The 42134-nt window shown below is 73.1% G+C and carries 31 protein-coding genes, 1 rRNA gene and 1 pseudogene; 22 read left to right on the top strand and 11 right to left on the bottom strand.

What is annotated here, in order from left to right; all coding sequences use genetic code 11:
• Together rrf and ACZ4WV_RS32135 are read left to right on the top strand one after the other, a co-directional pair.
• Positions 1-92 (top strand): 5S ribosomal RNA (rrf, locus tag ACZ4WV_RS32130); the annotation flags it as partial.
• Positions 93-153: 61 nt separating this feature from the next.
• Positions 154-999, top strand: a complete 846-nt coding sequence (locus tag ACZ4WV_RS32135) for a phosphatase PAP2 family protein (protein WP_465752173.1) — start codon at positions 154-156, stop codon at positions 997-999.
• On the opposite strand, the gene ACZ4WV_RS32140 is transcribed toward ACZ4WV_RS32135, so the two are convergent.
• Together ACZ4WV_RS32140 and ACZ4WV_RS32145 are read right to left on the bottom strand one after the other, a co-directional pair.
• On the bottom strand, positions 992-1555 hold the full coding sequence (locus ACZ4WV_RS32140; RefSeq protein ID WP_465752174.1) for a GPR1/FUN34/YaaH family transporter: 564 nt from the start codon (positions 1553-1555) through the stop codon (positions 992-994). The two genes, ACZ4WV_RS32135 and ACZ4WV_RS32140, sit on opposite strands and share 8 nt — an antisense overlap.
• A gap of 275 nt (positions 1556-1830) precedes the next feature.
• The gene (locus ACZ4WV_RS32145) at positions 1831-4392 is read right to left on the bottom strand and encodes a SpoIIE family protein phosphatase (RefSeq protein ID WP_465752175.1); all 2562 of its coding nucleotides are present in this window, start codon (positions 4390-4392) and stop codon (positions 1831-1833) included.
• 505 nt (positions 4393-4897) lie between these two features.
• On the opposite strand from ACZ4WV_RS32145, the gene ACZ4WV_RS32150 reads away from it, so the two are divergent.
• The 9 genes from ACZ4WV_RS32150 (at position 4898) to ACZ4WV_RS32190 (ending at position 18433) form a co-directional block, all read left to right on the top strand.
• Positions 4898-9490, top strand: a complete 4593-nt coding sequence (locus ACZ4WV_RS32150; RefSeq protein ID WP_465752198.1) for a HAMP domain-containing protein — start codon at positions 4898-4900, stop codon at positions 9488-9490.
• 296 nt (positions 9491-9786) lie between these two features.
• Positions 9787-10422, top strand: coding sequence for a response regulator (locus ACZ4WV_RS32155; protein ID WP_465752176.1), 636 nt, complete (start codon positions 9787-9789; stop codon positions 10420-10422).
• Between the two features lie 228 nt (positions 10423-10650).
• A complete protein-coding gene (locus tag ACZ4WV_RS32160; protein WP_465752177.1) occupies positions 10651-13344 on the top strand; it encodes an FtsK/SpoIIIE family DNA translocase in 2694 nt (897 codons plus the stop codon).
• Positions 13345-13672: 328 nt separating this feature from the next.
• Complete coding sequence (locus ACZ4WV_RS32165; RefSeq protein WP_465752178.1) at positions 13673-14575, top strand: helix-turn-helix domain-containing protein; 903 nt, start codon at positions 13673-13675, stop codon at positions 14573-14575.
• Between the two features lie 96 nt (positions 14576-14671).
• Entirely contained in the window at positions 14672-16177 is a 1506-nt protein-coding gene (rimO, locus tag ACZ4WV_RS32170; protein ID WP_465752179.1) for a 30S ribosomal protein S12 methylthiotransferase RimO, read from the top strand.
• Positions 16174-16812 (top strand): CDP-diacylglycerol--glycerol-3-phosphate 3-phosphatidyltransferase, encoded by a 639-nt coding sequence (gene pgsA / locus ACZ4WV_RS32175; protein WP_465752180.1) that lies wholly within the window; start codon positions 16174-16176, stop codon positions 16810-16812. Before rimO ends, pgsA begins: the two co-directional genes overlap by 4 nt.
• Before the next feature lie 91 nt (positions 16813-16903).
• Entirely contained in the window at positions 16904-17380 is a 477-nt protein-coding gene (locus tag ACZ4WV_RS32180; RefSeq protein WP_465752181.1) for a CinA family protein, read from the top strand.
• A gap of 315 nt (positions 17381-17695) precedes the next feature.
• A complete protein-coding gene (locus ACZ4WV_RS32185; RefSeq protein ID WP_465752182.1) occupies positions 17696-18064 on the top strand; it encodes a helix-turn-helix domain-containing protein in 369 nt (122 codons plus the stop codon).
• A gap of 57 nt (positions 18065-18121) precedes the next feature.
• Positions 18122-18433: a hypothetical protein gene (locus tag ACZ4WV_RS32190; protein WP_465752183.1), complete on the top strand. Its 312-nt coding sequence runs from the start codon at positions 18122-18124 to the stop codon at positions 18431-18433.
• A gap of 60 nt (positions 18434-18493) precedes the next feature.
• On the opposite strand, the gene ACZ4WV_RS32195 is transcribed toward ACZ4WV_RS32190, so the two are convergent.
• Entirely contained in the window at positions 18494-23272 is a 4779-nt protein-coding gene (locus ACZ4WV_RS32195) for an ATP-dependent helicase (RefSeq protein WP_465752184.1), read from the bottom strand.
• A 211-nt stretch (positions 23273-23483) separates the two neighbouring features.
• Here ACZ4WV_RS32195 and ACZ4WV_RS32200 point away from each other — a divergent pair, with 211 nt between their 5' ends.
• The 5 genes from ACZ4WV_RS32200 to ACZ4WV_RS32220 all read left to right on the top strand — a co-directional run bounded on the left by ACZ4WV_RS32200 (position 23484) and on the right by ACZ4WV_RS32220 (position 29283).
• Positions 23484-25100, top strand: coding sequence for a S8 family peptidase (locus ACZ4WV_RS32200; protein ID WP_465752185.1), 1617 nt, complete (start codon positions 23484-23486; stop codon positions 25098-25100).
• 60 nt (positions 25101-25160) lie between these two features.
• Positions 25161-25355, top strand: coding sequence for a DUF3046 domain-containing protein (locus ACZ4WV_RS32205; protein WP_465752186.1), 195 nt, complete (start codon positions 25161-25163; stop codon positions 25353-25355).
• Between the two features lie 36 nt (positions 25356-25391).
• Entirely contained in the window at positions 25392-26600 is a 1209-nt protein-coding gene (locus ACZ4WV_RS32210) for an AI-2E family transporter (RefSeq protein WP_465752187.1), read from the top strand.
• Positions 26601-26775: 175 nt separating this feature from the next.
• On the top strand, positions 26776-27894 hold the full coding sequence (recA, locus tag ACZ4WV_RS32215) for a recombinase RecA (RefSeq protein WP_465752188.1): 1119 nt from the start codon (positions 26776-26778) through the stop codon (positions 27892-27894).
• Between the two features lie 669 nt (positions 27895-28563).
• The gene (locus ACZ4WV_RS32220; RefSeq protein WP_465752189.1) at positions 28564-29283 is read left to right on the top strand and encodes a G1 family glutamic endopeptidase; all 720 of its coding nucleotides are present in this window, start codon (positions 28564-28566) and stop codon (positions 29281-29283) included.
• Between the two features lie 63 nt (positions 29284-29346).
• Here the strand turns inward: ACZ4WV_RS32220 and ACZ4WV_RS32225 are convergent, their stop codons facing one another.
• The 7 genes from ACZ4WV_RS32225 to ACZ4WV_RS32255 form a co-directional block, all read right to left on the bottom strand.
• A complete protein-coding gene (locus ACZ4WV_RS32225) occupies positions 29347-30120 on the bottom strand; it encodes an alpha/beta fold hydrolase (protein WP_465752190.1) in 774 nt (257 codons plus the stop codon).
• On the bottom strand, positions 30113-31054 hold the full coding sequence (locus tag ACZ4WV_RS32230) for a Rieske 2Fe-2S domain-containing protein (RefSeq protein ID WP_465752191.1): 942 nt from the start codon (positions 31052-31054) through the stop codon (positions 30113-30115). Before ACZ4WV_RS32230 ends, ACZ4WV_RS32225 begins: the two co-directional genes overlap by 8 nt.
• 11 nt (positions 31055-31065) lie before the next feature.
• Positions 31066-32292, bottom strand: coding sequence for a flavin monoamine oxidase family protein (locus tag ACZ4WV_RS32235; RefSeq protein ID WP_465752192.1), 1227 nt, complete (start codon positions 32290-32292; stop codon positions 31066-31068).
• A complete protein-coding gene (locus ACZ4WV_RS32240; RefSeq protein WP_465752193.1) occupies positions 32289-33482 on the bottom strand; it encodes a cytochrome P450 in 1194 nt (397 codons plus the stop codon). The genes ACZ4WV_RS32235 and ACZ4WV_RS32240 overlap by 4 nt, the downstream gene beginning before the upstream one ends.
• 19 nt (positions 33483-33501) lie before the next feature.
• Positions 33502-34371 (bottom strand): ABC transporter permease, encoded by an 870-nt coding sequence (locus ACZ4WV_RS32245; protein WP_465752194.1) that lies wholly within the window; start codon positions 34369-34371, stop codon positions 33502-33504.
• A complete protein-coding gene (locus ACZ4WV_RS32250) occupies positions 34368-35363 on the bottom strand; it encodes an ABC transporter ATP-binding protein (RefSeq protein ID WP_465752195.1) in 996 nt (331 codons plus the stop codon). The genes ACZ4WV_RS32245 and ACZ4WV_RS32250 overlap by 4 nt, the downstream gene beginning before the upstream one ends.
• A gap of 93 nt (positions 35364-35456) precedes the next feature.
• Complete coding sequence (locus ACZ4WV_RS32255) at positions 35457-35825, bottom strand: hypothetical protein (RefSeq protein ID WP_223886012.1); 369 nt, start codon at positions 35823-35825, stop codon at positions 35457-35459.
• A gap of 364 nt (positions 35826-36189) precedes the next feature.
• On the opposite strand from ACZ4WV_RS32255, the gene ACZ4WV_RS32260 reads away from it, so the two are divergent.
• From ACZ4WV_RS32260 to ACZ4WV_RS32280, 5 genes are all read left to right on the top strand, one after another.
• Complete coding sequence (locus ACZ4WV_RS32260; RefSeq protein ID WP_465752196.1) at positions 36190-37515, top strand: cytochrome P450; 1326 nt, start codon at positions 36190-36192, stop codon at positions 37513-37515.
• Positions 37512-38366 carry a class I SAM-dependent methyltransferase gene (locus ACZ4WV_RS32265; RefSeq protein ID WP_465752197.1) on the top strand — a complete coding sequence of 285 codons (855 nt, stop codon included), beginning with the start codon at positions 37512-37514 and terminating at the stop codon, positions 38364-38366. Before ACZ4WV_RS32260 ends, ACZ4WV_RS32265 begins: the two co-directional genes overlap by 4 nt.
• A gap of 23 nt (positions 38367-38389) precedes the next feature.
• On the top strand, positions 38390-38575 hold the full coding sequence (locus ACZ4WV_RS32270; protein ID WP_030289436.1) for a hypothetical protein: 186 nt from the start codon (positions 38390-38392) through the stop codon (positions 38573-38575).
• Positions 38576-38741: 166 nt separating this feature from the next.
• Positions 38742-38915, top strand: coding sequence for a ferredoxin (locus tag ACZ4WV_RS32275; protein WP_465752199.1), 174 nt, complete (start codon positions 38742-38744; stop codon positions 38913-38915).
• A gap of 190 nt (positions 38916-39105) precedes the next feature.
• A complete protein-coding gene (locus ACZ4WV_RS32280; protein ID WP_042155113.1) occupies positions 39106-40074 on the top strand; it encodes an SCO0930 family lipoprotein in 969 nt (322 codons plus the stop codon).
• Here ACZ4WV_RS32280 and ACZ4WV_RS32285 read toward each other — a convergent pair.
• Positions 40052-41641, bottom strand: a complete 1590-nt coding sequence (locus ACZ4WV_RS32285; protein WP_450361570.1) for a sodium:solute symporter family protein — start codon at positions 41639-41641, stop codon at positions 40052-40054. The genes ACZ4WV_RS32280 and ACZ4WV_RS32285 overlap by 23 nt on opposite strands.
• 182 nt (positions 41642-41823) lie before the next feature.
• On the opposite strand from ACZ4WV_RS32285, the pseudogene ACZ4WV_RS32290 reads away from it, so the two are divergent.
• Positions 41824-42134: pseudogene (locus ACZ4WV_RS32290) on the top strand (RNA-guided endonuclease TnpB family protein); the annotation flags it as partial.

Here is a 42134-nt window from a genome sequence, read left to right on the forward strand (position 1 = left end):
CGCCCGGTTACATTCCGAACCCGGAAGCTAAGCCTCATAGCGCCGATGGTACTGCAGGGGGGACCCTGTGGGAGAGTAGGACGCCGCCGAACAATCATTCCGAAAAGACCCCCTTCCATTCGGGAGGGGGTCTTTTTGCGTTACCCTCTGCCAATGCAGAACCTGACCCTGACCTGGCAGTCCGCCGGGGGTGCCGCCGTCGGCCTCTACGGAGGTGCGTACGTCGCCGCGCGGGTCCGGAAACCGGGGGTCGCGGCGCTGTTGCGGGAGGCCGGCACCCTGCTGGCGCTGTTCGCGCTCTGGCAGTTGGTGGGGCACCTGTCGGTGATGAGTGCCGACCACGCGGTGGACCGGGCGAGCTGGATCCACCGCACCGAGCGGGCGATCGGCTTGCCGGACGAGGCGTCCTGGCAGGCGGCGGTCACGCCGTACCCGGTGCTGGTGAGGCTGGCCAACTACTACTACGCAGTGATGCACTTCGCGATGATGCTGGCGGTGCTGTTCTGGGTGTACCTGCGGCACCGGGAGCGCTACGCGTGGGTGCGCAACACGGTGGTCATCACCACGGCGGTCTGCCTGCTGGTGCAGTTCATTCCGGTGGCGCCGCCGCGGATGCTCCCGCAGAGCGGGTTCGTCGACGTGGCGGCCGAGTACGGGCAGTCGGTGTACGGGGGCGCGGTCGGCGGTGTGGTGGTGGCCGACCAGCTGTCGGCGATGCCGTCGGTGCACGTCGCCTGGTGCGTGCTGGCGGCGGTCGCGGTCGTGCGGGTGTCGCCGAGCCCGTTCCGGTGGGTCATGCTGCTGCACCCGGTGCTGACCGTGGCCGTGGTCGTGGTGACGGCCAATCACTTCTGGGCCGACGGCATCGTCGCGGTCGCGATCCTGCTCCTCGCCTACGGCGTCCTGGCGCTGGCGGCACGCCGACGGGGCCGGACCCCCGTCGAGACGGAGGCCCGGCCCCGCAGTGGTGCGCAGGAGCGGCCGAAGCAGGTCACTTGACCGGCAGGGCGACCCTCCCCCAGGAGCCGTTGCTGAGTGCGGAGGTGGCCCAGTACCAGGAGGCGAGTCCGGCGACGGCCGCGATCCAGCCGGCCGCCTTGGCGAGGCCGCCGTACCCGCCGAAGGTGGCGATGGCGGACAGCACCAGGGAGAGCGTCAGCAGACCGTAGACGGCGCGGCTGACCAGTCCGGCACCCCAGCTCGCCGCCGTGAGGCTGAGGGCGAGCAGGGCCCACAGCAGCAGGAACAGTCCGGCGGCGTTCTTGCCCGCCCCGCCCGCCACCGACCAGGTCGCCCAGAAGGCGCCGAGGCTGGTGAAGGCGGTGCCGGTGAAGCCCTCGCCGCGGCGGAGCTGCCACAGGCCCGCGATGAAGAGGGTGACGCCGCCGAGCAGGTGGGCGAGGTGGCCCGCGTCCCCGACACCGGCGCCGTGCAGGACGCCGGTGGAGAGCAGACCGTAGGCGAGTAGTGTCAGGCCGAGGGCGAGGTAGCCGAGGCTCCCCGCGTCGGCTCCGGTGGAGCGGGCGTTCGATGCCCCGGTAGCTTCGTTGCTCACCGGAGGCTCCTTTCACTCTGGGCGCGCGCAGGGCGCAGTGACGCGTGGTGTGGTGTCGAGGAATGGATGCGCGCGACCGCGCCGGGGGCGCACGGCGAAGGCGTGCGCGGGCAGCGGTCAGAAGTGAGGTCAGAAGTGATGGGCCAGCGGAGAGCCGCTGGTCACGTCCCCTCCGGGGGATTCCCCGGTGTGATCGGTGTACCCGACACGGGATCCTTGTACCCTTGTGAATATAACAATTTGTGACTGCGTCAGCTGCTGAACGCGCGGGACGCTCAGGGCTGGCGCTGGTTCGGGACCCGTAGCGTCAGGATCGCCATGTCGTCGGACGGCGGCTCAGCGGCGAACCGCTCGACCGCGCGCTGCACCCGCATCGCGACCGCTCCGGCGGTCAGGCCGGTGCAGCCGGTGAGCACTTCGGCCAGGCCGTCGTCGCCCAGCATCCGCCGGCCCTCGCGGCGTTCGGTGACGCCGTCGGTGACGCAGAGCAGGACTTCGCCGGGGGAGAGCACCAGGTGCTCGGCGGTGAGGTCGAGGTCGTCCATGACGCCGAGCAGCGGCTGGGGGGTGGCCGCCCGGTCGACCCGGCCGTCGGTGCGCAGCCGCAGCGGCAGCGGGTGGCCGGCGCAGACCATGGACAGTTCGGTGCTGCCGTCCGGGCGGGGCGTGAGCTCGCCGTAGATCAGGGTGAGGAAGCGGCTGCGCGAACCCTCGTCCAGGATGGCCGCGTTGAGGCGGCGCAGCACCTGCGGGGCGTCCAGGCCCTCGCGGGCCAGCAGGCGCAGCGAGTGCCGGGCCAGGCCGGTGACGGAGGCGGCCTCGGGTCCGGTGCCGCAGACGTCGCCGATGGCGAAGCCGTAGGTGCCCTCGCGGATGGTGAACAGGTCGTAGAAGTCGCCGCCGACCTCGTTGCCCTCGCCGGCGGCCTGGTAGAAGACGTCCACCTCGACGCCCGGGATCTCGGGCAGGTCCGGCGGCAGCAGGCTGCGCTGGAGGGCCTGGCTGGTGGCGGTGCGCTCGGAGTAGAGCCGGGAGTTGTCGAGGGCGAGGGCGGCCCGGCGGGAGAGGTCCTCGGCGAGTTCCAGCATCTCCTGACGGAACCGGATGCCGGCCGGGACGCCGAGCGCGAGCAGGCCGATGACCCGGTTGCGGGCGGTCAGCGGCAGGACCACGGTCTCGCCGAGCAGGCCGGCGAGTTCGGGGCTGTCGGAGAGCCCGCGGGCGGCGGCGGTTTCGGTGGGTGCCGTCCAGAAGCGGACGCCGTGGGTGGGGCCGGCCTCGGGGGCGGGGGTCTTGTCGAGCAGGTCGCGCAACGGGTCGATCCGGTCCTCGTCCTCGTGCAGGACGAAGGCCGGGCCGCCCGAGGAGCCGTGGTCGCCGTTGGTGTAGACGGCGCACCAGGACGAGAGGGTGGGGACGGCCATCTGGGCCATCAGGGCGAGGGTCTGCTCGTGTTCGAGGGTGCCGGCCAGCAGGTCGGAGGCCTCGACGAGGAAGGAGAGCGAGCCGCGGCGCAGCCGTTCGAGCTCGGTCAGTCGGGTGCTCTCGACGGCCAGCGCGACCCGGTCCGCGGCGAACTGGAGGCGCAGCGCGTCCTCGTTGTCGTAGCGGCCGGGCACGGTGGTGGCGATGCCGAGCGAGCCGATCAGGCGGCCCTCGACCTTGAGCGGGACGGTGATCAGGGAGCGCATGCCGCTGTCGGCGAGCAGTGGCAGGCCGGTGGGGCGGGTGGCGAGGTCCTCGTGGACGGTGGGCAGCCGGGCGGAGTCGTAGCGGTTGCCGGTCTCGACTGGGAACCGGGCGTGCCGGCGGAGCGCGACGTTGAGGCCGGTGGCGGCGCGGAGCTCGAACTCGTTCTCGTCGTCGGTGGTGAGGAGCAGGTAGGCGGCGTCGGCGTCGAGCAGGTCGCGGGCGCGTTCGACGGTGCGCTGGAGCAGCGAGTCGAGGTCGTCGGTGGTGACCGGGCCGGCCAGCAGGTCGAGCCGGGGGCCGGCGGAGTCGGGGCGCTCGCCGGGCAGGGCGCGGGCGGGGGAGCGCAGCACGGCCCGGTCGGGTTCGAGGACGAGCAGGCAGAGGGTGGAGGGCACGCCCTCGGTGTCGCGCACCCGGACCTGGACGCCGTACACCTCGATCTCCTCGCCGTCGGCGCGGCGGACGCCGTAGCCGCCCTCCCAGCGGGCCAGCTGCAGGGTGTCGGTGAGGCCGAGGCCGCGGCCGGGGGACTGCGGCCACACCGCGAGGTCGGCCCAGGGGCGGCCGAGGACGGCGGTGGCGGGGTGCTGGAAGAGGGCCTCGGCGTCGTGGTTCCAGGCCAGGACACGGCCGTCCTCGTCGAGCTGGACGACGGCGACGTGCAGGGGGCCGGCGCTGCTGGGCAGGTCGCTGCCGGGGGTGGCGGGGACGGCGTAGGCGGTGCCGACCACGTGGGCGGGCAGGCTGAGCCGGAACCAGACGGTCTTCTGCCCGGCCGCGTACTCGACGCCCCAGCGCTCGGCGAGGGCGGAGCACATCAGCAGGCCGCGGCCGCCCTCACCGTCGGGGTCGGCGTAGCGGTCGGAGGCGGAGACGGGGCCGTCGCCGAGGGACGGCAGGCCGCGCTCGGGGTGGTGGTCGGTGACCTCGATCCGGACGGTCTCCTCCTCGCGCAGGCAGCAGACCTCGGCGGCGGTGCCGGCGTGCACGACGGCGTTGGTGACCAGTTCGCTGACCAGGACGACGGCGTCGTCCACGACTTCCGGCAGGCCCCAGCCGAGCAGCGCGTCCCGGACGAAGCCCCGGGCGGCGGCCGCGGACCGGCCGTCGGGGTCGAAGGTCGCGGCTGCGCGCGCGGTGACCACGTTGCCACTTCTCCTCTGCTGCTCTTGCCCTGGCTGTCCGGTGCGGCGCCGACTCCCCGTGCGCGCCGTCGGGGTGTGCGGCGGCGCTGGGTCGGGTCGTGGCCCGGTGCAGCGCTCCACCCTACTTTCCGCTTGGTTCCCCGTGGGGGCGGGGCGGTGAAACAGGCACTGGAGGGTGATTCTGCCCACCTGTTTCGGACGGTGCGGTACCAACCGAGCGCAACCGGCCGTACACGCGGCGCCAGTGCTGCCAGACTGGGGGGTCCGCGACGGCCGGTGGGAGCAGTACGGTCGTGTGGGTGCCGGTGTGCCGAGTGGGTCCGCCGGTGCGCAGCCCAGCCGGGCCGGTGCCCGGTGCGTGCCGGAAACGGCGCGGCGGTCACCGGACAGTTCACTACGTGGGAGGGGCCCGTTGAGTTCGGCCACCAAGGACGCAACCAAGGACGCATCCGGCACGACGCCGCCCGCCCAGCGCGGCGGACGGTCCGGGACGGCGCCGCGGAACGTGGCCGGCCGGCGATCGGGCCACAACCGCAGTGCCGAGCCGGCCGACCTGCGCAAGCTGCTGTCCGCGCTGACCGCGATGCGCGACGGCAACTTCCGCCGCCGGCTGACGGTGCCCGGCGACGGGCCGCTGGCGGAGATCGCCGCGGTGTTCAACGAGGTCGCCGAGCGCAACCAGCACCTGACCGGTGAGCTGGCCCGGGTGCGGCGGGCGGTCGGCCGCGAGGGCCGGCTGAACGAGCGGCTGGAGACCGGTGCGGGTGAGGGCGCCTGGATGGCGGCCGTCGACAACTGCAACGCGCTGATCGACGACCTGGCCCGTCCGATGGCCGAGGTGGGCCGGGTGCTGACCTCGATCGCGGAGGGCGACCTGGACCAGAAGATGGAGCTGCGCTCGCTGCACAGCAACGGGGTGAGCCACCCGCTGCGCGGCGAGTACCTGAAGATCGGGCGGACCGTCAACGGACTGGTGGACCAGCTCTCGGAGTTCACCGACGAGGTGACCCGGGTGGCCCGCGAGGTGGGCACCGAGGGCAAGCTCGGCGGTCAGGCCAAGGTCCGCAGTGTGTCCGGCAGTTGGAAGGACCTGGCGGACTCGGTCAACACCATGGCGGGCCGGCTGACCGCGCAGGTGCGCAACATCGCCCAGGTGACCACGGCGGTGGCCAAGGGCGACCTGTCCCGCAAGGTCACGGTGGACGTGGCGGGCGAGATGCTGGAGCTGAAGAACACCGTCAACACGATGGTGGACCAGCTGAACAGCTTCGCCGCCCAGGTCACCACGGTGGCACGGGACGTCGGTACCGAGGGCCGGCTCGGCGGTCAGGCGCAGGTGCCGGGGGTGGCCGGGGTCTGGCGCGAGCTGACCGACTCGGTGAACTTCATGGCCGACAACCTGACCGGCCAGGTGCGCAACATCGCCCAGGTGACGACGGCGGTGGCGCGCGGGGACCTCTCGCAGAAGATCGAGGTGGACGCGCGCGGCGAGATGCTGGAGCTGAAGAACACCATCAACACGATGGTCGACCAGCTCTCCGGCTTCGCGGAACAGGTGACCCGGGTGGCCCGGCAGGTGGGCACCGAAGGGCGGCTCGGCGGTCAGGCGCAGGTCCCCTGGGCGGCCGGGGTGTGGCGGGATCTGACCGACAACGTCAACTTCATGGCGAACAACCTCACCGATCAGGTGCGCAACATCGCCCAGGTGACGACCGCGGTCGCCAAGGGCGACCTGTCGCAGAAGATCCAGGTGGACGCGCGCGGGGAGATCCTGGAGCTGAAGAACACCATCAACACGATGGTCGACCAGCTCTCCTCGTTCGCCGACGAGGTGACCCGGGTGGCCCGGGACGTCGGCACCGAGGGCATCCTCGGCGGCCAGGCGAGCGTGCCCGGGGTGTCCGGGACGTGGAAGGACCTGACCAACAGCGTCAACCTGATGGCCAACAACCTGACCAGCCAGGTCCGCAACATCGCCGAGGTGACCACCGCGGTGGCGCGCGGCGACGTGTCGAAGAAGATCACCGTCGACGCCCGGGGCGAGATCCTGGAGCTGGTGACCACCGTCAACACCATGGTCGATCAGCTGTCGGCCTTCGCCGACGAGGTGACGCGGGTCGCCCGCGAGGTGGGCACCGAGGGCATCCTGGGCGGCCAGGCGCGGGTGCGCGGGGTGTCGGGCATCTGGAAGGACCTGACCGACAACGTCAACTTCATGGCGTCGAATCTGACCGGGCAGGTGCGCAACATCGCCGAGGTCGCCTCCGCGGTGGCCCGCGGCGACCTCTCCAAGAAGATCACCATCGAGGCGCAGGGCGAGATCGCGATGCTCGCCGGGACCCTGAACACCATGGTCGACCAGCTGTCCGCGTTCGCGGTGGAGGTCACCCGGGTCGCCCGCGAGGTGGGCACCGACGGCACCCTGGGCGGTCAGGCGAGCGTGCCGGGCGTGGCCGGGATCTGGAAGGACCTGACCGACAACGTCAACCAGATGGCCAACAACCTCACCGGCCAGGTCCGCAACATCGCGCTGGTGATCACGGCGGTCGCCCGCGGCGACCTCTCGCAGAAGATCGACGTCGACGCGCGGGGCGAGATCCTCCAGCTCAAGACCAACATCAACACCATGGTCGACCAGCTCTCGGCCTTCGCCGACGAGGTCACCCGGGTCGCCCGCGAGGTGGGCACCGACGGGCGCCTCGGCGGCCAGGCCCGGGTGCCCGGCGTGGACGGCACCTGGCAGGACCTCACCGAGTCGGTGAACGAACTCGCCAACAACCTGACCCGGCAGGTGCGCGCGATCGCCCAGGTCGCCACCGCGGTGACCAGGGGCGACCTGAGCCTGCGGATCGACGTGGACGCCGCGGGGGAGCTCGACGAGCTCAAGGACAACATCAACCAGATGATCGCCAACCTGCGCGAGACCACCCGCACCAACCAGGAGCAGGACTGGCTCAAGACCAATCTGGCCCGGATCTCCGGCCTGCTGCAGGGCCGCCGGGACCTGGAGGCGGTCGCCTCGCTGATCATGACCGAGCTAACCCCCGTGGTCTCCGCCCAGCACGGTGCCTTCTTCCTGGCCCAGCCCGCCGGCCGCACCGCCGAGCTGATCACCGAGGACGACGACGAGAACGACACCGTGCTGCGGCTGATCGGCAGCTACGGGTACCAGCGGCGGGCGATGCCGACCACCTTCCGGCCCGGCGAGTCGCTGATCGGCCAGGCCGCGGTGGAGAAGCGGCCGATCATCGTCAAGGAGGCGCCGCCCGGATACCTCAAGGTCGCCTCCGGCCTCGGCGAGGCCTCCCCGGCCCACATCGTGGTGCTGCCGGTGCAGTTCGAGGGCCGGCTGCTCGGCGTGATCGAGCTGGCCACCTTCAGCTCCTTCACCACCGTCGCACTGGACTTCCTCAACCAGATCGCCGACCTGATCGGCGTCACCGTCAACACCATCAGCGTCAACACCAAGACCGAGGGCCTGCTGCTGGAGTCCCAGCGGCTCACCGCCGAACTCTCGATGCGATCCGCCGAGTTGGAGGCGCGCCAGGAGGAACTGGAGCGCACCAACGAGGAGTTGCAGGAGAAGGCCGAGCAACTCGCGCAGCAGAACCGGGACATCGAGATCAAGAACAGCGAGATCGAGGAGGCCCGGCAGGTCCTGGAGGAGCGCGCCGAACAGCTCGCCCTGGCCTCCCGCTACAAGAGCGAGTTCCTCGCCAACATGTCGCACGAGCTGCGCACCCCGCTCAACTCGCTGCTGATCCTGGCCAAGCTGCTCTCCGACAACAACGAGGGCAACCTCTCGCCCAAGCAGGTCGAGTTCGCCGACACCATCCACGGCGCCGGCTCCGACCTGCTCCAGCTGATCAACGACATCCTCGACCTGTCCAAGGTCGAGGCCGGCAAGATGGACGTCCGCCCGACCCGGATCGCCCTGGTGCAGCTGGTCGACTACGTCGAAGCCACCTTCCAGCCCGTCGCGCTGGACAAGAACCTGGACTTCGAGGTGCGGGTCTCGCCCGCCCTGCCGGTCACCCTGCACACCGACGAGCAGCGGCTCCAGCAGGTGCTGCGCAACCTGATCTCCAACGCGGTGAAGTTCACCGACACCGGCGGGGTCGACTTCTCGATCAGCCCGGCCGGCCAGGACGTCCCCCAGCACGTGCGGGAGCGGCTGCTGGAGTCCGGCTCGATCCAGGGCCCGGACGACGAGCTGATCGCCTTCTCGGTCTCCGACACCGGCATCGGCATCCCCGACAACAAGCTGCGCGAGATCTTCGAGGCGTTCAAGCAGGCGGACGGCACCACCAGTCGCAAGTACGGCGGCACCGGCCTCGGCCTGTCGATCAGCCGGGAGATCGCCCGGCTGCTCGGCGGTGAGATCCACGCCGAGAGCGAGCTCGGCCGCGGTTCGACGTTCACCCTGTACCTGCCGCTGCGCACCGAGGCCCCGGACGCCGCGCCCGCCGAGCGGCAGGCGGAGCGGCCGTCCGCGCCCGCGCCGCGCGCCTCGGTCGGGGTGACCCCGGTGGGCCTGCCGGTGCCGGTCGGCGAGAACCCGGCCGACCACTGGGCCCAGGAGGTCCGGGAGATGGCGGAGGAGCGCCGCCGCGGGGCGGTGGAGCGCCGGCGCACCGCCGCGCTGGAGAGCGCCGCGGCGCCCCGGACGACGGAGCCCGCGCAGCAGCCTCGGCCCGCCCGCGGCGACACCCGCTTCGACGGCCAGCAGGTGCTGATCGTCGACGACGACGTGCGCAACGTGTTCGCCCTGACCAGCGTGCTGGAGCAGCACGGCCTGACCGTCCTGTACGCCGAGAACGGCCGCGAGGGCATCGAGATGCTGGAGCAGCACGAGAACGTGGCGCTGGTCCTGATGGACATCATGATGCCGGAGATGGACGGCTACGCGACCACCGAGGCGATCCGCCGGATGCCCCAGTTCGCCGGGCTGCCGATCATCGCGCTGACCGCGAAGGCGATGAAGGGCGACCGCGAGAAGTCGCTGGAGGCGGGCGCCACCGACCACATCACCAAGCCGGTGGAGACCGACCACCTGCTGTCGGTGATGCACGAGTGGTTGAACGGCGACCGCGCGTGACCCGGCGGCGGGCGCGAACGCCGGGCCGGGCCCCGGGGTTCGCGCCCGGCGGTCGAACTGTTTGCTGGCGGTCGGGCCCGGGAACCCGGTAGGGTCACCGATCGTTGCGAACAGTGACCGGACGGCGACACCCTGCTGAGCGTGCGCCGGAGCGCGGGCTGCGCGCCGCTCCGGATCGGGTCCCGATGGAGCGATGTGCCGGGCGAGGGGGTGCGGCTAGCATGACCGGAGTAGCGGTGGGCAGTGCGCGGGTGCCTTCACCGGGCGGCAGGCAGGCGACAGGAGGACGGGCCCCCATGCAGAAGGCGAAGATCCTCCTGGTCGACGACCGACCGGAGAACCTGCTGGCGCTGGAGGCGATCCTCTCCGCCCTGGACCAGACGCTGGTGCGCGCGGCCTCCGGGGAGGAGGCGCTGAAGGCGCTGCTGACCGACGACTTCGCGGTGATCCTGCTGGACGTCCAGATGCCCGGGATGGACGGCTTCGAGACCGCCGCCCACATCAAGCGCCGCGAGCGCACCCGGGACATCCCGATCATCTTCCTCACCGCGATCAACCACGGCCCGCACCACACCTTCCGCGGCTACGCGGCCGGGGCCGTGGACTACATCTCCAAGCCCTTCGACCCGTGGGTGCTGCGGGCCAAGGTCTCGGTCTTCGTCGACCTGTACGTCAAGAACTGCCAGCTGAAGGAGCAGGCCGCGCTGCTGCGGCTGCAGCTGGAGGAGGGCGGCGGCGAGCCGGCGCTCGGCGGGGTGCTGCTGGGCGAGCTGTCCGCGCGGCTGGCGGCGGTCGAGGAGCAGGCGGAGGCGCTGGGCAAGCAGCTGGACGGGACGCAGGACGCCGGGGTGGCCGCCACGGCGGCGCACCTGGAGCGCAAGCTCGCCGGTCTGCGGCGGGCGCTGGACGCGATGCGTCCGGGCAGCTCGTAGGGCGTCGACCGGATCCGCGGTGATCCCGATGATCGGAGTTGATCCGCGGTGATCGGCCAGGACCGGTGTGGAACCGCGCGCAACGGCCGCTCCGGGTTCGCCCGCCCGGGTGGTTCGGCGGCGCATCCGGGTGAAACCCGGTCAGGATGACGATGTGTCTGCGACACGTCTCGGCCCCCGGCTCGGGCGCGTGGGCACCGGTGGTCCGCACCGGTAGGCTGCTGACCCATGGCCACTCGCACGCCCGGGAACGCAGCACGTAAGCCGACTCCGGGACCGTCCAAGAAGGCCGCGGCGAAGGCCCCGGGGAAGCCGCCCGCGAAGAAGGCGGCGGCCCGCAAGGCCCCCGCGAAGAAGGCGCCCGCCAAGTCGGCCCCGCCGCCCCCGCCGTCCCGTTCGGGGCTGATGCGCTTCCTGAACGCCCTGGCGAGTCCGATCGCCGCGATCTTCCGCGGCGTCGGCGACGGCGCCAAGAACCTCCACCCGGCCCACCGCAAGGACGGACTGGGCCTGGTGCTGTTCGCGCTCGCGATGGTGATCGCGGCCGGCACCTGGTTCAGCCCGCAGGGCTGGCTGGGCGGGGCGGCCACCGCCGTGGTGTCCGGACTGTTCGGACGGCTCGACGTGCTGGTGCCGTTCCTGCTGGCCGGGATCGCGATCCGGCTCTGGCGCCACCCGGAGCTGCCGGAGGCCAACGGCCGGATCGTGATCGGGCTGAGCGCGCTGCTGGTGGGCGTCCTCGGCCTGGTCCACATCGGCTGCGGCGCGCCCATGATGGGCAGCGGCGCCTCCCGGATACGGGCGGCCGGCGGGATCGTCGGCTGGGCCGCGTCCACCCCGATGATGGCCGCCGCCGGCCCGGCGCTCGCGGTGCCACTGCTCCTGCTGCTGGCCTTCTTCGGCCTGCTGGTGGTCACCGCCACCCCGGTCAACCGGATCGGTGAGCGACTGCGTGGCATGGGGGTGCGGCTCGGCGTGGTAGAGCCCGGGCCGCAGGACGGGGGACGCTGGGGGCGCACGCCGGAGCGCGAGCTGTCCGACGACCCGCCGGAGGACGCCGACCCCGACGCGCTGCCCTTCACGCTGGACACCGCCGGTGACGACCTGACGGACGAGGTGGCCGCCCGCCGTCGCCGCCGTCGGCGCAAGCAGGGCACCGACGGCGAGGAGCGGCCGGAGGCCGTCCGCCTCTCCCTGGACAAGGAACCGCTGGACCGGGAGCCGCCGGACCCGTACGCCACCCGGGACCTCGCCGCCGGCGCGGCCGCCGACCTGGACGGCGCGTTGGTCTACGGCGTGCCCGCCTCCTCCGCGGTGGCGGACATGATGCACCAGGTCAAGGACCTCACCGCGCCGCCGGAGGAGCCCGCCGTCCCGGCCGCCCGCAGCGGCGGGCCGGGCGCGCCCGCGGAGCACGGCCCGGCACCGGTGCGGATGGAGCAGCTCCAGCTCGCCGGGGACGTCACCTACGCGCTGCCCCCGCTGGACCTGCTGGAGCGCGGCGGCCCGGCGAAGGCCCGCAGCGCCCTCAACGACGAGGTGGTGGCCCAGCTCACCAGCACCTTCGCCGAGTTCAAGGTGGACGCCAAGGTCACCGGTTTCACCCGCGGCCCGACGGTCACCCGCTACGAGGTCGAGCTGGGGCCGGCCGTCAAGGTGGAGCGGATCACCGCGCTCGCCAAGAACATCGCGTACGCGGTGGCCAGCCCGGACGTGCGGATCATCAGCCCGATCCCGGGCAAGTCCGCGGTCGGCATCGAGATCCCCAACCGGGACCGTGAGATGGTCAACCTCGGCGACCTGCTGCGCTCGCGCGCGGCCGCCGACGACAGCCACCCGATGGTCGTCGGGATGGGCAAGGACGTCGAGGGCCACACCGTGATGGCCAACCTCGCGAAGATGCCGCACATCCTGGTGGCCGGTGCGACCGGTGCGGGCAAGTCGTCCTGCATCAACTGCCTGATCACCTCGATCCTGGCCCGGGCCACCCCGGACGAGGTGCGGATGGTGCTCGTCGACCCCAAGCGGGTCGAGCTGACCGCGTACGAGGGCATCCCGCACCTGATCACGCCGATCATCACCAACCCGAAGAAGGCCGCCGAGGCCCTCCAGTGGGTCGTGCGCGAGATGGACATGCGCTACGACGACCTCGCCGCGTTCGGCTTCCGGCACGTGGACGACTTCAACGCGGCGGTGCGGGCCGGCAAGGTCACCCCGCCGCTGGGCAGCGAACGGGAGCTGACGCCGTACCCGTACCTGCTGGTGATCGTCGACGAGCTGGCCGACCTGATGATGGTCGCGCCGCGCGACGTCGAGGACTCGGTGGTCCGGATCACCCAGCTGGCCCGCGCGGCCGGCATCCACCTGGTGCTGGCCACCCAGCGGCCCTCGGTGGACGTGGTCACCGGTCTGATCAAGGCCAACGTGCCCTCGCGACTGGCCTTCGCCACCTCCGCGATGGCCGACTCCCGGGTCATCCTGGACCAGCCCGGCGCGGAGAAGCTGATCGGCAAGGGCGACGCGCTCTTCCTGCCGATGGGCGCGAGCAAGCCGATCCGCATGCAGGGCGCCTTCGTCACCGAGGCGGAGATCGCCAGGGTGGTGCAGCACTGCAAGGACCAGCTGAGCGCCGTCTACCGCGAGGACGTGACGGTCGGGTCCGGGCCGAAGAAGGAGATCGACGAGGAGATCGGCGACGACCTGGACCTGCTGATCCAGGCCGCCGAGCTGGTGGTCTCCACCCAGTTCGGCTCCACCTCGATGCTCCAGCGCAAGCTCCGGGTCGGCTTCGCCAAGGCGGGCCGGCTGATGGACCTGATGGAGTCGCGCGGGATCGTCGGCCCGAGCGAGGGATCCAAGGCCCGCGACGTGCTGGTGAAGCCGGAGGAGCTGGACGGTGTGCTGATCACCCTGCGGGGCTGAGGACGCCTTCCGCGGCGGAGCCGACGGGCCCCCGGGGCGGTCGGGGGGACGTCGCCGTGAGGCTGACGGGCCGCGCCCTCCGAGAGCGTTCACTCGTTCGGAGGAGGGTAGAAGAGCCCCGAGGAACCGAATGTCCGTACGCCGCGTCACTGGCCGAAAAGCGGCCCCCGGGTGCCTGCGCCCGCCCCCGTTGACGACCGGTCAGCGTGGGGCCGGCCCCCGGGTGCGGCGGGCGCGCGCATTCGGGCCCGTTCCGCTTGAGAAACGATCCGCCCGCGCCCCTAGACTGTTCTCCAGCAGGTGGCCATCCGCTCGAAAGGCGTGCCCCGTGACCATCGGCAAGTCCCCCGACCGCGAGAACGCCCCGTCGTCCGTCGCGCCGACCGACGAGTCCGTCGAGCCGGCCGACTCGTCCGCCGCGCCGACCGACGACGAGGTGCAGGCGGCCGATGCCCCGAGCATCGGCCGGGTGTTGTCCGCCGCCCGGATCGAGGCGGGACTCACGGTGGACCAGGTGAGTACCGCCACCCGTGTGAGAGTGCCGATCGTCCATGCCATCGAGGAGGACGACTTCGGCCGCTGCGGCGGCGACTTCTACGCCCGCGGGCACATCCGCTCGATCGCCCGCGCGGTCGGTGTGGACGGCGAAGAGCTGGTCGCCCGCTACGACGCCGCGCACGGCGGCTCGCCGGCCGCCAAGAGCCCGGCCACCCAGCTGATCGACAGTGGCCCGATCAAGGTGCCCGGCCGCAGCCGGCCGAACTGGACGGCCGCCATGGTCGCCGCGATCGTCGCGGTGGTCGCGCTGATCGGCTTCAACCTGGTCAACGGCAAGGACGGCCGGAGCACCACCGGCTCCGCCAGCGCCCCGCTGCCCAGCGGCTCCGGCACCGGCTCCGTCGCCCCCGTGACACCGACCGTCCAGCCGCCGGCGCCCGCGCCGAGCGCCGCCGCGATCGCCGCCGTGCCGGCCGACAAGGTCACCGTGAAGCTGGTCGCCGAGGGCACCAGCTGGGTGTCCGCGATGGACGGCAGCGGCAAGTCGCTGTTCCAGAACAACATCAGCGACGGCCAGGACCAGACCTTTACCGACCCCAAGCAGATCAAGCTGGTGCTCGGCAACGGCGGGGCCGTGCACGCGTACGTCAACGGCAAGGACCTGGGCCTCCTCGGCAAGGACGGCCAGGTGGTGCACGTCACGTACACCCCCGGAGACCCGCAGGCGGGCTGACCACAGGCGCCGGCGGGGCCGGTGACGATCACCTGATCCATGGCGCGCGGACTCCGGGGCGAACGGCACCGGAGGCCGCGCGTTAATCTTGGGCCTATGCCTGAACGCCGTACTGTCGCCCTTGTCACGCTCGGATGCGCCCGCAACGAGGTGGACTCCGAGGAACTCGCCGGGCGACTGGAGGCCGACGGCTGGTTGCTCGTCGACGACGCCGCCGAAGCCGACGTCGCCGTCGTCAACACCTGCGGCTTCGTGGAGGCCGCCAAGAAGGACTCCGTGGACGCCCTGCTGGAGGCCAACGACCTCAAGGGTCACGGCCGTACCCAGGCCGTCGTCGCGGTCGGCTGCATGGCCGAGCGGTACGGCAAGGAGCTCGCCGACGCCCTGCCCGAGGCGGACGGCGTGCTCGGCTTCGACGACTACGCGGACATCTCCGACCGCCTGCAGACCATCCTCTCCGGCGGCCACCACGCCCCGCACATCCCCCGCGACCGCCGCAAGCTGCTGCCGATCAGCCCGGCCGAGCGGCAGTCCGCCGCCGAGGCCGTCGCCCTGCCCGGCCACGGCGCGGAGGCCGCCGCCGAGCCGATCGCCGACCTGCCCGACGGCCTCGCGCCCGCCTCCGGCCCGCGCACCCTGCGCAAGCGGCTGGACGACAGCCCGGTCGCCTCGGTCAAGCTCGCCTCCGGCTGCGACCGGCGCTGCTCCTTCTGCGCCATCCCGGCCTTCCGCGGCTCGTTCATCTCCCGCCGCCCCTCCGACGTGCTGCACGAGGCCCAGTGGCTGGCCGGGCAGGGCGTCCGCGAGATCGTCCTGGTCAGCGAGAACAACACCTCGTACGGCAAGGACCTCGGCGACATCCGGCTGCTGGAGACGCTGCTCGGCGAGATCTCCGCGATCGAGGGCGTCGAGCGGGTGCGGGTCTCCTACCTGCAGCCGGCCGAGATGCGGCCCGGTCTGATCGACGCGATGACCGGGACCGCCGACGTGGTGCCCTACTTCGACCTGTCCTTCCAGCACTCGGCGCCCGCCGTGCTGCGCCGGATGCGCCGCTTCGGCTCCACCGACCAGTTCCTGGAGCTGCTGAGGACCATCCGCGACAAGGCCCCGCAGGCCGGCGCCCGGTCCAACTTCATCGTCGGCTTCCCCGGGGAGACCGAGGAGGACTACGCCGAGCTGGAACGCTTCGTCACCCACGCCGGGCTGGACGCGATCGGCGTCTTCGGCTACTCCGACGAGGAGGGCACCGAGGCCGCCGGCTACGACGGCAAGCTGCCCGAGGACGTGGTCGCGGACCGGGTGAGCCGGCTCAGCCGCCTCGCCGAGGAGATGACCGCCCAGCGGGCCGAGCAGCGGATCGGCACCGAGGTCGAGGTGCTGATCGAGTCCGTCGAGGACGGGGTGGTCGAGGGGCGCTCCGCCCACCAGGCCCCGGAGACGGACGGCCTGACCACCCTGACCGGCGTCGAGGACCCGCGGGTCGGCCAGTTCTGGCGGGCCACCGTGGTGGCCAGCGAAGGAGTCGACCTGATCGCCGAGGCGCTGGAACAGGTGCGACTGCCCGGGACGTCGGGGGCCGAGGCTCCGGGAGCCGGGGAATGACCAAGGGGCCAGGCGCCCCGGCCGCGGCCCACCCGGGCAGACCGGCGGCCGCCCTTCCGCCGGCGCCGGGTATCTGGAACATCGCCAACGTGCTCACGATGGTCCGGGTGCTCCTGGTGCCCGTCTTCGTGACGCTGCTGTTCGCGGACGGCGGGCACAACCCCAAGTGGCGCGCTGTCGCCTGGGCCGCCTTCGCGATCGCGATGATCACCGACCTGTTCGACGGCGAGCTGGCCCGTCGCAAGGGCCTGGTCACCGACTTCGGGAAGATCGCCGACCCGATCGCCGACAAGGCGATCATGGGCGCGGCGCTGATCGGCCTCTCGCTGCTCGGCGACCTGCCCTGGTGGGTCACCGTGGTGATCCTGGCCCGCGAGCTCGGCATCACGCTGATGCGCTTCTGGGTGATCCGCTACGGGGTCATCCCGGCCAGCCGCGGCGGCAAGCTCAAGACGCTGACCCAAGGCACCGCGGTCGGCATGTACGTCCTGCCCCTGACCGACTGGCTGGCCACCGGGCGGGCGGTGCTGATGGGCCTGGCGGTGCTGCTGACCGTCGGCACCGCGCTGGACTACATCGGGCAGGCGGTGCGACTGCGCCGCGAGGGGAGGGCCGCGCAGCGCACGGAGCGCTGAGCGGCGGAGCGGCGAGCGGCGGGCACTCGAGCAGCGGGCTCGTGAGCGGCGGCTCGTGAGCGGAGGGTTCGTGAACGACGGGGGAGATCTGGTGACGGACTACGGACTGGCCGAGCGGGCGCACGCCGCCCTGCGGGCCCAGGGCGGGACGCTGGCCGTCGCCGAGTCGCTGACCGGCGGGCTGCTGGCCGCCGCCCTGGTGGACGTCCCCGGGGCGTCCGCGACCTTCCGGGGCTCGGTCACCGCCTACGCGACCGAGCTGAAGGCCTCGGTGCTCGGTGTCGACGAGGGCCTGTTGGACGTGTACGGCCCGGTCCACCCGGTGGTGGCCCGGCAGATGGCCGAGGGCGTGCGCGGGCTGCTGGGAGCCACGTACGGGCTCGCGACGACGGGCGTGGCCGGTCCGGAGCCGCAGGACGGTCAGCCGGTCGGCACGGTACACCTCGCGGTGGCCGGCCCGGGGGGAACTCTGGTCAGTTCGCCCCTGCTGTCGGGCGACCGTGCCACAATCCGTCACGGTGCGGTGACCGCCGCACTGGAGTTGCTGGTCGTCCGGCTCGCTCGCTAGGAGCCCGCCGCAGGTTCTCCGCCGGATCGAGGTCCGTCGAACTGGCGAGCGGGTATGGCACAGCTGGAGGATCGTGTTACATCCAAGGTCCTGGTTGGGCAGAAACCAGGTGGCGAACGAGTTGCGTGACGGTGGCCGGGTGGGCCGCAACGGGTACCACGAGGGGCCCGCGAACCCGGAGGTGACACCGGAACGAGGAGGGGGACGGCCTTGCAGCCCAGAGTGAACACGACCGGGGTCCCCGCACGCGAAGCGGGCAAGGCGGTACGGTGGGGGCGTGACATCTCGATCCGCAGTCCGAGGAGGGAGGCACCGATGATCCTGCTCCGTCGCCTACTGGGCGATGTACTGCGTCGGCAGCGCCAGCGCCAGGGCCGCACACTCCGCGAGGTGTCGGCGGCCGCCAGGGTTTCGCTCGGGTACCTCTCCGAGGTGGAGCGGGGACAGAAGGAGGCCTCCTCGGAGTTGCTCTCCGCCATCTGCGACGCACTCGACGTCCGGATGTCCGAGGTCATGCGCGAGGTCAGCGACGAACTGTCGCTCGCCGAACTTGCGGCGATGGCCACCCTCTCCGAAGGTGATCTGCTGAGGCCGGTACTCGAACCGGTTCCGCTGCCCGCCCCCGGCACCGACCGGGCGAACCTCTCGCCCAAGTCCGCCGCGATGGACGTGGTCGCCGCCTGACTCCGGCCTCGGAACCCGGGCTCCTCCGATGCCCGGGACGAGCGGAGGAGGGCAGTCGTGCGAAGACTCGTGACGGTGCGCGCGGTGGCCCTGGCCCGAATACGGCTGCAGGCGCGACGCGCGGTCCCCTGGCCGGCCCGATGGGTCCTGGTGATCCTCGCGGCCGGACTCGCCTTCTGGCTCCCGGCCGTCCGGGAGCAGCTGACCGACGGTGCGGTGCTGGGACTGCTGGCGGCCGGCGGCTGGGGGCTCGGTCTCATCCCGGTCCACGCCGACCGGAACGCCACCGGGCCGGTGCGACGCGGACGCCGTCGCCGCGCGGGCAAGCCGCTGGGCCGGGCGGAGGCACAACCGCCTTCGATCGGGTGATCGACGTGGCCGGAGGCCGCGGAGTCGTTGACCCCGCGGCCTCCGCCGTTCCCGTCCGCGCTAGGGACGCAGCCGCAGGCCGCGCGGGGTGGCGTGGAAACCGGCGTCCTCCAGGGCGCGGCCGAGCTCGGAGCCGAGCGCGGGCTCGCCGTTGGCCCGCTCGACCGTGACGCTGCCCAGTGCGCCCGCATGGACCGCGTCGGCGAGCGCCCCGGCGGCCAGCGCCCGGGTCGCCCCGTCCTCGGGCCAGGCCAACAGGGACTTGCCGCCCCGCTCCACGTACAGCGCCAGCTCGCCGTCCACCAGGACCACCAGGGCGCCCGCCTTGCGGCCCGGTCGATGGGCGGTGGACTCCTTGCCGTCGGAGGCGGTGGGCGGCTCGGGCCAGGGCAGGGCGGCGCCGTAGGCGTTCGCCGGGTCGGCGGCGGCCAGCACCAGCAGCTGCGGCGGCTCCGCGGTCGGGGCGGCCGGCCATTCGGCGGTGCGGGCCCGCTCCAGCCGGCCGCTCACCGAGCGCAGCCGATCGGCCGCGCCCTCCATGGCGAACTGCGCGCCGCCCAGGCCCTCCACGAAGTAGCCCCGGCGGGCCCGGCCGCGCTCCTCCATCGCGGCGAGCACCCGGTAGACCCCGGCGAAGCCGCCGGGCACCCGTTCGGCGGCCACCGTCCCCCGGGTGAGCAGGCCGTGCCGGTCCAACAGGCTCTGCGCCTGGGCGGTGGCCCGTACCGTCGGGTCGGCGGCGAAGCCGGGCAGCAGCGACCAGCGCCCGACCACCGTCACCGGGCCGCTGCGCCCGGCGCCGCCGACCCGGCCGAAGGCGCGGCCGGCGCCGCCGTACCGGCCGCGCGGGGTGGCTCGCGGCGCGCGGTGGGCGGTGGCGCCCGCGGTGCGGCCGGAGCCGAGCAGGGCGCGCAGCGGGGCGAGGGTGTCGTTGGTGACGTACCCCGCCCAGACCAGGTCCCAGAGCGCCTCGACGACCTCCGGCTCGGGGGTGTCCTCCGGAAGCTGCTGCACCAGTTGGCGGAAGAACAGGCCGTAGCCGCCGGCCAGGGCCTGCATCAGGGCGCTGTGCACCGGGGTGAGGGTCGGCGGGACGGGCTCGGGGCGCAGCAGGTGGGCGTTCTCGGCCAGGTGCAGGCTGAGCCAGCCGTCCTTGCCGGGCAGCGCGCCGGCGCCGCACCAGCCGATCTCGCCGGCCGCCATCAGTTCGTCCAGCAGGCCCGGGGAGTAGTCGGTGAGCCGGGCCGGGAGGACCAGCTTCTCCAGGGCGGAGGCGGGCAGGGCGGTGCCCTGGAGCTGTTCGACCACCCGGAGCAGGCCGTCCGGGCCGCGCAGCCGGTGCCCGGCCAGGTGCTGCCACTGCGGGAGGAAGGCGGCCAGGGCGCGCGGCGGAACCGGCTCGACCTCCTGGCGCAGGGCGGCCAGCGAGCGGCGGCGCAGCCGGCGCAGCACCTCGGCGTCGCACCACTCGGGGGCGGCGTGGCCGGGAGCGGCGGCGCCGGGTGCTTCCGGCGAGGGCTGGTGGCGGGCGACGGGTGGCAGGAACTGGCCCTGGACCAGGCGGCCGGCGGCGGTGAGCCGGTGCAGGGTGCCGGTGACGACGGCGGTGCCGAGGCCGTAGCGGGCGCCGGCCTCGGCGGCGGTGAACGGGCCGTGGGTGCGCGCGTGGCGGGCCAGCAGGTCGCCCAGGGGGTCCTTGACCGGTTCGGTGAAGGCCTCGGGGACGCCGACCGGCAGCGGGGTGCCGAGCGCGTCGCGCAGCCGTCCGGCGTCCTCGATCGCGGCCCAGCGCTGCTCGCCGGCGATCCGGACCTGGATCACCCGGCGGGCGGCCTCCAGCTCCAGGGCCCAGAGCGGTTCGGCGCCGCGGACGGTCAACTCGGCCTCGGTGAGCGGGCCGAGCAGGCGCAGGGCGTCGGCGACGCCCTCGGCGTCCTTGATCCGCCGCTCCGGGGTGAGGCGTTGGAGCTCGGCCTCCAGCTCGGCGAGCACCTGCGGGTCGAGCAGTTCGCTCAGCTCGGCCTGGCCGAGGAGTTCGGACAGCAGCCGGGAGTCCAGCGACAGGGCGGCGGCCCGGCGCTCGGCGAGGGGGGAGTCGCCCTCGTAGAGGAACTGGGCGACGTAGCCGAACAGCAGGGAGCGGGCGAAGGGCGAGGGCTCGGGGGTGGTGACCTCGACCAGGCGCACCGCGCGGGACTCGAGGTCGCCCATCAGCTCGACCAGGCCGGGGACGTCGAAGACGTCCTGCAGGCACTCGCGGACGGCCTCCAGGACGATCGGGAACGAGCCGTACTCGGAGGCGACTTCGAGGAGTTGGGCGGCGCGCTGGCGCTGCTGCCAGAGCGGGGTGCGGCGGCCGGGGTTGCGGCGGGGGAGCAGCAGGGCGCGGCCGGCGCACTCGCGGAAGCGGGCGGCGAACAGGGCGGAGCCGCCGACCTGGTCGGTGACCAGCTGTTCGATCTCGCCGGCGTCGAACAGGGCGGCGTCGGCGCCGACCGGGGCCTCGTCCGGGGCTGCGTCCGAGGCCGTGCCGGAGGGTGCGGAGGGGCTGCTGAAGTCGAAGTCCGGGGCGAACAGGTCGGCGTCGGGCAGGCGCAGCACGATGCCGTCGTCGGCGTGCATCACCTGGGGGTCGAGGCCGTGCTTCTCGCGCAGCCGGGCGCCCAGGGCCAGGGCCCAGGGGGCGTGCACCTGGGCGCCGAACGGGGAGTGGATGACGATCCGCCAGTCGCCGAGCTCGTCCCGGAAACGCTCGACCACGATGGTGCGGTCGTCCGGGAGGTGGCCGCAGGCGGCGCGCTGCTCGGCGAGGTAGTCCAGCAGGTTGGCGGCGGCCCAGTCGTCCAGGCCGGCCCGCTTGAGGCGCTCGGTGGCGGCCTCCGGTTGGAGGGCGCCCAGCTCGCGGGTGAACGCGCCCAGGGCGCGGCCGAGTTCGAGCGGGCGGCCGAGGGAGTCGCCCTTCCAGAACGGGAGCCGGCCGGGGATGCCGGGGGCGGGGGTGACCAGCACCTTGTCGTGGGTGATGTCCTCGATCCGCCAGGAGGTCGTGCCGAGCGTGAAGACGTCGCCGACGCGGGACTCGTAGACCATCTCCTCGTCGAGTTCGCCGACCCGGCCGCCGCCCTTCTTGGGGTCCGTGCCGGCGATGAAGACGCCGAACAGGCCGCGGTCGGGGATGGTGCCGCCGGAGGTGACGGCCAGGCGCTGGGCGCCGGGGCGTCCGGTGACCGTTCCGGCGACCCGGTCCCAGACCACCCGGGGGCGCAGCTCGGCGAAGGCGTCCGAGGGGTAGCGGCCGGCCAGCATGTCGAGCACGGCGTCGAAGGCGGACTGCGGGAGGGTCGCGAACGGCGCGGCGCGGCGGACCACCGCGAGCAGGTCGTCCACCGGCCAGGTGTCCAGGGCCGTCATCGCGACCAACTGCTGGGCGAGCACGTCCAGCGGGTTGCGCGGGATGCGCAGGGCCTCGATCCGGCCGGCCCGCATCCGCTCGGTGACCACGGCGGACTGCACCAGGTCGCCCCGGTACTTGGGGAAGAAGACGCCGGTGGAGACGGCGCCGACCTGGTGGCCGGCCCGGCCGACCCGTTGCAGCCCGGAGGCGACCGAGGGCGGGGACTCGACCTGGACGACGAGATCCACGGCGCCCATGTCGATGCCCAGTTCCAGGCTGGAGGTGGCGACCACGGCGGGCAGCCGACCGGCCTTCAACTCCTCCTCGACGAGCGAGCGCTGTTCCTTGGAGACGGAGCCGTGGTGGGCCCGGGCGATGACCGCGGGCGCGCCCTTGGCGGCGCCCGAGCCGCCCATCAGCTGGGCCGGGGCGTGCGCCTCCGGGAAGGCGTTGCCGGTGGCGCGCTCGTGCGCGATCTCGTTGAGCCGGTTGCACAGGCGCTCGGCCAGGCGGCGGGAGTTGGCGAAGACGATGGTCGAGCGGTGCGCCTCGACCAGGTCGACGATCCGCTCCTCGACGTGCGGCCAGATCGACGCCTGGCGCTGCGGGTCGCTCCCGGCGGCGCCGCCGGTGGCGGGGGCCGCGGGCAGGTCGTCCAGGTCGGGTACGGGGACGACCACCGAGAGGTCGAACTGCTTGGCGGCGGCGGGCTGGACGATGACGCCGCCGCGCTGCGGGCTGAGGAAGCGGGCCACCTCCTCCACCGGGCGCACCGTCGCGGAGAGGCCGATCCTCCGGGCCGGGCGGTCCAGCAGCTCGTCCAGCCGCTCCAGGGTGAGCGCGAGGTGGGCGCCGCGCTTGGTGCCGGCGACGGCGTGGACCTCGTCCAGGATCACCGTGTCGATGCCGCGCAGGGACTCCCGGGCGGCGGAGGTGAGCAGCAGGAAGAGCGACTCGGGGGTGGTGATCAGGATGTCCGGCGGGTGGGTCGCGAAGCGGCGGCGGTCGGCGGCCGGGGTGTCGCCGGACCGGATGGCGACCTGTACCTCCGGTTCGGGCAGGCCGAGGCGGACGGCGGCCTGGCGCAGGCCGGTCAGTGGGGCGCGCAGGTTCCGTTCGACGTCCACCGCGAGGGCCTTGAGCGGGGAGACGTAGAGCACCCGGCACCGGCGCTTGGTCTCGGCGGGGGGCGGGGTGCTGCTGAGCCGGTCGAGGGCGGAGAGGAAGGCGGCGAGCGTCTTGCCGGAGCCGGTGGGGGCGACCACCAGGACGTCCGTCCCGCGCCCGATGGCGCGCCAGGCCTCGGCCTGGGCGGTGGTGGGGGCGGAGAAGGCACCGGTGAACCAGGCCCGGGTGGCCGGGGCGAATCCGGCCAGGGGGTCGTCGGCCTGGGGGACGTCGGCCGGCGGCTCGTCGGCCGGCGGGGTCGAGTGCTGGGGCGCCATGTCCCCATGGTGCCGGGTGGGACTGACAAGCGGGGCGCGGGCGCGGGGCGGCGGACACTGATCGGGTGCAGCGGGAGGTGTAGCTGAGGGGGCGGGAATGATGACCGGCTCATATGGTGATGAAACGGACATGTGATCAACCTGTGGCCGCCGCCGGACAGCCGTGGCCGCATGCCGTGACCTCACCGGACCGGACGAGCGGAGACCGCGGATGGCGCAGGCGCACCAGTCCTGCGGCCCCGCCCGCGCGGTCCGCCGCCGCAGGGTCTGCGGGCCGACCCGGGCGCTGCTGGCGATGCTGCTCACGGCGCTGGTGGCCGGCGGCGCCGTGCCGTACGCGTCGGGGCCCGGGCGGGCCTACCTGAGCTACCTCGTGCTGGCCGAGCGGCAGGACGCCGGCGGCGCGGCCCGGGCCGGGGCGGAGAGCCGGGCGGCGGGCGGGCAGGTGGTGCAGGAGTACCCGCAGATCGGGGCGGTGCTGGTGTACGCGACCGGCGGCTTCGCGGGTCGGGTGCGGACCCGGCCGGGGATCGCCGCCGTGGGAGCGACCAGGACCGCGCCGGTGGTGGGGCCGCCGCGGGCGGTGGAAGGGGCGGGGGACTTCACGGCGGGCGTGGAGCGGAGCAGCTCGGACGGCGGCGAGACCGGGCGCGGGCGCGGGCGCGGGCTCGGGGCCCGGCCGGGGATCGAGCGGAGGAGTCCGGACGGGGACGGGGACCGTGGCTCCGCGGCCTGGCTGCGGGCCGCCGACGGGCAGGACGGTGCGGCGCCCACGGTGCCCGACCCGGCCGAGTCCGGGGCCTGGAACCTCGCGATGCTGGGGGCCCCCTCGGGGCGCACCGGGGACGCCGCCGCGGGGGCGCCGAGCGCCGAGGCGATGGGCAAGGTGCTGGTCGCCGTACTGGACTCCGGCGTGGACGACACCCACCCGGACCTGCGGGCGGCCGTCGACCCGAAGGCCTCGGCCTCCTGCGCGGACGGACGCCCGGACGCCCGGACCGGCTCCTGGCGGCCCGACCCCGGGATGGGGGAGAGCGGGCACGGCACCCACGTCGCCGGGATCATCGCGGCGGCCCGGGACGGGCACGGCGTCACCGGGGTCGCGCCGGGGGCGCGGATCGCAGCCGTCCGGCTGCTCGGGCCGCTGGGGCAGTACTACGCGGAGAACATCGTCTGCGGCACGCTCTGGGCAGCCGACCACGGGGCCAGGGCGATCAACAACAGCTACTTCGCGGACCCGTGGAAGTACAACTGCCCCGAGGACCAGGACCAGGCGGCGCTGATCGAGGCCGTCGGCCGGGCCGTCGGCTACGCCCGGCGCAAGGGCGCCGTGGTGGTCGCCTCGGCCGGCAACGACGGGCAGGACCTCGGCGGCGCCCGGACCGACGAGCGCAGCCCCAACGACCGGGTCTCGGGGCCGGCGCCCACCCGGTACCTGGGCACCGAGTGCATCCGCCTCCCCGGGGAACTCCCGGGCGTGGTCACCGTCACCGCGGTCAACCGGGACGGGCGTCCGTCCTCGTACTCCAACTACGGCCGCGGGCACGTCTCGCTGGCGGCACCGGGAGGGGACCCGGACGGCGGGGCGCAGGGGGCGGTCGTCTCCGACTGGCCCGGTGGGCAGTACGCGGCGCTGGCGGGCACCTCGATGGCGGCGGCGCACGTGTCGGGGGCGGTGGCGGTGGCGGCCGCGCTGCATCCGGAGCTCGGGGCGGACGGGTTGGCGGGCTTGTTGGCGGCGTCGGCGGCGGGGGCCTGTCCGGCGGGGCCCCGGGCCTGCGGGGACCGGCAGTACCTCGGGGCGGGGGTGCTGGCCCTGCCGCGGTGACGGCGGGTGCCGGGGGTCGTCGGAGGTGGGGGTGCTGCGGGGGGCCGGGATACTGGGGGCATGAGGTTGACGGAGTTCTGGCGGCGGATGTACGCGCACTTCGGGGAGGCGTACGCGGAGTCGTTCGCGTCCGACCACGTGATGAGCGAGCTGGGTGGGCGGACGGTGCGCCAGGCCCTGGAGGCGGGCTGGGAGGCCAAGGACGTCTGGCGGGTGGTCTGCGAGACGCAGGGGGTCTCGTCCTCGTTGCGATGAGCCTTCGCGGCGGGGGTGGTGGGACAGACTGTCCGGGTGACGATCAGCGAAGAGCGGAAGAGCGCGGAAGGGTCGGTGCCCGTCGCCGACGACGGGCGGGGATGGGGCGGGATGCCGCGGTGGCTGCCCCGGGCGATGGTGCTGTTCCTGGTGCTGGTCGGGCTGTTCCAGCTCGCCGACTGGGCGTTCCGGCAGCTGATCGACCTGTTCGTGATGCTGCTGGTGGCGTTCTTCCTGTCGTTGGCGCTGGAGCCGGCGGTGGACCGGATGGCGGCGCGCGGGGTGCGTCGCGGGGTGGGCACCTTCCTGGTGTTCGTGGCGGTCACGGTCGCGGTGGTGGGGTTCCTGGCGGCGCTGGGGACCCTGCTGGTGGACCAGGTGGGGAAGATCGCCGGGGACCTGCCGCACCTGGTCGACAGCCTGATCGCCTGGGCCAACCGGACCTTCCACCGGGACCTCTCGCTGGGTGAGCTGCAGAAGCGGCTGCTCAAGGACTCCGGAACGATAGAGGGATACGCCCAGCAGGCCGCGGGCAACGTCTGGGGCGTCTCCTCCACCCTGATCGGCGGGCTCTTCCAGACCTTCACGGTCGGGCTGTTCACCTTCTACTTCACCGCGGAGGGCCCGCGGGTGCGCCGGACGGTGTGCTCGCTGCTGCCGCCCGCGAAGCAGGGCGAGGTGCTGCGGGCCTGGGAGATCGCGCTCGCCAAGACGGGCGGCTACCTGTACTCCCGGGCGGTGCTGGCGGTGGTGTCGGCGGCCGGGCACTGGGTGATGTTCGAACTGATCGACCTGCCGTACGCGGCCGCGCTGGCGATCTGGGTCGGCGTCATGTCGCAGTTCGTGCCGACCATCGGGACGTACCTGGCGGGCGCGCTGCCGGTGCTGGTGGCTCTCACGGTGGAGCCGGTGGACGCGCTGTGGGTGCTGGCGTTCACGGTGGTCTACCAGCAGGTCGAGAACTACGTGCTGCACCCGAGGATCACCGCGAGGACGGTGGACGTGCACCCGGCGGTGGCCTTCGGGGCGGTGATCGCGGGCGCGGCGCTGCTCGGCGCGGTGGGCGCGCTGATCGCGATCCCGGCGGCGGCCACCCTGCAGGGCTTCGTCGGGACGTACGTGCGGCGGTACGAGGTGGCCACCGACCCGCGGATCGACCGGGGCGAGCAGCGGCGGGCCCGCCGGGAGCTGCGCCGGGAGGCGGCGCGGCGGCTGCGGCGGATGGTCGGCGGCGACGGCGGCTGAGGGGTCCGGGCCCCGCGGGGCGGGTGACGTGCGAAGCTTGAATCGAACAGATGTTCTTTGTACTCTCCGGCGAGGAGTTTTCCACAGGCCGAGCCGGGTGGGGCTCGTTTGTCAGTGGGACGCGCTAGCGTCGATGACGATGAAGCGCACAGCACAGAACCCGAGGGAAAAAGCCATGGCAGGTACGGACCGCGAGAAGGCCCTGGAGACCGCTCTCGCCCAGATCGAGCGGCAGTTCGGCAAGGGCTCGGTGATGCGTCTCGGCGAGAGGGCCAATGAGCCGGTCGAGGTGATCTCCACCGGATCCACCGCCCTGGACGTCGCCCTCGGGGTCGGCGGCATCCCGCGCGGCCGGGTGATCGAGATCTACGGCCCCGAGTCCTCCGGCAAGACCACGCTGACCCTGCACCTGGCCGCCAACGCCCAGCGGGCCGGCGGCACGGTCGCCTTCGTCGACGCGGAGCACGCGCTCGACCCGGAGTACGCCAAGAAGCTCGGCGTGGACACCGACGCCCTGCTGGTCAGCCAGCCGGACACCGGTGAGCAGGCCCTGGAGATCACCGACATGCTGATCCGCTCCGGCGCGATCGACCTGGTGATCATCGACTCGGTCGCGGCGCTCGTCCCGCGCGCCGAGATCGAGGGCGAGATGGGTGACTCGCACGTCGGTCTGCAGGCCCGGCTGATGAGCCAGGCGCTGCGCAAGATCGCCGGTGCGCTGAACCAGTCGAACACCACCGCCATCTTCATCAACCAGCTGCGCGAGAAGATCGGCGTGATGTTCGGTTCGCCGGAGACCACGACCGGTGGCCGGGCGCTGAAGTTCTACGCCTCGGTCCGCCTGGACATCCGCCGGATCGAGACCCTGAAGGACGGCACCGAGGCGGTCGGCAACCGCACCCGCGTCAAGGTCGTCAAGAACAAGGTCGCCGCGCCGTTCAAGCAGGCCGAGTTCGACATCCTCTACGGCATCGGCATCAGCCGTGAGGGCGGCCTGATCGACATGGGCGTCGAGCACGGCTTCATCCGCAAGTCCGGCGCCTGGTACACCTACGAGGGCGACCAGCTCGGCCAGGGCAAGGAGAACGCCCGTAACTTCCTGCGGGACAACCCGCAGCTCGCCGACGAGATCGAGCGGAAGATCAAGGGCAAGCTCGGCATCGGTCCCAAGACCGAGGAGCCGGCCGAGGTCGAAGCGGAGGCCGCCGCCGCCGTCGACGGCGCCGCCAAGCCGATCACCGCGACCGCCGCCAAGACGACCGCGGCCAAGAAGACGGCGACTGCCAAGGCCTGAGCCGTTGACGCGGTACGACATGCGGTACGACACGGTGGGCGGCGGCCCGGCGGGCCCCGAGGACGACGACGGGCCGCCGGACTGGTTCGCCGCGGTCGCGGAGGGACCGGAGCCGGAAGGGGGGCCGGCGCCGGAGCCGCGGTCGCGATCCCGGAAGGGGCGGCGGGAGCGCGCGTCCGCCCCGCAGCGGGCATCCGGCGCGGAGCCGGAGTTCGACCGGTCTCCGGTCCGGGCGGTGCGCGGCGCGGCGTCCGGGCCGGGGGCGGCGGAGGCCTCGGTCGAGGAGCTCGGGTTGGTCCCGGCCTCCGAGCTGCAGACCGGCCGTCGTCGGCGCCGTTCGGCGCTGGCGGCTGAGGAGTTCGACGCCTCCGGGCCTGCGGAAGGCGGTCGAGGCGGGGTCGAGGGGGGGGGGGGGGGGGGGGGGGGGGGGGGGGGGGGGGGGGCGCCCCCCCCCCCCCCCCCCCACTCCTCGTGCGTGACGGCAGTCGCCCGTCATCGGCGGCAACGTCATGTCTTGTCCTCAGCAAGGCAATTACTTCCTCAACCTTCTCGCTGCGCCCCTTGCTCCGCTCATGACAGTCGGCGATCCTGACTGCCACCCCCAACGGCCGCCCCCACGGCCCGAACTGGCGTGTGAGCCGCCTGCCCTTCCCCCACCAAGGAGCCAGCATGCGCACGTTCCTGATACGCCTCGCCACCCTTGCGGCAGCAGCCACCACTCTCGCCGTCCCCGCCGCGCCGACCACCGCGGTGGCCGCCCAGGGACTGTCCTTCCGCCCGCTGCAGTACAACACCAACGGCTACAACTGGGGCGGCTACGCCGCCACGGGCAGCGGCTTCACCTCGGTCTCGGCGTCCTGGACCGAGCCGCGCGCGACCTGCAACTCCACCAACGACCTCTACGCCCCGTGGGTCGGCATCGACGGGTACGGCTCCTCCACCGTCGAGCAGACCGGGGTGGCGACCGACTGCTCCAGCGGCAGCCCCGTGAACCAGGCCTGGTACGAGATGTACCCGGCGAACCCGGTCTACCTGAGCCTCAGCTCGTACCCCGTGTCCGCCGGCGACCACATCACCGCCTCGGTGACCTACGCCGGAAGCAGCCGGTACACCCTCAAGCTGTCCGACTCCACGCGCGGCTGGACCTACACCACCACCAAGTCCCTCTCCGCCCAGCGGACCAGCGCCGAGGTCATCATCGAGTCGCCGACCGGCTCCTACCCCAACTTCGGTACATTGAGCTTCACTTCGGCCACCGTCAACGGCAACTCCCTCGGCTCCTACAGCCCGGTCGCCCTCGACCCCAGCTCCAACGGGACCTACGAGGCCCGCACCAGCGCACTCGGCTCCAGCGGCACCAGCTTCACCGACACCTACCTGCACCAGTAGCCCCCGCACCGGAACGGCCCGCTCCCTGCGTTGGCAGGGGGCGGGCCGCTGGGTGTCCGGCTGTCAGGCGAGGTGGGCGGCGAGGAGCGGGGCGCAGGTGTCCGGGCGTTCCAGGAGGGGGAGGTGGCCGGTCTCCTTCAGTGTCTCCAGGCGGCAGTCGGGGACGGTGTCGCGCAGGAGTTCGGCGTTGCGGGTGAAGGCGGGCATGTCCTCGTCGCCCAGCACGACCAGGGTGCGGGCGGCGATGCGGCGCAGGTCGTCCTCGGTGTGCCTGTGGGCGGTGAGGGTGTCCATGGCGCGGTTGCCCAGTTCGGCCCAGGTGTGGCGGGCGATGACTTCGCGCAGGGCGGCGCGCACGGCGGGATGGCGCTGGGTGCCGGTGAAGATGTCGGGCGGGGACTGCATCCAGAGGTCGGCGAGCTGTTCGCCGGGGCCGACCAGGCGGTGGAGCATCATCAGTTGGCGGTAGCGGACGCGGGCGGAGTCCTCGTTGGGGGTGCCGGCCAGGGTGGGGGCGGCGAGGACCAGGCGGTCGAGCAACGATGGTTGTTGGATGGCGAGTTGGATGGCTGACATGGAGCCGAAGGAGAGAGCGACGACCGACCGGGCGCGGGTCTCCTTCACCACCTCGGCCAGCTGCCCGGCCAGGGCGGTGAGCGGCAGCCCCGGGGGGAGCGGGGCGGATCCGCCGTGGCCGGGCAGGTCCACGCCGATGTGGGTCCAGCCGGGAAGGCGGTCCCACAGGGGCTGCCAGGTGGTGGAGTCCATGGTGTAGCCGTGGATCCACAGCACCACCGGGCCACTGCCGGTGCGGTGCAGGTGCAGGCCTTCAGGCATCCTGGCCTCCGGAGAAGTCGGCGCAGAAGGAACGGAAGGCGAGCACCGGCTCGTCCCGGGCGTCGTAGCGCGGGGTCATCGCGTGGTCCAGGTGCTCCCAGACCACCTTGTCCTCGGCGAGCGCCTTCTCGCTGCCGCCGAGCAGGGCGGGCAGCGCCGCGCGCTGGTTCTCGCGCACGCCGATGGCGACCCGGGCGACACAGCCGCCGTCCGCCGTGGGCACCGAGCCGGTGACGATCACCTGCCGTTCCGCCTCCGGGCCGAACTCGGTGACCACCACGTTGGGGCTGAACGCTTGGGCGTGGAAGCGCGGCTTGTAGTCCCACCGGACGCGGCCGGTGCGGACGGCCTCCCAGCGGATCTCCTCCAGTGTGCGGGCGTCCTGCCAGGGCGAGGTCTGCATCAGGAACTTGCCCTCGATGACCAGCTCGCCGCTCTCGCCGAGCCGCGTGGCCATGCCCTGGTTCCCGGGCACCCCGTGGACGGCCTTGAAGTGGTCGGGGTCGAAGGCGTTCTCCACCACGTACTCCGACGGCACCGCGATCGGCAGGCTGACGGCCGCGACCAGGGGGTACTCGTCCGCCCAGTCCTTGACCGCCCGCTCGAAGCCGCGATCGCCGTCCGGGTCGTCCGAGAGCCGGACGAACAGCGCGTCGCCCCACTCCAGCACCCGGTGTTCGGCGACCGACCAGTGCTTGGACGGGTCACCGAGGTCGATCCGCTTGCCGTGGAACGGGCAGACCACGCAGTCGCCCTCGCGCCGCCCCCCGTAGCCCAGGTGGGCGCCCCGGTGCGGGCAGGAGGCGTCCAGGACGCGGATCCGCTCCCCCTCGCGGACGGCGATCAGGCGGCGCGGACCGATCGCCAAGGGGGTGATCTCGTCGGTCAGTTCGGAGCGGAAGGCCAGCAGGTACCAGCCGAGGTGCACGGACATCGGACTCACGTTCATCGAAGGGCCTTGAGGACTTGTTCGGCGGCGCGCTCGCCGCTCTCCAGGGCGCCGTGGACCCAGGGCAGTCGTTCGCCCGTCAGCGTCGCCTCGCCGGCGAAGAACAGCGTGCCGTCCACCGGCTCCGCCCACTGCCGGGCGGCGTCCTCCCGCCCGGCGCGCGGAGCGGTGAAGGCGCCACCGGCGTACCGGTCCCGGCCCCAGTCGGCGACGGCGAGGTCGAGGACGGTGGCGCCCGCGGTCCAGGGCAGCGCGGTGGCCAGCAGGGCCGCCAGCTGAGCCGCGTCACCGGCGGCCGCGCGCAGCTCGGCGGCGGCGCCGGCCTTGGCGACGAGCTGCACCTCCGGTCGGTCGGCGGTGCAGCGGGTGAAACCGCTGCGGCCGTCCACGTCGAAGACGATGATCGTGTCGGGCGCGGTCCGGTCCAGGGTCACGACGGCGCAGTAGCCGTCGCCCGGCGGCAACTGAGCGGCGGCCGCCAGCTTGTCGGCGGGCAGCCCGGCGATCGCGCCCACGACGGTGGGCGGGACGGTGAGCACCGCGGTCCGGGCGGCGGCCGTCCCGGCGGCCGTCCGTACGGTGACCCGTCCGGGCTGGTACGTCAGCTCCCGGACCGGCTCGCCGAGCCGCACGTCCAGGCCCTCGGCCAGCCGCTCGGGCAGCCGGGCGAAGCCGCCCTCGACGGCGAACTCGCCCTCGCCCACCGCGTCCCCGCCGTGCGCCCGGGCGACGCCGGCGGCGCTCAACTCCTCCGGCTCCGCGGCCCAGTTCTGCCGGAACCACTCGTCGGCGGCCGCGGCCTCCGGGCCGGTGCTGCCGTGGGCCCGCAGCCAGGTGCCGACGGACAGGCCGGTGACGCCGGGGGCGCGCAGCAGCATCGCCTCCAGCTGCCAGGGCGCCCGGCGGCCGAAGCTCAGCAGGCCCATCTCCCGGTGGGCGCCGTCCTCGACGATCCGGGCGGTGACCCGGCGCGGCACGGCGGCCGTCCGGTCCGGGCCGACCAGCTCGTGCACCGGGTTGTGCTCCCCGTGCACCACCTGGGCGCCGAGCTCCAGCGGCGGGCCGCCGTCGGCGGGGTGGAAGGTGTGGATGCGGCCGCCGAGCCGCTCCCGGGCCTCGAGGACCACCACCCGCAGCCCCGACCGGGACAGCAGTCGGGCGCAGTTCAGGCCGGATGCTCCGGCGCCCACCACGATCACGTCGTACGTGGTCACAGCGGTCACAGCTCTCCCCCGAGGTCGATCGGGAGGGCCCGCAGCCTCCTCGGCACCAGGCACTGGTCCCAGTCGGGAGCGCCCGCCGGGCCCCGCAGCGCCGGGAACCGGCCGACCAGGCGCGGCAGCAGCAGCGCGGCGGTCTGCCGGACGAGGGGCGCGGCGAGGCAGAAGTGCGGGCCGCCGCCGAAGCCCAGGTGCGGGTTGGGGCTGCGGTCCAGGCGCAGCGCGTCCGGTTCGGCGAAGACCTCCGGGTCGCGGTTGGCGGCGGTGAGCACCGCGAGGACCCGGGCGCCGGGTGGCAGCACGCCGCCGTCGAGCTCGACCCGGTCGGTGGTGACCCGGGCGGTGAACGGGATCGGCGCCTCCAGCCGCAGCAGTTCGTCCACCGCGAGCCGGGCGGCGTCCTCGTCGGCCCCGGCGAGCGAGGCGACCGCCGTACGGTCGGGCAGCAGCAGGTGCAGGGCGTTGCCGATGAACTCGGCGAGCGGCTGCCAGCCGCCGATCACGGCGAGGTTGAGGATGCCGAGCATCTCGGCGCGGCTCAGCCGGTCGTCGGCGGCCAGCGCGGTCAGCGGCACCTGGACGCCCGAGGCGGTGGCCCGGGCGGTGTGCCCGTCCAGGTAGTGGGTGAGCGCGCCGGCCGCGCTGCGCCCGAGGGCGGCGCGGGTGGGGGGCACCATCGGGTCGAGGTTGACGGAGGCGGCCCGGGCGAGGGCCTCGAAGCGCTTCGACTCCCCTGCGGGCAGCCCGAAGAGGCGGGCGTACACGGCGGTGGCGAGCGGTCGGCCGAGATCGGCGACGGCGTCGACCCGGCCGCCCGCCGGCAGCCGGTCGAGCAGCGCGTCCACGTCGGCGGCGAGCCCGTCGGTAAGGGAGCGGACGGCCGCCGGCCCCAGGAGCAGCGCCCCCGGGGCCCGGAGCCGGTGGTGGTCCGGCGGGTCGGTGGTGAGCATGGACGGCGGCAGGGCGTCGTCGCGGGCGCGCTCGCGCTGGCCCTGCGCGGCGGAGAAGCGCGGGTCGCGCAGCACCGTCGCGCAGTCGGCGTGCCCGGTGACCAGCCAGAGCCGGGACGCGGCGTCGTGGTGGACCGGGTCGTTGGCCCGGAGCCACCGGTACGCCGGGTGGGGGTCGGCCCGCCCGGCCGGGGCGAAGGGGTGGATCAGGTGCTCGGGCAGACGCACCGGCGCCGTCGTCATGTCCAACTCCGAGAGGGTCTCAGCGGACCCGGGGTCCGCGCCAGCGGAAGGAGAAGGCGGTCAGCACCAGCCCGGCCAGCGACCAGGCGACGAGGACCATCGCGATGTGTCCCAGCTCCCAGTTCCCGGCCGGCTCCACGGCGGTGAAGGAGTCCGGCAGGAAGACCGAGCGGAAGCCCTGGGCCATCCACTTGACCGGGAAGAACGCGGCCACCGTCTGCATCCAGGCCGGGAGTTGGCCGAACGGGAAGAACACGCCGGAGATGAACTGCAGCACCATGAACACCGGGGTGACGATCGCCGCCGCCGACCGGCTGTTGGGGATCAGCGCCGAGTAGGCGGCGCCGGCCATCGCGCAGGCGACGGTGCCGAGCGCGAGGTCCCAGCCGAGGGTGAACCAGCGCTCCGGGGTGCTGGGCAGCGGCAGCCCGAACAGGGCCAGCGCGATGCCGATCAGCAGCACCGCCTCCAGGACGGTGGTGACGATGACCCGCACCAGCTTGCCGACGAAGTACGCCGACTTGGGCATCGGGGTCATCGCGAGCCGGCGGACCGTACCCGTGTCGCGTTCGATCGCGATGTTGATCGCCAGGCCGGAGAAGGCGGTGCTCATCACCCCGGCCGCGATGATGCCGGCCATGAAGACCTGCTTGAGGTCGGTGTCGGTGCCGGCCACCTTGCCGGAGAAGATCGAGCCGAAGACGACCAGCAGGATCACCGGGAACATCAGCGTGAAGACCAGCGACTGCTTGTTCCGGAAGAACGCCCGCAGTTCGACCTTGGAGCGGGCCGCGCCGGCCCGCCAGATGCCGGGCATCCGGGCGGCGCGGCGGGGCGTCTCGGCGGTCGCGCCGCCGGGGGCGGTCGCGGTGGACTGGGTGAGGGTCATCGCTTGCCCGCCTCGTGGGTGATGCTCTGGCTGGTGTCGGCGCCGCGGTCGGTGCCGTCGGCGTTCTCCCGGATCAGGTCCAGGTAGACGTCCTCCAGGGTCGGCCGGTGCACCCGCAGTTCGGGCAGTTCGCCGACGCCCGCCTGGTGCGCCCACGGGACGAGCGCCGCGAGCAGCGCGGTCGGGGCGTGGGTGGCGATCCTGAGCAGACCGTCCGCGCCCACCGGGGCCGGCTGGGCCCCGGTTGGCAGCGACGGCAGTGGACGGCCGGCCAGCTCCGGCGGAATCCGGAAGGAGACCGTGGTCGGAGTCTGCGAACGGCCGCCGAACTCGGCCAGCGGTCCGCACTGGACCACCCGGCCGGCGACGATCACCGCGGCGCGCTGGGCCAGCGCCTCGGCCTCGTCCAGGTAGTGCGTGGTGAGCACGGTGGTGCGGCCGCGCTCGGAGAAGTAGCGGACCAGGTCCCAGGCCTCCCGGCGAGCCACCGGGTCCAACCCGGTGGTGGGTTCGTCCAGGAAGATCAGGTCCGGGTCGCCGACGATGCCCACCGCGACGTCGAGCCGGCGGGCCTGGCCCCCGGAGAGGTCCGTGCTCTGCTTCTTCTCGTGCTTGCCCAGCCCGACCATGTCGATGACCTGGCCGACGGGCAGCGGGTTCGGGTAGAACGCCGCGAAGTGCTCGACCACCTCACGGACGGTCAGGTCCGAGTAGGCGCCGGTGGTCTGCGGGACCACCCCGATCCTGGCGCGCCACTCGCGCCGGTCCTCGGCTGGGTCACAGCCGAGGACCCGCACGTCACCGCCGGTTCGCTGGCGGACCCCCTCCAGGATTTCGACGGTCGTCGTCTTGCCCGCGCCGTTCGGCCCGAGCAGGGCGAAGACCTCACCCCGGTAGATGTCCAGATCCAGACCCTGGACCGCGTGCCAGTCGCCGTAGCTCTTGCGCAGGCCGCGGACTGAGACGGGGTGGTCCCCGACGGCAGTCGCCACTGTGGATCGCTCCTTGGTGGGGTGTTCAGGCCGACCTGGCATTCAGGTCGACCGGCCGGGCGCCTTGCCCGGCGGGCGGGTTTCCCGGCTGGATCAGGTGCAGCAGCAGCAGGGGCAGCAGCAGGAGTTGCCACCGGCCGCGATGTCCGACAGGTCGCCCTCGCTCAGCTCGGCGGTGTCGATCTGCGGAGTCTCCGGGATGTGGAACTCGTAACGGCCGGTCGCCAGACCGATCTCGTACAGCTCCACCTGCACCTCGAGGTTGCCCTCCTGCTCGCCCTCGGCGGCAGTCTGGACGATGACGATCTCCGCGTCGGCCGGGAGTTCCAGGCCGGCCTCGGCGAGGGCGGCACGGGCGTCGGTACGCAGGCGGGCCGCGTACTCCTCGCTCGACCAGGCGCTGATCAGGGCGCGGGTGTAGCCGTTGACGAACTCGGCCCGCTTCCTCTGGTCCAAAGCCATGAGAATATTCCTTTTCTCGGGTTTCCGGTGTGCCGGCGGTGCTCGATGCTTGCGGTGCCCGGTGCTTGTTGCTTGGTGCCCCGGTGCTTCCCGGCGCCGCCGACGAATGAAGAATGACACGGCCGCAATTGGCCGCCAAGACCTCACTTCCGGTGCCCGGTCTAAGTATTGAGCACATGCGGCCGGTGCGGTAGATTTCAGCCGTCACGCGCCCTTGAATACGCATCAGAATACGTATCGGAATACGCATGGGAATGCCGACCGGATACGTACCGGAAATGCGTACGTACGCATTCGGCGGGCGCGTACGCATTCCGGAAGTCCCGGGTGAGCATCGAGAGGAATCACGGGGGTGGTCCGCACCGTGCCTACGCACACCGTCCCGCCAGGCCCAGCCGACGACGTCGACATGGCGCTGATGAGGGAGTCGCCGCTCGACTTCATCACCGGCCTGGCCCGCACCTACGGCGACATCACCCGCCACCGGGCCGACGGCGACACCGTCTACCTGCTCAACCGGCCCGAGTACGCCCGGCACGTGCTGAAGGACAACGGCGCCAACTACACCAAGGAGGGCACCCCGGACGACGCCATGCTGCGCCCGCTGCTCGGCAACGGGCTGCTGACCAGCAACGGCGCCGACTGGGCCCGCCAACGCCACCTCACCGCGCCCGCGTTCCGCCCCAGCGCGGTCCGCACCTTCGACCGGATCGTCACCGACGCCACCGCCGGGATGCTGGAGCGCTGGCGCCCGTCCGTCGAGGCCGGCACCCCGCTGGAGGTCGACCAGCACCTCACCGCGCTGACCCTGGGCATCCTCACCCACGCCATCCTCGGCGCCGACATCGACGGCATCGGCGAGGGCTTCGGCCGCGCGGTCGACGCCGTCAACCGCTGCATCGGCCACTACGTACCGAGCCCCGACCCCGACCCGGCCGACACCGCCCGCCGCTACGCCGACTTCGGCCGCGCCCGGGTCTTCCTCAACACCGTCACCCGCACGCTGATCGCCTCCCGCCGCGCGGGCGGCAGCAGCACGGCGGGCGGCGACCTGCTGGACACCATGATGTCCACCGACCACCTGGTCTCCGACGAGGACCTGCGCGACCAGGTGCTGACCATCGTGATGGCCGGCCACGAGACCACCGCCAAGTCCCTGACCTGGACGCTCTACCTGCTCGACCGCCACCCCGAGGAGCTGGCCAAGGTCCGCGAGGAGGTCGACCGGGTACTCGGCGGCCGCCCGCCCACCGCCGCCGACCTCCAGGACCTCCCGGCCTGCCGGCGGGCGATCCAGGAGGCGATGCGGCTCTACCCGCCGGTCTGGCTGATCTCCCGCCGGGCCGTCGGGCACGACGTCATCGGCGGGTACGACGTCGAGCCCGGCACCCTGGTGTGCGTCAGCCAGTGGGTGCTGCACCGCCACCCCGAGCACTGGGACGCGCCGGAGGCGTACCGCCCGGACCGCTTCGACGGCGCCGCCCTCCCCAGCCACCTCTACCTGCCGTTCGGCGGCGGGGACCGGATCTGCGTCGGACAGCACTTCGCGATGCTGGAGGCCGTCCTGGTGCTCGCCGCCCTGCTCCAGTCCGTCCGGCTGGAACTGGTCGAGGGCTTCCCGGTCGAACCCGAGGCCCTGGTCACCCTCCGCCCCAAGCACGGCATGACGATGATCGCGAGGCCCCGATGACCACCACCGCCCGCCCGCTCGGCGGCTCGTACGACCCGGCGCGCACCACCGGCGGCGGCCTGACCGCCGAACTCGACCGGCTGGAGGCGCAGGCCGCGCTCTCCTTCCCCGAGGAACTGCGCATCCTGCGCGAGCTCGGCCTGGGCGGCGGCACCGTGCTCGAACTCGGCGCCGGACCGGGCGCGGTGACCCGCCGGCTGCGCGCCGCCCTGCCCGCCGGCACCACCCTGATCGCCGCCGACATCGACGGCGACCTGCTCTCCCACGCCGCCGGCCCCGACGTGACCCTGCTGGTCGCCGACGGCGCCGACCTGCCGCTGCCGGACGCCAGTGTGGACTTCGTCCTGCTCCGCTACGTCCTCCAGCACGTGCCGGACCCGGTCGCCGTGCTCGCCGAGGTCCGCCGGGTGCTACGCCCCGGCGGCACCGTCGCCTGCACCGAGGTCGACTCCGCGCTGTGGGGCGCCGCCGAGCCCTCGTACCCCGAACTCGCGGGCGTGCACGCCAAGATGGCCGCCGCCCAGCGCGCCGACGGCGGCGACCGCTCGATCGGCCGCCGGCTCCCCCGGCTGCTGCGCGCGGCCGGCTTCGAGGAGGTCGTGCTGCGCCCGTTCGCCACCACCAACGACGACCACCCCACCGACGCCTTCGCCCCGCAGCTCGGCCCGCAGCGGCTGGAGCCGCTGGTGGCCCGGGGCCTCCTCTCCCTGGCCGAGCTCGCCCTCGCCGCGGACCGCTGGAACCGCTTCCGGTCGGACCCCGACGCCTGGGTGATGCTGCTCGGCCTCACCGCCGCCGCGACCGCACCCGCGGGCCGCGGACCGCAGGAAACCGTCCGAGAACAGCACTGACGAGCAGCACCGAAAGGAAAACCGTGCACCCCAAGGTCAAGATCTTCATCACCATCTTCTGCTACATCAGCGCCGTCGCCGGCCTGGTCACCGCCGTGATGGACGCCAGCCAGAAGCCCGCCGACACCACCTCCGCGGTGGTCGCCGGCGTGCTCGGGGTGGCCTTCCTGCTGGGCGGCCTGGCCCTGACCCGGAAGCCGCGCTACTGACCGTGGGGTCGGCGCCGGGTGGCTTAGCAGCGACAAGGGTCGGGGGGGGGGGGGGGGGGGGGGGCGCCCCCCCCCCCCCCCCCCCCCTCCCCCCTCCCCCCCCCCCCCCCCCCCCCCCCCCCCCCCCCCCCCCCCGCCGCAGGAACGGCTGCTGATCGACTGGACGCTGTGCCGCGGCCACGGCCTGTGCGCCGATGTCGTGCCCGGCGTCGTGAAGCTCGGCGCGGACGGCTATCCGCAGTCCGCCAGCATGCCGCTGCCGGCCCGGATGCGGCGCCGCGCCCAGCTCGCGGTGCGCCGCTGCCCCGCGCTGGCGATGCGGGTACAGGGCGGCAACTGACGTACGGGGCAGGGCTTTTGCGCCCGAAGAAAATTCTTCGGCGGCGTTGAACGCCCGGCACCCCGGAGCGCGTATTCCCCGGGCGACGGCACCCCGCCGTCGCCCGGACCGGAACGGAACGGGCGACCGCACGGGCCACCCGGTCACCACCTCAGCAACGACGGAACCACCCACCGGCAGAGGAGACATCATGATCAATCGACGTCGTGCGGCGTTCGCGGCCGCGGCGGTCGCCACCCTGGCGCTGACCACCGCCTGCGGCAGCAGCGGCACCCAGAGCGCCCCCGGCACCACCAGCGCGGACAACGTCCAGCCCGCCGGCCAGGGCACCAGCGACTACGGCTACGGCTCCTCCGGCGGCTCGGGCGGCTCCGGCGGCCAGGCGGGCGGCACCGACACCGCCGCCGGCAAGGCCCCGAAGGCCGCGCCCGCCGGGAAGCTGGCCCTGCATCAGGACGCCAAGATCGGCACGGTCGTCGCCGACTCCAAGGGCATGACCCTCTACCGCTTCGACAAGGACACCCCCGACCCCGCCAAGTCCAACTGCAACGGGTCCTGCGCCACCACCTGGCCGCCGGTCCCCGCCGACGGCGCCACCGCCCCGGCCGGCATCGACAAGAGCAAGCTGGGCTCGGTCACCCGCGCCGACGGCGTCAAGCAGCTCACCATCGCCGGCTGGCCCGCCTACCGCTACATCAAGGACACCAAGGCCGGTGACACCAAGGGCCAGGGCGTCGGCGGCACCTGGAACGCGCTCGCTCCCGACGGCAAGAAGGCCGGCGCCCAGGAGCCCAGCGACGTCTCGGTGTTCAACCACCCCGACCTCGGCGGCATCCTCGTCGACGGCAAGGGCCGCACCCTCTACCGCTTCAACAAGGACAGCGCCTGGCCGATGAAGTTCGGCTGCAACGACGCCTGCCTGGACACCTGGAAGCCCGCCAAGCCCGCCGACCGCTCCAAGCTCAACGGCATCGCCCCCAAGCTCATCTCCACCGTCACCCGCCCCGACGGCACCCGCCAGCTGGCCGTCGACTGCTGGCCCGTCTACTGGTTCACCGGCGACGAGCAGCCCGGTGACATCAACGGCCAGGGCAAGATGGGCCTGTGGTTCGCGGTCTCCAAGGAGGGCAAGAAGGTCACGACGACGCCGGAGGGCTGAGCCGCCCGCCCCGCGACGGCACACCGTCGCGCGGGAACTCGTCGTCCAGCGCCAGCACCTCGGCGTCCGGCCTCTCGTCCGCGGCGCGCGGCCCCAGCCAGGTGACCGCGAGCGCCACCACCACATTCACGGCGAGCGAGACGATCCCCGCGTTCATCCCCCACACCGGGTCGTGTCCCCCGAAGACCAGGACACAGACCAGCGTGAAGCCCGCCACCAGGCCGCTCACCGCGGCGTGCAGCGTCAGCCGCCGCCACACCAGCCCCAGCAGCAGCATCGGCACGAGCTGCGCCATGCCCTCGTACGAAATCAGGGACAGCCGGACGAGGGTGTCGGGGGCGGTGTAGGTCAGCAGCAGCGCCAGCGCCCCGGCCACCACCACGACCAGCTGCGACCACAGCTTCTGCCGTCCGCCCGCCGCCCCTCCCCCGCCGTCCCCGGAAGCCGACCCGGCCGCCCCCTTGTTGAGACGGGGGATCGCGCCCAGCACACTCCTCCCCCACATCGTGCCGATGACCAGCATGAACACGGCCATCGGCACGATGGAGGAGAGGGCGGCGGCCACCCCGACCAGCCCCACGGCCCAGGCCGGAAGGGAGTCCACCACCATCTTGAACAGCGCGAGATCGGAGTCCGCACCCGTCAGACCGGGCACCACGAACAGCGCCGCCATCCCCAGCAGCATCGGCACGAACAACAGCACGTTGTAGAACGGGAGGTACAGGGCGTTGCGGCGCAGCGCCTCGGCGTTGCGGGCACCGAGATAGCCCGCCACGGTCGTCGGAAAGATCACCACGGTCAGGGAGTTGACGAGCGTGGTGGTGACGAACCAGACCTGGCCCAGACCCCCCGAGTCATGCCCGGGGAAGGTCAGCCACTGCGGCTTCTCGGCGACGAGCCGGTCCAGGAAGGGCCCGTAGCCGTCGAAGTAGTGCAGCGGCACATAGACCGCGAGGAAGCCGAGGGTGCCGATGACGAGAACGTCCTTGAGCACCGAGACCCAGGCGCTGCCGCGCAGCCCGCTGATCACCACGAAGCCGGTGGTGACCGCGAAGCCGAGGAAATAGGCCCAGTCGATGCTGATGGCACCGTAGGAAATGGTGGAGACGACCACGCCCATGCCGGTGATCTGGAGCTGTATGTACGGCAGCAGACAGACCGTGGCGAGCAGGGCGACGGCGGCCCCGAGCCAGGGCGCGCGGTAGCGGTGCGCGATCATGTCGGTGATCCCGACCAGGCCGTGCCGGCGGGCGTAGGCCCACAGCATCGGCCCGACGACATACCCCAGCGCATAGCCGCAGGACATGTAGGCCAGCACATAGAGCACCGGGGCACCGGAGTTGTAGCCCCAGCCGGCCGCGCCGAGGTAGCTGAAGCTCGTATAGCTCTCGCCGGCCATCAGCACCCAGATGAAGACCGTGCCCAGGCTCCGGCCGCCCACCGACCACTCCGAGAGCCCGGCGGGCCGCCCCTTCTCCGCGCCCTTGCGCCGCACCGCGAGCAGTCCGAGGACGACGGTGAGCACCATGAAGGCGCCGAAGATGCCGGTTGAGACCGCGGCGTTCATCGTGTCTCCTTCGTGGATATGCCCGGCTTCAGCGGGTTGCGGAAGGGAAGCTCCCGTGTGAGCGGGGCAGGGAAAGCCGATGCGCCGTCAGGGCGGACCGGTGTACGCCCGCAATGGTGGCGAGGCACCCCACGTGGGCTGGGAGCTCTCAACTGTCAGTCCCCCCGGGTAGATTGCTGTTCATGGCGACGGACGCGAAGACAGCAGGTGACGGGCACGCCCGGTTCACCTACCGGCTTCGTGTGTCGTCCACGGCCTGCGCCGCACTCGAAGCGGAGTGGGACCGGTGCCGGTGGTTGTGGAACGAGTGCGTGGCCAAGTCCCAGCAGGTCGGTGCTTGGAACAAGACCCGCCCTGATGGGGCGGAGAAGCGTACGTGCGGTCCGGTGCAGCTCGCCGCGATGCTGACCGAAGCCCGTGCCCGGATCCCGTGGCTGCGGGAGGGTGCGTGTGTCCCCCAGCAGCAGTTGATCCGAGACTTCGGCAGGTCCCG

This window comes from Kitasatospora sp. NPDC029312, assembly GCF_055569215.1.

Bases quoted from the DNA above. Each gene is read 5' to 3' on its own strand.
- ACZ4WV_RS32155 (WP_465752176.1), top strand. From the start codon at position 9,787: ATGCAGAAGGCGAAGATCCTCCTGGTCGACGACCGACCGGAGAACCTG.
- ACZ4WV_RS32240 (WP_465752193.1), bottom strand. From the start codon at position 33,482: ATGACGACGGCGCCGGTGCGTCTGCCCGAGCACCTGATCCACCCCTTC.
- ACZ4WV_RS32220 (WP_465752189.1), top strand. From the start codon at position 28,564: ATGCGCACGTTCCTGATACGCCTCGCCACCCTTGCGGCAGCAGCCACC.
- ACZ4WV_RS32160 (WP_465752177.1), top strand. From the start codon at position 10,651: ATGGCCACTCGCACGCCCGGGAACGCAGCACGTAAGCCGACTCCGGGA.
- ACZ4WV_RS32225 (WP_465752190.1), bottom strand. From the start codon at position 30,120: ATGCCTGAAGGCCTGCACCTGCACCGCACCGGCAGTGGCCCGGTGGTG.
- ACZ4WV_RS32285 (WP_450361570.1), bottom strand. From the start codon at position 41,641: ATGAACGCCGCGGTCTCAACCGGCATCTTCGGCGCCTTCATGGTGCTC.
- rimO (WP_465752179.1), top strand. From the start codon at position 14,672: ATGCCTGAACGCCGTACTGTCGCCCTTGTCACGCTCGGATGCGCCCGC.
- ACZ4WV_RS32205 (WP_465752186.1), top strand. From the start codon at position 25,161: ATGAGGTTGACGGAGTTCTGGCGGCGGATGTACGCGCACTTCGGGGAG.
- pgsA (WP_465752180.1), top strand. From the start codon at position 16,174: ATGACCAAGGGGCCAGGCGCCCCGGCCGCGGCCCACCCGGGCAGACCG.
- ACZ4WV_RS32200 (WP_465752185.1), top strand. From the start codon at position 23,484: ATGGCGCAGGCGCACCAGTCCTGCGGCCCCGCCCGCGCGGTCCGCCGC.
- ACZ4WV_RS32230 (WP_465752191.1), bottom strand. From the start codon at position 31,054: ATGTCCGTGCACCTCGGCTGGTACCTGCTGGCCTTCCGCTCCGAACTG.
- ACZ4WV_RS32185 (WP_465752182.1), top strand. From the start codon at position 17,696: ATGATCCTGCTCCGTCGCCTACTGGGCGATGTACTGCGTCGGCAGCGC.
- ACZ4WV_RS32195 (WP_465752184.1), bottom strand. From the start codon at position 23,272: ATGGCGCCCCAGCACTCGACCCCGCCGGCCGACGAGCCGCCGGCCGAC.
- ACZ4WV_RS32135 (WP_465752173.1), top strand. From the start codon at position 154: ATGCAGAACCTGACCCTGACCTGGCAGTCCGCCGGGGGTGCCGCCGTC.
- recA (WP_465752188.1), top strand. From the start codon at position 26,776: ATGGCAGGTACGGACCGCGAGAAGGCCCTGGAGACCGCTCTCGCCCAG.
- ACZ4WV_RS32255 (WP_223886012.1), bottom strand. From the start codon at position 35,825: ATGGCTTTGGACCAGAGGAAGCGGGCCGAGTTCGTCAACGGCTACACC.
- ACZ4WV_RS32280 (WP_042155113.1), top strand. From the start codon at position 39,106: ATGATCAATCGACGTCGTGCGGCGTTCGCGGCCGCGGCGGTCGCCACC.
- ACZ4WV_RS32245 (WP_465752194.1), bottom strand. From the start codon at position 34,371: ATGACCCTCACCCAGTCCACCGCGACCGCCCCCGGCGGCGCGACCGCC.
- ACZ4WV_RS32265 (WP_465752197.1), top strand. From the start codon at position 37,512: ATGACCACCACCGCCCGCCCGCTCGGCGGCTCGTACGACCCGGCGCGC.